Source organism: Streptomyces deserti, assembly GCF_054782695.1.
Window position 1 is genome coordinate 127,707 of the sequence record NZ_BAAGRZ010000002.1, and the last position, 56,400, is coordinate 184,106.

At 71.4% G+C, this 56,400-nt stretch carries 50 protein-coding genes, 1 tRNA gene and 2 pseudogenes (1 of these 53 cut by a window edge); 31 read left to right on the top strand and 22 right to left on the bottom strand.

Translation table 11 applies throughout. From position 1 onward, the window contains the following. Window positions 1-422, bottom strand: a pseudogene (locus ACYVMZ_RS06860) (hypothetical protein); the annotation flags it as partial. Between the two features lie 379 nt (window positions 423-801). On the opposite strand from ACYVMZ_RS06860, the gene ACYVMZ_RS06865 reads away from it, so the two are divergent. The 3 genes from ACYVMZ_RS06865 to ACYVMZ_RS06875 all read left to right on the top strand — a co-directional run bounded on the left by ACYVMZ_RS06865 (window position 802) and on the right by ACYVMZ_RS06875 (window position 4,592). Beyond that, window positions 802-936: a hypothetical protein gene (locus ACYVMZ_RS06865; protein ID WP_461076602.1), complete on the top strand. Its 135-nt coding sequence runs from the start codon at window positions 802-804 to the stop codon at window positions 934-936. A gap of 239 nt (window positions 937-1,175) precedes the next feature. Continuing rightward, window positions 1,176-2,621 (top strand): glyceraldehyde-3-phosphate dehydrogenase, encoded by a 1,446-nt coding sequence (locus ACYVMZ_RS06870; protein WP_461076604.1) that lies wholly within the window; start codon window positions 1,176-1,178, stop codon window positions 2,619-2,621. Between the two features lie 300 nt (window positions 2,622-2,921). Further along, window positions 2,922-4,592, top strand: coding sequence for a protein kinase domain-containing protein (locus tag ACYVMZ_RS06875; RefSeq protein ID WP_461076606.1), 1,671 nt, complete (start codon window positions 2,922-2,924; stop codon window positions 4,590-4,592). A gap of 22 nt (window positions 4,593-4,614) precedes the next feature. On the opposite strand, the gene ACYVMZ_RS06880 is transcribed toward ACYVMZ_RS06875, so the two are convergent. Beyond that, window positions 4,615-5,613 carry a LacI family DNA-binding transcriptional regulator gene (locus tag ACYVMZ_RS06880; RefSeq protein WP_461076608.1) on the bottom strand — a complete coding sequence of 333 codons (999 nt, stop codon included), beginning with the start codon at window positions 5,611-5,613 and terminating at the stop codon, window positions 4,615-4,617. A 111-nt stretch (window positions 5,614-5,724) separates the two neighbouring features. Between ACYVMZ_RS06880 and ACYVMZ_RS06885 the strand changes: the two genes are divergently transcribed. Beyond that, window positions 5,725-6,888, top strand: coding sequence for a Gfo/Idh/MocA family protein (locus ACYVMZ_RS06885; protein ID WP_461076610.1), 1,164 nt, complete (start codon window positions 5,725-5,727; stop codon window positions 6,886-6,888). A 10-nt stretch (window positions 6,889-6,898) separates the two neighbouring features. Here ACYVMZ_RS06885 and ACYVMZ_RS06890 read toward each other — a convergent pair whose 3' ends face one another. Then, window positions 6,899-7,510, bottom strand: coding sequence for a TMEM175 family protein (locus ACYVMZ_RS06890; RefSeq protein ID WP_461076612.1), 612 nt, complete (start codon window positions 7,508-7,510; stop codon window positions 6,899-6,901). A gap of 63 nt (window positions 7,511-7,573) precedes the next feature. Next, window positions 7,574-8,602, bottom strand: a complete 1,029-nt coding sequence (locus ACYVMZ_RS06895) for a LacI family DNA-binding transcriptional regulator (protein ID WP_461076614.1) — start codon at window positions 8,600-8,602, stop codon at window positions 7,574-7,576. 108 nt (window positions 8,603-8,710) lie between these two features. On the opposite strand from ACYVMZ_RS06895, the gene ACYVMZ_RS06900 reads away from it, so the two are divergent. From ACYVMZ_RS06900 to ACYVMZ_RS06915, 4 genes are all read left to right on the top strand, one after another. Next, a complete protein-coding gene (locus ACYVMZ_RS06900; protein ID WP_461076616.1) occupies window positions 8,711-9,868 on the top strand; it encodes a phytanoyl-CoA dioxygenase family protein in 1,158 nt (385 codons plus the stop codon). Between the two features lie 11 nt (window positions 9,869-9,879). Beyond that, window positions 9,880-10,671, top strand: a complete 792-nt coding sequence (locus tag ACYVMZ_RS06905; RefSeq protein WP_461076618.1) for an SDR family oxidoreductase — start codon at window positions 9,880-9,882, stop codon at window positions 10,669-10,671. 88 nt (window positions 10,672-10,759) lie between these two features. After that, a complete protein-coding gene (locus ACYVMZ_RS06910; protein ID WP_461076620.1) occupies window positions 10,760-11,764 on the top strand; it encodes a Gfo/Idh/MocA family protein in 1,005 nt (334 codons plus the stop codon). Continuing rightward, a complete protein-coding gene (locus ACYVMZ_RS06915; protein ID WP_461076622.1) occupies window positions 11,761-12,783 on the top strand; it encodes a Gfo/Idh/MocA family protein in 1,023 nt (340 codons plus the stop codon). Before ACYVMZ_RS06910 ends, ACYVMZ_RS06915 begins: the two co-directional genes overlap by 4 nt. 19 nt (window positions 12,784-12,802) lie before the next feature. On the opposite strand, the gene ACYVMZ_RS06920 is transcribed toward ACYVMZ_RS06915, so the two are convergent. The 6 genes from ACYVMZ_RS06920 to ACYVMZ_RS06945 form a co-directional block, all read right to left on the bottom strand. Then, window positions 12,803-13,216 (bottom strand): VOC family protein, encoded by a 414-nt coding sequence (locus ACYVMZ_RS06920; protein ID WP_461076624.1) that lies wholly within the window; start codon window positions 13,214-13,216, stop codon window positions 12,803-12,805. A 94-nt stretch (window positions 13,217-13,310) separates the two neighbouring features. Further along, a complete protein-coding gene (locus tag ACYVMZ_RS06925; RefSeq protein ID WP_461076626.1) occupies window positions 13,311-14,330 on the bottom strand; it encodes a Gfo/Idh/MocA family protein in 1,020 nt (339 codons plus the stop codon). A 21-nt stretch (window positions 14,331-14,351) separates the two neighbouring features. Continuing rightward, entirely contained in the window at window positions 14,352-15,254 is a 903-nt protein-coding gene (locus ACYVMZ_RS06930) for a sugar phosphate isomerase/epimerase family protein (protein ID WP_461076628.1), read from the bottom strand. A gap of 1 nt (window position 15,255) precedes the next feature. Further along, entirely contained in the window at window positions 15,256-16,167 is a 912-nt protein-coding gene (locus ACYVMZ_RS06935) for an ATP-binding cassette domain-containing protein (RefSeq protein ID WP_461076630.1), read from the bottom strand. Window positions 16,168-16,172: 5 nt separating this feature from the next. Continuing rightward, entirely contained in the window at window positions 16,173-17,249 is a 1,077-nt protein-coding gene (locus ACYVMZ_RS06940) for an ABC transporter permease (RefSeq protein WP_461076632.1), read from the bottom strand. Beyond that, window positions 17,249-18,268: a sugar ABC transporter substrate-binding protein gene (locus ACYVMZ_RS06945; RefSeq protein WP_461076634.1), complete on the bottom strand. Its 1,020-nt coding sequence runs from the start codon at window positions 18,266-18,268 to the stop codon at window positions 17,249-17,251. The genes ACYVMZ_RS06940 and ACYVMZ_RS06945 overlap by 1 nt, the downstream gene beginning before the upstream one ends. A 315-nt stretch (window positions 18,269-18,583) precedes the next feature. On the opposite strand from ACYVMZ_RS06945, the gene iolC reads away from it, so the two are divergent. The 8 genes from iolC to ACYVMZ_RS06985 all read left to right on the top strand — a co-directional run bounded on the left by iolC (window position 18,584) and on the right by ACYVMZ_RS06985 (window position 30,355). Next, window positions 18,584-19,561 (top strand): 5-dehydro-2-deoxygluconokinase, encoded by a 978-nt coding sequence (gene iolC, locus ACYVMZ_RS06950; RefSeq protein ID WP_461076636.1) that lies wholly within the window; start codon window positions 18,584-18,586, stop codon window positions 19,559-19,561. Between the two features lie 219 nt (window positions 19,562-19,780). After that, complete coding sequence (locus ACYVMZ_RS06955) at window positions 19,781-20,659, top strand: Cgl0159 family (beta/alpha)8-fold protein (RefSeq protein WP_461076638.1); 879 nt, start codon at window positions 19,781-19,783, stop codon at window positions 20,657-20,659. A gap of 15 nt (window positions 20,660-20,674) precedes the next feature. Next, window positions 20,675-21,568, top strand: coding sequence for a 5-deoxy-glucuronate isomerase (gene iolB, locus ACYVMZ_RS06960; protein ID WP_461076640.1), 894 nt, complete (start codon window positions 20,675-20,677; stop codon window positions 21,566-21,568). Then, window positions 21,565-23,436, top strand: coding sequence for a 3D-(3,5/4)-trihydroxycyclohexane-1,2-dione acylhydrolase (decyclizing) (iolD, locus tag ACYVMZ_RS06965; protein ID WP_461076642.1), 1,872 nt, complete (start codon window positions 21,565-21,567; stop codon window positions 23,434-23,436). The genes iolB and iolD overlap by 4 nt, the downstream gene beginning before the upstream one ends. 32 nt (window positions 23,437-23,468) lie before the next feature. After that, window positions 23,469-24,962, top strand: a complete 1,494-nt coding sequence (locus ACYVMZ_RS06970) for a CoA-acylating methylmalonate-semialdehyde dehydrogenase (RefSeq protein WP_461076644.1) — start codon at window positions 23,469-23,471, stop codon at window positions 24,960-24,962. 27 nt (window positions 24,963-24,989) lie between these two features. Next, window positions 24,990-25,775 carry a GntR family transcriptional regulator gene (locus tag ACYVMZ_RS06975; protein ID WP_461076646.1) on the top strand — a complete coding sequence of 262 codons (786 nt, stop codon included), beginning with the start codon at window positions 24,990-24,992 and terminating at the stop codon, window positions 25,773-25,775. Window positions 25,776-25,895: 120 nt separating this feature from the next. Further along, window positions 25,896-26,951, top strand: a complete 1,056-nt coding sequence (galE, locus tag ACYVMZ_RS06980) for a UDP-glucose 4-epimerase GalE (RefSeq protein WP_461076648.1) — start codon at window positions 25,896-25,898, stop codon at window positions 26,949-26,951. A gap of 269 nt (window positions 26,952-27,220) precedes the next feature. Beyond that, window positions 27,221-30,355, top strand: a complete 3,135-nt coding sequence (locus ACYVMZ_RS06985) for a putative bifunctional diguanylate cyclase/phosphodiesterase (RefSeq protein WP_461076650.1) — start codon at window positions 27,221-27,223, stop codon at window positions 30,353-30,355. A 184-nt stretch (window positions 30,356-30,539) separates the two neighbouring features. Here the strand turns inward: ACYVMZ_RS06985 and ACYVMZ_RS06990 are convergent, their stop codons facing one another. The 3 genes from ACYVMZ_RS06990 to ACYVMZ_RS07000 form a co-directional block, all read right to left on the bottom strand. Next, window positions 30,540-31,343, bottom strand: coding sequence for a leucyl/phenylalanyl-tRNA--protein transferase (locus ACYVMZ_RS06990; RefSeq protein ID WP_461076652.1), 804 nt, complete (start codon window positions 31,341-31,343; stop codon window positions 30,540-30,542). Next, window positions 31,337-34,612, bottom strand: coding sequence for an amino acid adenylation domain-containing protein (locus ACYVMZ_RS06995; protein WP_461076654.1), 3,276 nt, complete (start codon window positions 34,610-34,612; stop codon window positions 31,337-31,339). Before ACYVMZ_RS06995 ends, ACYVMZ_RS06990 begins: the two co-directional genes overlap by 7 nt. A gap of 78 nt (window positions 34,613-34,690) precedes the next feature. After that, a complete protein-coding gene (locus ACYVMZ_RS07000) occupies window positions 34,691-37,870 on the bottom strand; it encodes a putative bifunctional diguanylate cyclase/phosphodiesterase (protein ID WP_461076656.1) in 3,180 nt (1,059 codons plus the stop codon). Between the two features lie 670 nt (window positions 37,871-38,540). Here ACYVMZ_RS07000 and ACYVMZ_RS07005 point away from each other — a divergent pair. Beyond that, a complete protein-coding gene (locus tag ACYVMZ_RS07005; protein WP_461076658.1) occupies window positions 38,541-38,885 on the top strand; it encodes a hypothetical protein in 345 nt (114 codons plus the stop codon). A gap of 85 nt (window positions 38,886-38,970) precedes the next feature. Here ACYVMZ_RS07005 and ACYVMZ_RS07010 read toward each other — a convergent pair. Next, window positions 38,971-39,303, bottom strand: a pseudogene (locus tag ACYVMZ_RS07010) (glycoside hydrolase family 15 protein); the annotation flags it as partial. Window positions 39,304-40,035: 732 nt separating this feature from the next. Between ACYVMZ_RS07010 and ACYVMZ_RS07015 the strand changes: the two are divergent. Next, window positions 40,036-40,752, top strand: a complete 717-nt coding sequence (locus ACYVMZ_RS07015; protein ID WP_461076660.1) for a TetR/AcrR family transcriptional regulator — start codon at window positions 40,036-40,038, stop codon at window positions 40,750-40,752. Window positions 40,753-40,768: 16 nt separating this feature from the next. Here the strand turns inward: ACYVMZ_RS07015 and ACYVMZ_RS07020 are convergent, their stop codons facing one another. From ACYVMZ_RS07020 to ACYVMZ_RS07035, 4 genes are all read right to left on the bottom strand, one after another. Continuing rightward, window positions 40,769-41,578, bottom strand: a complete 810-nt coding sequence (locus ACYVMZ_RS07020) for a DUF427 domain-containing protein (RefSeq protein WP_461076662.1) — start codon at window positions 41,576-41,578, stop codon at window positions 40,769-40,771. Window positions 41,579-41,658: 80 nt separating this feature from the next. Then, window positions 41,659-42,642 carry an aldo/keto reductase gene (locus ACYVMZ_RS07025; RefSeq protein ID WP_461076664.1) on the bottom strand — a complete coding sequence of 328 codons (984 nt, stop codon included), beginning with the start codon at window positions 42,640-42,642 and terminating at the stop codon, window positions 41,659-41,661. A 66-nt stretch (window positions 42,643-42,708) separates the two neighbouring features. Then, window positions 42,709-43,392, bottom strand: a complete 684-nt coding sequence (locus ACYVMZ_RS07030; protein WP_461076666.1) for an NUDIX domain-containing protein — start codon at window positions 43,390-43,392, stop codon at window positions 42,709-42,711. Between the two features lie 114 nt (window positions 43,393-43,506). Beyond that, window positions 43,507-44,067, bottom strand: a complete 561-nt coding sequence (locus tag ACYVMZ_RS07035) for a quercetin 2,3-dioxygenase (protein ID WP_461076668.1) — start codon at window positions 44,065-44,067, stop codon at window positions 43,507-43,509. A gap of 207 nt (window positions 44,068-44,274) precedes the next feature. On the opposite strand from ACYVMZ_RS07035, the gene ACYVMZ_RS07040 reads away from it, so the two are divergent. After that, window positions 44,275-44,718, top strand: a complete 444-nt coding sequence (locus ACYVMZ_RS07040; RefSeq protein WP_461076670.1) for a MarR family winged helix-turn-helix transcriptional regulator — start codon at window positions 44,275-44,277, stop codon at window positions 44,716-44,718. A gap of 129 nt (window positions 44,719-44,847) precedes the next feature. Here ACYVMZ_RS07040 and ACYVMZ_RS07045 read toward each other — a convergent pair. Next, window positions 44,848-44,921: transfer RNA gene (locus tag ACYVMZ_RS07045), tRNA-Pro, on the bottom strand. Window positions 44,922-45,021: 100 nt separating this feature from the next. On the opposite strand from ACYVMZ_RS07045, the gene ACYVMZ_RS07050 reads away from it, so the two are divergent. The 3 genes from ACYVMZ_RS07050 (at window position 45,022) to ACYVMZ_RS07060 (ending at window position 47,034) form a co-directional block, all read left to right on the top strand. Then, complete coding sequence (locus ACYVMZ_RS07050; protein WP_461076672.1) at window positions 45,022-45,546, top strand: DUF309 domain-containing protein; 525 nt, start codon at window positions 45,022-45,024, stop codon at window positions 45,544-45,546. 79 nt (window positions 45,547-45,625) lie between these two features. Further along, complete coding sequence (cobF, locus tag ACYVMZ_RS07055) at window positions 45,626-46,399, top strand: precorrin-6A synthase (deacetylating) (RefSeq protein WP_461076674.1); 774 nt, start codon at window positions 45,626-45,628, stop codon at window positions 46,397-46,399. 134 nt (window positions 46,400-46,533) lie between these two features. Continuing rightward, a complete protein-coding gene (locus tag ACYVMZ_RS07060; protein ID WP_461076676.1) occupies window positions 46,534-47,034 on the top strand; it encodes a hypothetical protein in 501 nt (166 codons plus the stop codon). Here ACYVMZ_RS07060 and ACYVMZ_RS07065 read toward each other — a convergent pair. Next, a complete protein-coding gene (locus tag ACYVMZ_RS07065) occupies window positions 47,021-47,785 on the bottom strand; it encodes a cobalt-precorrin-6A reductase (RefSeq protein WP_461076678.1) in 765 nt (254 codons plus the stop codon). The genes ACYVMZ_RS07060 and ACYVMZ_RS07065 overlap by 14 nt on opposite strands. A 129-nt stretch (window positions 47,786-47,914) precedes the next feature. On the opposite strand from ACYVMZ_RS07065, the gene ACYVMZ_RS07070 reads away from it, so the two are divergent. Next, window positions 47,915-48,715, top strand: coding sequence for an HAD-IIA family hydrolase (locus ACYVMZ_RS07070; protein ID WP_461076680.1), 801 nt, complete (start codon window positions 47,915-47,917; stop codon window positions 48,713-48,715). Here ACYVMZ_RS07070 and ACYVMZ_RS07075 read toward each other — a convergent pair. Together ACYVMZ_RS07075 and ACYVMZ_RS07080 are read right to left on the bottom strand one after the other, a co-directional pair. Continuing rightward, complete coding sequence (locus ACYVMZ_RS07075; protein ID WP_461076682.1) at window positions 48,701-49,474, bottom strand: sulfite exporter TauE/SafE family protein; 774 nt, start codon at window positions 49,472-49,474, stop codon at window positions 48,701-48,703. The genes ACYVMZ_RS07070 and ACYVMZ_RS07075 overlap by 15 nt on opposite strands. Before the next feature lie 136 nt (window positions 49,475-49,610). Next, the gene (locus ACYVMZ_RS07080) at window positions 49,611-50,798 is read right to left on the bottom strand and encodes a thiolase family protein (protein WP_461076684.1); all 1,188 of its coding nucleotides are present in this window, start codon (window positions 50,796-50,798) and stop codon (window positions 49,611-49,613) included. Window positions 50,799-50,908: 110 nt separating this feature from the next. Here ACYVMZ_RS07080 and ACYVMZ_RS07085 point away from each other — a divergent pair, with 110 nt between their 5' ends. The 8 genes from ACYVMZ_RS07085 to ACYVMZ_RS07120 form a co-directional block, all read left to right on the top strand. Continuing rightward, a complete protein-coding gene (locus ACYVMZ_RS07085) occupies window positions 50,909-51,730 on the top strand; it encodes a lysophospholipase (RefSeq protein WP_461076686.1) in 822 nt (273 codons plus the stop codon). 55 nt (window positions 51,731-51,785) lie between these two features. Further along, window positions 51,786-52,058 (top strand): WhiB family transcriptional regulator, encoded by a 273-nt coding sequence (locus ACYVMZ_RS07090; RefSeq protein ID WP_461076688.1) that lies wholly within the window; start codon window positions 51,786-51,788, stop codon window positions 52,056-52,058. Further along, a complete protein-coding gene (locus ACYVMZ_RS07095) occupies window positions 52,055-52,543 on the top strand; it encodes a Dps family protein (RefSeq protein ID WP_461076690.1) in 489 nt (162 codons plus the stop codon). Before ACYVMZ_RS07090 ends, ACYVMZ_RS07095 begins: the two co-directional genes overlap by 4 nt. A gap of 37 nt (window positions 52,544-52,580) precedes the next feature. Then, a complete protein-coding gene (locus ACYVMZ_RS07100) occupies window positions 52,581-52,904 on the top strand; it encodes a DUF3140 domain-containing protein (protein ID WP_461076692.1) in 324 nt (107 codons plus the stop codon). A gap of 12 nt (window positions 52,905-52,916) precedes the next feature. Continuing rightward, window positions 52,917-53,564 (top strand): HhH-GDP family DNA glycosylase, encoded by a 648-nt coding sequence (locus tag ACYVMZ_RS07105; protein WP_461076694.1) that lies wholly within the window; start codon window positions 52,917-52,919, stop codon window positions 53,562-53,564. A gap of 68 nt (window positions 53,565-53,632) precedes the next feature. Further along, window positions 53,633-54,439 carry an SAM-dependent methyltransferase gene (locus ACYVMZ_RS07110; protein ID WP_461076696.1) on the top strand — a complete coding sequence of 269 codons (807 nt, stop codon included), beginning with the start codon at window positions 53,633-53,635 and terminating at the stop codon, window positions 54,437-54,439. A 305-nt stretch (window positions 54,440-54,744) separates the two neighbouring features. Next, entirely contained in the window at window positions 54,745-55,452 is a 708-nt protein-coding gene (locus ACYVMZ_RS07115) for an ABC transporter ATP-binding protein (protein ID WP_461076698.1), read from the top strand. Window positions 55,453-55,611: 159 nt separating this feature from the next. Continuing rightward, window positions 55,612-56,400, top strand: partial view of an SAM-dependent methyltransferase gene (locus ACYVMZ_RS07120; RefSeq protein ID WP_461076700.1) — the 5' portion only. 24 nt of this gene lie beyond the right edge of the window; 789 of the gene's 813 nt are visible here — the first part of the coding sequence; its start codon is at window positions 55,612-55,614; the stop codon falls past the right edge of the window.

Here is a 56,400-nt window from a genome sequence, read left to right on the forward strand (position 1 = left end):
TTCTCCTTGTCCTCGTCCTTGTGGTTCTCCGAGTCCTTCTTGGAGCTCCACTCGTCCTCGTTCGCCAGCGTCAGCGCGCCGCCGCCCGTGTGCATCCCGCCGTGCGGCTTGTCGTGCTCCTTGGAGTCCTTCTCGTGCTTGCCCGAGGACTCCTCGTAGCCCTTCTCCTTGTCCTCGTCCTTGTGGTTCTCCGAGTCCTTCTTGGAGCTCCACTCGTCCTCGTTCGCCAGCGTCAGCGCGCCGCCGCCCGTGTGCATCCCACCGTGCGGCTTGTCGTGCTTGCTGTCCTTGTCATGCTCCTTGCTGTAGGAGGAGTCGTCGTGGTCCCACTCGGCCACGGTGTTGGCGTAGGCGGCCGGCGCGGCGAGCGCGAGGGCGGCCGTGGCCGTCGCGGTGGCGAGCAGCGTGCGGGCTGAGCGCATGTGAGATTCCTTCCGTCGCGGCCATGCAGCTGACGCCTTATCAGCTGTTACGACAAGGCCTTGACGTGATCCACCGTCAACCACTCCTGGACGTCGCACCATCCGAGAGGTTCACTCGGGTTAATGCACCACCCCGACGGCGGCATCTGTTCCCGGACGGGGGCACGAGGCACCCGCGGCACTCTCCCCGCGCGCGAACCTCCCCCGGGCGCGTGCGCAGGGCCGCGCGCCGACGGAGACGGCGGGGAATCGACGGCCGAGGAACGATGATTCCCGCAGGTCAGCGGCCGGGGAGGAGGCGGGCCACGCGCGGGCCCGGGGCGCGAGCCCGTCGGCCGAGCTGGGCGGATACAACCGCAGCGGCGACGCCCACCACATCGTGGCGCCCCGCGCGGACGGCTCCGCCGCGGCCCGCGCGGTGACCACCGCGCTGCGCTCGGCGGGCCTCGCCCCCGAGGGCACCTCGCACGTCGACGCGCACGGCACCGGAACCGACCTCGACGACGCTGCCTAGGCCGCCGCCCTCAAGGCGGCCCTGGGCCAGGCCGCCGAACGCGTCCCGGTGACCGCCACCAAGTCCCTGACCGGTCCCTGACCGATCCCTGACCGGCCACACGCTCGGCGCGACCGGCGCCATCGAGGCCGTGGCCGCCGTACGCATACCGGGGCATCCCGGCCGGATGACCCCCTGCGCATGACTCGAAACAGCGTGCGGTTAGCATATGAGCGCCACCTAGCTCGAAAGATAAGCCTGTGACTGTCAACGACGACTCGTTCACCAACTGGAAGAACCGCGAGGAGATCGCGGAGTCGATGATCCCGATCATCGGGAGGCTGCACCGGGAGCGGGACGTCACCGTCCTCCTCCACAGCCGCTCCCTGGTGAACAAGTCGGTGGTCAGCATCCTCAAGACCCACCGATTCGCCCGGCAGATCGCCGGTGAGGAACTCTCGGTCACCGAGACCATGCCGTTCCTGCGGGCCCTCACCGCGCTCGACCTCGGCCCGTCCCAGATCGACATCGGCATGCTCGCCGCGACGTACCGGAGCGACGACCGCGGCCTGACGGTGCAGGAGTTCACCGCCGAGGCCGTCGCCGGTGCCACGGGAGCCAACAAGATCGAGCGCCGCGAGCCGCGCGACGTCGTCCTGTACGGCTTCGGCCGTATCGGCCGGCTCGTGGCCCGCCTGCTCATCGAGAAGGCCGGCTCCGGCAACGGGCTGCGGCTGCGCGCCATCGTGGTACGCGGAGGCGGCGAGCAGGACATCATCAAGCGCGCCTCGCTGCTGCGCCGCGACTCCATCCACGGCCAGTTCCAGGGCACGATCACCGTCGACGAGGCGAACAGCACGATCCTCGCCAACGGCAACGAGATCAAGGTGATCTACGCCAACGACCCGTCCGAGGTCGACTACACGGCGTACGGCATCAAGGACGCCATCCTCATCGACAACACCGGCAAGTGGCGGGACCGCGAGGGACTGTCGCAGCACCTGCGGCCCTGCATCGACAAGGTCGTCCTGACCGCGCCCGGCAAGGGGGACGTCCCCAACATCGTGCACGGCGTCAACCACGACACCATCAAGCCCGACGAGCGGATCCTGTCCTGCGCGTCCTGCACCACCAACGCGATCGTCCCGCCGCTGAAGGCGATGGCGGACGAGTACGGCGTGCTGCGCGGCCACGTGGAGACGGTCCACTCGTTCACCAACGACCAGAACCTGCTGGACAACTACCACAAGTCCGAGCGCCGGGGCCGTTCCGCGCCGCTCAACATGGTCATCACCGAGACCGGCGCCGCCTCCGCCGTCGCCAAGGCGCTGCCCGGCCTCAAGGCGAAGATCACCGGCAGTTCGATCCGTGTCCCGGTGCCGGACGTCTCGATCGCGATCCTCAACCTGCAGCTGGCCCGCGAGACCACCCGCGAGGAGGTCCTCGACTACCTCCGAGGCGTCTCGCTGACCTCGCCGCTCAAGCGTCAGATCGACTTCATCAGCGCACCCGACGCGGTCTCCAGCGACTTCATCGGCTCGCGCCACGCCTCGATCGTCGACGCCGGCGCCACCAAGGTCGAGGGCGACAACGCGATCCTCTACCTGTGGTACGACAACGAGTTCGGCTACTCCTGCCAGGTCATCCGTGTCGTCCAGTACGTCTCCGGAGTGGAGTACCCGACGTACCCGGCACCGGCGGTCTGATCCCTGGCCCGGTCCGGCGCCCTGACCTCGGGGCGCCGGACCGCCTGCCGTACCCGCCTCCCCTTTTCCCGGGGCCCTCACCGGTAGCCAGGGGAACCTCCCGGGACCGGCGACCGGCGACCGGCGACCGGCGACCGGCGACCGGCGACGAACGATTCAAGCCATCCGGCGTGACCCGTGTGCCGGAAGTGCTGGAAAGGCTGAACGTGTGCACCGGCTGGGCTAGCCTCGTCATCCCTTGAGGGCGAACTGACGTACGGCGAACATCACTTCGGGGGACGCGTGTCACAACAGCGGCCGATGCCGCCGGGCTCCGCGGCGCGTGAGGCTGCCGCGCTGCGGCGGACCGGCGCCTCACCCCTGCGCCCCGGCGACCCGGGCCGCATCGGCCCCTATGTGCCGCTGGCACTGCTCGGCAGCGGCGGTATGGGGCGGGTCTATCTCGCCCGCCCCGCGGACGGCGGTCCCGGTCTGGTCGCGGTCAAGGTGATCAGGCCGGAGTACGCGGACGACCCGAACTTCCGGCGCCGGTTCGAGCGTGAGGCGTCGGTGCACGCCCGGGTCCGCACGCGGCACACACCGAGGCTGTGCGGCACCGGATTCCAGGACGAATTGCTGTGGATGGCCACCGAGTACCTGCCGGGCCTCGATCTGGCGGAAGCCGTGCGCGAGGACGGTGCGCTGCCGGTCGCGGCGGTGTGGCGTCTGGTGGCGGAGCTGGGGCAGGCGCTGGCCGACCTCGCCGCCGCGGAGATCGTGCACCGGGATCTGAAGCCCTCCAACGTGCTGCTGTCGGTCCGGGGCGCGTACGTGATCGACTTCGGGCTGTCGAAGGCCGTGGACGCGAGCGCGCTCACCGGCACGGGCAACCGGGTGGGGACTCCCGCCTACATGTCGCCGGAACACCTGAGGACCGGCACGTGCGACACGGCGTCGGACGTGTTCTCGCTGGCCGGGACGCTGGTCTACGCGGCGACGGGACGGGCTCCGTTCGGCGACGGCACGGGTGTCGACGTGATGCACCGAGTGGCGTTCGAGGAGCCGAACGAAGAGCTGATCGGTGACATCGCGGCGAGGGACGCGGCACTCGGTTCGCTGCTGTCCGCGTGCCTGGCCAAGGAGCCCGCGCGGCGGCCCACACCGCGGGACCTCGTCGACGCGGCCGGGGGACACGTCGACGATGCGGCCGTCTGGCCCGAGCCGCCGGCCGGCACGGTGCTGGCCCGCCAGCGGGCGTACGAGGTGCTGTGCCGCCTCCCCGTCGAACAGAGGGCCGGCTTACGGTCTGCGGACGACCGGCCGAAGACGATGCGGCCGACCCCTGACAGCCCGACAGGGGGCTTACCCGCGGGGGCACGGAAGAAGCCGATGCTGGCCGTCGCCGCCGGGATCGCCCTGTGCGCGGTGGCGGCGGGGGTCTTCGTGCTCACTCGTCAGGACCCCCCGGCGACCGCTTCCCCCGGGGCCAGTGCGACGGCCGGCGGCACCGTGCCCGGCGACGCCTCCCGCTCACCGGCGCCGGGCACCGCCTCCGGCCGGACACCCACCTCCGGCAAGAGTGCCGACGGCGCCGCCTCGCGTCCCGAGGTCTCCCGCTCCACCGAGGCCGGACGACGCCCCACGCCCTCCGCTCCGCCTGGCCCCGGCCCCGGTGCCGAGCGCACCACCCCCGCCGAGACGACACCGGCCCCGAGCAGCCCTCCCCCGGAGCCCGCCGCCCCGCCCTGGATCACCGACTGCACGCACTACTCCGGCAACGGACGCACCCGCCAGGGGCACAGCGGCCACCGCGTCCTCCAGGTGCAGTGCATGCTGACGGAACGCGGGTACAACGTGGGCAGCACCGGCGTCGACGGCGACTTCGGTCCCGGAACGGAGGCCGCGGTGCGCAGCTTCCAGGCCGACAAGGGGCTGGACGCCGACGGCATCGTGGGACAGGAGACCTGGGCGGCACTGCGCGGCCCGGAGTGACGCTCCCGCGCCCGGGGACGGGTCAGGGCGGCGGCGCCGTGGTCCCCCGGATCTCCAGCGTCGGCGCGGCCAGGTGGACCCGGCCCGCTCCCCCGGGCCGTTCGAGGCGGTCGAGGAGGCAGCGGGCGGCGCGGCGCCCGACCTCGTGGCTCGCGTTGTCGACGGTGGTGAGCCACAGGTGGCGCAGCCGGGAGATGCTCGTGTTGTCGTAGCCGACCACGGACACGTCGCGGGGCACGCGCAGGCCCAGTTCCTCGGCCGCCGACAGGGCGCCGACGGAGGCGATGTCGTTGACGGCGAAGACGGCGGTGGGGCGGCCGGGACGGCTCAGGAGGCGGACGGTCGTGCGATAGCCGCCCTCCTCGGTCATGTCGCTGGGCTCGACGAGGGCCTCCTCCGCCAGGCCGTGGGCGCGCATGGTCGTCTCGAAGCTGCGGCGGCGCAGCTCGCCGACGGCTCCGTAGCCCGCGATGTGCGCGATACGGCGGTGGCCGAGACCGATGAGGTGCTCGGTGACCAGCCGCGCGCCCTGTTCGTCGTCACCGGCGACCCGGTCCACGCCGGGCGGCACGGGCTCGCGGGCGCCCGCCAGCACGACCGGTATCCGTTCGGCGACGGCACCGAGGGCCGCCGGGTCGGGCAGCGTGCCGACCACCACCAGGCCGTCGACCCGCAGGTCCAGGAAGGGGTCGGCCGGGTCCTGGCCGGTGCGGCGGTTGAGGCGGGCGTCGGCGAGCAGCATGCGCAGGCCGCCCGCGTGCAGCAGGGAACCCAGGCCGTCGAGGAGGTCGACGAACCAGGGGTTGCGCAGGTCGTTCAGGAGGACGCCGACCGTGCGGCTGCGCTGCTCGCTGAGGCTGCGGGCGGCGGCGTTGGGCCGGTAGCCGAGCTCGCGCACGGCCCGCAGCACGGCGTCCCGCTTCTCGGGCCGCACCTGGTCGGAGCCGCGCAGCACCAGCGAGACCAGCGACTTGGAGACACCGGCCCGTTCGGCCACGTCGCGGATCGTCGGCGGTCGCATGGGATGGACCGTTCCATGAGGCCGTGCGGCTTGTCAAAGGGTTGACATCGGTGGGTAGGCGCGCTCAGGGTGGCCTGGACAGGTTCTGGAACGGTCCAAAGAGGGGCTCTCATGGTGGACACGCTCGGCGTCGCCGTCGTCGGATTCGGCTGGATGGGGCGGGTGCACACCCAGGCGTACGCGCGCGTGGCGCACCACTATCCGCGACTGCCCCTGCGTCCGGAGCTGGTGACGGTCGCCGAGGAGGTGCCGGGCCGGGCCGAGGAGGCCGCCGCGCAGTTCGGCTTCGCGTCGACGGCCCGCGACTGGCGGGAGGTGGCCGCCGATGCGCGGGTGCGGGCGGTCAGCATCACCGCCCCGAACTTCCTGCACCGCGAAATCGGCGTCGCCATGGCCGAGGCCGGCAAGCACATCTGGATCGAGAAGCCGGTGGGGCTGACGGTCGAGGACGCCCGGGCCGTCGCCGACGCGGTCGCCCAGGCCGGAGTCCAGGGCGCGGTCGGCTTCAACTACCGCAACGCGCCCGCCGTCGAGGCCGCCCGCGACCTGATCGCCTCCGGCGAGATCGGCACCGTCACGCACGTCCGCATCCGCCTGTTCAGCGACTACGCGGCCCATCCGGAGGGTGCCCTGACCTGGCGGTACGAGCGGGAGCGCGGCGGCAGCGGGGTGCTGGGGGACCTGGCCTCGCACGGCGCGGACCTCGCCCGCTTCCTGCTCGGCGACATCGCCTCCCTGACCGCCGACACGGCGATCTTCCTGCCCGAGCGGGCCCGCCCGACCGGTGCCACGGCGGGCCACTCCCGGGCCGTCGGCGGCGAACTCGGCCCGGTCGAGAACGAGGACTACGTCAGCTGTCTGCTGCGTTTCGCCTCCGGCGCGCGCGGTGTCCTGGAGGCCTGCCGGGTCTCGGTCGGCGAGCAGAACAACTACGGCTTCGAGGTGCACGGCACCCGGGGCGCGGTGTTCTGGGACTTCCGCCGCATGAACGAACTGGCCGTCAGCCGCGGTACGACCTACCAGGACCAGCCCGTCAGCACGGTGTACGTCGGCCCGGGCCACGGCGAGTTCGCCGCCTTCCAGCCGGGCGCCGCGAACGCCATGGGCTACGACGACCTGAAGGTCATCGAGGCCCACCGTTTCCTGCGCTCGATCGCCGAGGGCACGCCGTACGGGGCCACGCTCGCGGACGCCGTGCACAGCGCGGCCGTACTGGACGCGATGACCCGGTCGGCCGGCAGCGGCGCGTGGGTCACCGTGGACCCGCGGGCGTGACGGTGAGCGGTCAGCGCGCCCTGCGGGCCCGTCGGCCGAGTGAGACCTTGGCCGGGATCAGGGCGAGCCACCACCACGCGGCCGCGGCCCCGATCAGCGCGGTCAGCGGAATGGTGAGGAGGAACACCGCCACCGTCGTGGCGAGGTCGAGGGCGTAGAGCGTGTATCCCCCTTCGGGGGCCTTCCCGCCGCGCAGCCAGGGACGTTTGGCCAGGAGGACCACCAGCGCGAGGTGGGCGGCGCCGAGTACGGCGACCGCGGCGGCGTAGATGGCGACCGAGGCGGGTTCGTCGCCGTACTCGGAGACCAGCCTGGTGGGGAAGGGCAGGAGGGCCACGGCGCCGAGGCCGAGGAGTGACAGGGTGATCACCTGTCCGTCGACCTGCCGGACGGTGTGGAAGATCCTGCGGTGGTCGCGCCAGAAGCCGCCCAGCACGGCCACGCTGAGCGCGTAGGCCCCGAGGTCCGGGAGCAGTGCGCGCAGCGCCTCGTGGTACTGCCCGGAGTCCAGTCCGTGCGGCACGGAGAGGTCCAGGACGAGCAGGGTGATGGCGATGGCGAACACGCCGTCGGCGAGCGTCACCAGTCGCTCCGGCCCGCCGTCCGGGATCGATTTCCACATGCGCACGACGGTAGGGAGCCGGGGCCCGCCGAGCGGCGATACACGCCCGGGCCGCTCCCGGCGTCACCGTACGGGCGTCGGCATGTTGTACGGCGTGACCACCTGGATCGCCGAGGGCAGGGTCGGCCCCGCGGGCGGCAGGGCGCCATGAGCGCGCATCACGATGTGGCAGGCCTCGCGCATGTCCTGGCCCAGGTCGTGGTGGAGCACGGCGGACAGGCGGTGCTCGCGCAGCAGCCGGGTGTTGTCGTGGTCCAGGTCGTGCGCGACGAACACGGCGCACTCGCGGCCCAGGTCCTCGAAGGCCTTCAGCGTGGCGATGTTGCCGCCGCCGATCGAGTAGACCGCGCGGATGTCCGGGTCGCGTTCCAGGGCGGCGCGCACGAGGTCGTACTGGGTGGCGTCCAGGCCCTGGCCCTCGGCGATCTCGACGAGCGTGCGCTCCGGGTGCCGGGTGCGCATGGCGCTGCGGAAGCCCATCTCGCGCTCCTCCTCGTTGCGGAAGAAGCCGCTGCTGAGGCTGGTGAGCACATTGCCGGGCCGGTCGCCGAGCCACTGGCCCATGAGATAGGCGGCGGTCGCGCCCGCCGCCCGGTTGTCGATGCCGACGTAGGCGAGGCGGGGACTGGCGGGCAGGTCGGTCACCAGCGTCACCACCGGGATGCCCGCCGCCTCCAGCCGGCCGACGGCGGCGGTGACCTCGGGGACGTCCGGAGCCTTGAGGATGACGCCCTGCGAGCCGCGCCGGGCGATCCGGTCCAGCGTGCCGACCAGTTCGCCGACCGGGCCGGTCTCGCGGAAGTGGAAGCGGGAGCGCAGCACGGCCGGGTGCAGGGACGGCAGTTCGGCTTCCAGGGCGGCGCGCACGGCGGTGGTGAACCGCTCCGGTGCCTGCATCACGATGTCCACCATGAAGGTACGGCCGACGAGCCTTACCTGAGTGCGCTGCCGGTCCAGGTCGGCGATCGCCCGGTGGACCTCCCGCGCGGTGCTCTCCCGCACCCCGCCCCGGCCGTTGAGGACCCGGTCGACGGTGGCCTCGCTCAGGCCCGCCTGACGTGCGATCTCCCGGATCGGGAAGGGGTGGCCCATCGAGACGCTCCTTGAAGGGTTTTTGATGGCTTCCTGCTGGTTGTTCGAGGGGTTTGTACTGACAAGAATGACAGGGCTGCGTCGCTCCGTGACCCCGAAGGGACGACGATGTCCTTCACTTCCGTACACCGCCGCCGCTGGCTGTCCGAGCAGGACTGCGACCTCGACGCGTTCCGCGCGCTGGTCGAGCAGGCGACCGACCCGACCGACTACCCGCACGCCTGTGCCGTGGAGCGGAACGTGCCGGTCTACGACGCGGGCCTGATCGAGGCCGACCGTGTGTTCGAGGCCGAGCTGGTGCGCGCGCTCGCCGACGGCCCCGGCATCGTGGTCTTCCGGGGTGCCTTCGCGGACCCGTCGGTCGTGGACCGGGCCACCGCCGTGTTCGATGCCCTGATCGCCGAGCAGCGCGCCTCGGGCGCCACGGCCGGTGACCACTTCGCCAAGCCCGGCGCCAACGACCGGGTGTGGAACGCGCTGGAGAAGGCCGCGCTGTACGACGCGGAGGTGTTCGCCGACTACTACGCCAACGACGTGCTGGCCCTGGTGTCGGCGGCCTGGCTCGGCCCCGGCTACCAGGTCACCTCCCAGATCAACGTGGTCAACCCGGGCGGCGCCGCCCAGACCGTGCACCGCGACTACCACCTCGGTTTCCTGTCCGGCGAGGCCGCCGCCGCGTACCCGGCGCACGTGCACCGCCTCTCCCCCGTGCTGACCCTCCAGGGCGCGGTCGCGCACTGCGACATGCCCGTGGATTCCGGCCCGACGATGTACCTGCCGCACTCCCAGAAGTACGAGCCCGGCTACCTGGCCTGGCGCCTGCCGGAGTTCCAGGCGTACTTCGAGGCGCACCACGTACAGCTGCCGCTCGCCAAGGGCGACGCGGTGTTCTTCAACCCCGCGCTGTTCCACGCGGCCGGCCACAACCGCTCCGCGGACATCCGCCGTATGGCCAACCTGCTGCAGGTCTCGTCCGCGTTCGGACGCGCCATGGAGACCGTGGACCGGGAGGCCGTGGTCAACGCCGTCTACCCGGTACTGCTCAAGCGCAAGGCGGAGGGCGTCGGCGAGCACCGGCTGGAGAACGTGATCGCGGCGAGCGCCGAGGGCTACCCCTTCCCCACCAACCTCGACAGCGACCCGCCGGTCGCCGGTCTGGCGCCGCCCTCGCAGGCGGACGTCGTACGGCGGGCGCTGCGGGAGGAGTGGACGCCTCAGGCATTGCGGGCGGAGCTGCGGGCCGGTACCGAACGGCGAGAGAGCTGAGGAACTGTTTCATGGGACTTCTCGACAACGGGCTTCTGGACGGCAAAGTCGTCCTCGTCAACGGCGGCAGCCAGGGCGTCGGCGCCGCCATCGCGCGGGCCGCGGTCCGCGAGGGGGCGGTCGTGGCCATCACCGGGCGCCGCCCGGAACGCGGTGAGGCGCTGGTGGCCGAGCTGGCCGCCGCGGGCGGCAAGGCCATGTTCGTACGGGCCGACCTCGCGGACGCCGAGCAGGCCAAGGGCTCCGTCGCCCAGGTGGTGCAGGCGTACGGCCGGATCGACTGCCTGGTGAACTCGGCGGGGCTGACCTCGCGGGGCACGCTGCTGGACACCACGCCCGAGCTGTTCGACGAGCACATCGCGATCAACCTCAAGGCGCCGTTCTTCGCGATGCAGGCGGCGGTCGCCGACATGGTGGCGCGGAAGGCGCCGGGCACGGTCGTCAACATCATCACGTCGTCGGCGCACGGCGGGCAGCCGTTCCTCGCGCCGTACGTCGCCGCGAAGGCCGGGCTGGCCGGCCTGACCCGCAACGCGGCGCACGCGCACCGCTGGGACCGGATCCGCATCAACGGCCTGAACATCGGCTGGACCGCGACCGAGGGCGAGGACGCCACGCAGAAGACCTTCCACGGCGCCGCGGACGACTGGCGGGAGCAGGCCGCCGCGCAGCTGCCGATGGGCAAGCTCGGCCAGCCGGACGAGATCGCCGACTTCGTGGTCTTCCTGCTGTCGGACCGGTCCGGGGTCGTCACCGGATCCGTGATCGACTGGGACCAGAACGTGCTCGGCGGCCTGGACTGACCTCTCCTCCGCCCGGACCGACCTCTCTGCGCACGGACTGACCACTCCTCCGCTCGTAAGAACCCCGCACCCAAGGAGCAACACCCCCATGCGTATCGGAATCCTCGGCCTCGGCCGCATCGGCGCCTTCCACGCCGAGACTCTCTCGGGGCTCGACGCCGTCGAGTCCCTCGTCGTCTCCGACCCGTTCGCGGACGCCGCGAAGAGCGCCGCCGAGCGGTTCGGGGCCGAGGTCGCGGACTCCCCCGAGGCGCTGCTGGCCGCCGGGGTGGACGGCCTCGTCGTCGCGGCGGCCACCGACGCCCACCCCGCCCTGATCCGCGCCGGGGTCGAGGCCGGCGTCCCCGTGTTCTGCGAGAAGCCTGTCGCCAGGACCATGAGCGAGGGCGTCGAGGTGCTCAAGGCCGTCCAGGGCAGCAACGTGCCGATCCAGATCGGTTACAACCGGCGCTTCGACGCCGGGTTCGTCGCCGCCCGGGCCGCCGTGCACAGCGGTGAGCTGGGCCAGTTGCACACCGTACGGTCGACCACGCTGGACCCGGCGCCGCCGCCCGCCGCGTACATCGCCGCCTCCGGCGGCATCTTCCGCGACTGCTCCGTGCACGACTTCGACATCATCCGCTGGGTGACGGGCCGCGAGGTCACCGAGGTGTACGCGGTCGGCGGCAACAAGGGCGCCGACTACATCAAGGAGGCCGGCGACGCCGACACCACCGGCGCGATCCTCACCCTGGACGACGGCACGATCGCGGTCGTCTCCAACTCCCGCCACAACGCCCGGGGTTACGACGTCCGCATGGAGATCCACGGCTTCACGGACTCCATCGCCGTCGGCCTGGAGGACAAGCTGCCGCTCAGGTCGGTGGAGCCCGGGGTGACCTTCCCGGCGGGCACCCCGCACGACTTCTTCATGGACCGCTTCACCGCGGCCTACCGCGCCGAACTCACCGCGTTCACCGAGGTCGTCGCCGGCACCCGCCCCTCCCCCTGCACCATCGAGGACGCCCTGGAAGCGGGCTGGATCGCCGAGGCCTGCACCCTGTCCCTGGGCGAGCACCGCCCCGTGACCATCGAGGAGGTACGGCAGGCATGAGCGAACCGGGCCGGGAACCCCTGCGCATAGGTGTCCTGGGAGCCGCGCGGATCACCGAGCGCTCCCTGATCGCCCCGGCCCGGGCGACCGGCCACCGCGTCGTCGCGGTGGCCGCCCGCGACCGCGCCCGAGCGGAATCCTTCGCCGCCGCCCACGGCGTGGAGCGGGTGGCGGGGTCGTACGCCGAGCTGGTGGCCGACCCCGAGGTCGACGTCGTCTACAACCCCCTCGCGAACGGCCTGCACGGGCCGTGGAACCTGGCCGCCCTCGCGGCGGGCAAGCATGTGCTGAGCGAGAAGCCGTCGGCGAGCAACGCCGAGGAGGCGGCCGAGGTGCTCCAGGCCGTCCAGAAGGCCGGGACCGTCTTCATGGAGGCCTTCCACTACCTGTTCCATCCGGTCACCCGGCGCCTGCACGAGCTGCTGGAGTCGGGTGAGCTGGGCGACCTGCGGCACGTCGAGGCGCTGGTCGCGATCCCCGCGCCGGAGGACTCCGATGGGCGTTGGTCGCTGCTGCTGGCCGGCGGCGCCCTGATGGACCTCGGCTGCTACAGCCTGCACGCGCTGCGGATGCTCGCGCCCTGGGCGGGCGGCGCGCCCCGTCTGGTCGAGGCCCGGGGCGGGGAGCGCGCCGGCGCGCCCGGTGTCGACGAGTGGCTGGACGCCGACCTGGAGTTCCCCGGCGGCGCCACCGGCTCCGCCCGCTGCCACATGGCCTACGACGGCCTGGACATGAGCATCCGCCTGGTCGGCTCGCGGGGCGAGGCGACCGCGCCGAACTTCGTGCTGCCGCAGAGGGACGACCGGGTCGTGGTCCGCACGCCCGGGGGCGAGCGCACCGAGCGGCTCGGCACGCGCTCCTCGTACACGTACCAGCTGGAGGCGTTCGCCGCGCGGGTGCGCGACGGTGCCGCGCTGCCGCTGGACGCGCGGGACGCGGTGACGACCATGCAGCTGATCGACGCCTGCTACCGCGCGGCCGGCTTCGGGCCCCGGCCGCGTACCCCGCTCACGGGCTGAACGGCCGGGTCCGTCCGGGTCAGGCCGCCGGCTCGCTGATGTTCACCATCCAGGGAATGCCGAACCGGTCCGTGCACATGCCGAACACATCGCCCCACATCTGCTTCTCCAGCGGCACGGACACCGAGCCGCCGGCGGACAGCTTCTCCCAGTAGCCGCGCAGCTCGGCGTCGTCGTCGCCGCTGAGGCTCACCGAGAAGGTGTTGCCCGGCTGGTACTCCATCCCCGGCGGGGTGTCGGAGCCCATCAGGGTGAAGCCGCTCGGGGTCTCCAGCATGCCGTGCATGATCTTGTCGGCCTCCGGAGTGCCCTCCTGCTCCAACTCACCGAAGGTGTGCAGCGACAGGGTGCCGCCGAACACCTCCTTGTAGAACTCCATCGCCTGCCGGGCGTCGCCGTCGAAGCTGAGGTAGGGGTTGAGACGCGCAGCCATGGAAACCTCCCGCGACGGGATGAAGGGGTCAGTGCTGTGCACGCTATAGCGCGGCACGGACAACGGCCTGCCGAGAGGGTCCGGCGGAGCGCCCTCAGTGGTACAGCGCGGGCTTCTCCACCAGGTCGACCTCCACCCGGCCGCCCTCCTCCAGCGCACGCACCCCCGCCTCGCACACGGCCGCCGCGGCGTAGCCGTCCCAGGTGCTGGGGCCGGTGACCTCGCCCCGGCGGGTGGCGTCGACCCAGGCCTGGATCTCGCGGTCGTAGGCGTCGGCGAAGCGCTCGGTGAAGTCCTGGGCGATGGTGCCGCCCCAGCGGCCGGCCATGTTGGTGACCAGGGCGTGGCCGTCGCCGACGCGGGCGGTGCCGCGTTCGCAGACCACCTCGGCCTGCACCTGGTAGCCGTAACCGCAGTTGACGAAGATCTCGACGTCGGACAGCGCACCGCCGTCGGTCTCCAGGACGACGAACTGGGGGTCCAGCAGGTCGTCCGGGGCGTTCGCGGACGGGGTCGGTCGCAGCACGGTGACGGCGGTGATCTCCTGCCCGAGCAGCCAGCGGGTCGCGTCCACCTCGTGCGCCACGGAGTCGGTGATGAGCATGGAGCTGGTGAAGAAGGGCGGGCTGGCCACGTTGCGGTGCCGGTTGTGCAGCATCAGCGGGCGGCCCAGCTGCCCGGTGGCCAGCAGCGCCTTGAGCTTGACGTACTCGGCGTCGTAGCGGCGCATGAAGCCGACCTGGACGCGGCGGTGGCCGAGGGCCTGTTCGGCTTCGAGGACGCGCAGGGCGGAGGCCGCGTCCGGGGTGAGCGGCTTCTCGCACAGCACGGGCAGGTCGCGCTCGAACGCGGCGAGCAGCGCGGCCTCGTGGGCCAGGCCCGGGGAGGCGATGAGCACGGCGTCGACATCGGCCGCCGCCAGGGCGACGGCCGGGTCGGTGTAGGCCGTGCAGCCGTCGACGCGGGCCGCGACGGCCTTGGCCCGCTCCGCGTCGACGTCCACGACGGCGGTCACCCGTGCCCCGCTGATGACCGTCTGGATCCGGCGCACGTGGTCGGCGCCCATACGTCCCGTACCGATGACCGCGACTCCGAGGGGGGCTCGCTCAGCCATGGCCGCCGTCCTTCCGGTTCGTCAGGCGCCGCAGGAACGAAGGAACTTGCGGGTCCGCACCGCGATGGGCAGCGGCTTGTCCGGATCGCAGGGGTACATGTCCTGCTCGACGATCGCGAAGAGGTCCACGCCCAGCTTCTGCGCGGCCTCCAGCACCGGCCCCAGCTCCGGGACACCGGACGGCGGTTCGCACATCACGCCGCGCTGCACGGCGGGCCCGAACGGCACCCCGCCCGCCCGGACGTCGGCCAGGATCTCCGGGTCGACCTGCTTGAGGTGCAGGTAGCCGATGCGCTCGCCGTACGTCTCGATCAGCTTGACGCTGTCGCCGCCGCAGTAGGCGTAGTGCCCGGTGTCCAGGCACAGGTTGACCAGGTCGGAGTCGGTCGAGTCGAGGAACTGCTCGACGTGCTCCTCGGTGTCGATGTGGGTGTCGGCGTGCGGGTGGACGACGATGTCCAGGCCGTACGTCTCCTTCACCTGCCGGCCGAGGCGTTCCATGCCCTGGGTGAGGTGGCCCCACTGCTCGGTGGTGAGCTCCGGCGGCTCCAGGATCTCGGCGGTCTTGTCGTCGCGCCAGAACGACGGGATGACGACGAGGTGCCCCGCGTTCATCGCCTGGGTGAGGGCGGCGACCCGGCTGACCTGCTCCCAGGTGGACTCCCACTCGGAGGGGCCGCGGTGCAGGCCGCAGAAGATCGTGCCCGCGGAGACCTTGAGGTTCCGCTTGGTCACCTCGTCGGTGAGCCGGGCCGGGTCGGTCGGCAGGTAGCCGTACGGGCCGAGTTCGATCCAGGAGTAGCCGGCCTCGGCGACCTCGTCGAGGAAGCGTTCCCAGGGCACCTGCAACGGGTCGTCGGCGAACCAGACGCCCCAGGAGTCGGGGGCGGAGCCGACCCGGATGCGGTCGAGCGCGGGGGCCATGTCAGGACTTTCCTTCCGGAGATGCCGCTACGGGGGCGGTGAGGTCCTCCTCTTCGGGGAGTTCCTCGACGTCGACGCCGCGGACCTGTGCCAGCTCGTGCTTGAGAGCGGCGAGTTCGGCGCCGCCGGCCATGTGGTTGGTCAGTTCTTCGAGGCTGACCCGGTCGCGGGAGGCGGACAGTTCCATGGTGCCCAGGCGCAGGACACTGAAGTGGTCGCCGACCATGTAGGCGTGGTGGGGGTTGTGGGTGATGAAGATGACGCCGAGGCCGCGGTCGCGGGCGGCGGCGATGTACTTCAGCACCACACCGGACTGCTTCACGCCGAGGGCGGCGGTCGGCTCGTCCAGGATGAGGACGCGGGCGCCGAAGTAAACGGCGCGGGCGATGGCCACGCACTGGCGCTGGCCGCCGGAGAGGGTGCCGATGGGCTGCTCCAGGTCGTCCAGGACGATGCCCATGTTGCGCAGCTCTTCGTCGGCGGTCTTCTTCATCCGCTCGATGTCGAGGCGGCGGACGGGCCAGGGGCCCTTGGTCATCTCCGAGCCGAGGAAGAAGTTGCGCCACACCGGCATCAGGGGGACGACGGCGAGGTCCTGGTAGACGGTGGCGATGCCCTTGTCGAGCGCCTCACGCGGAGTGCTGAAGCGTACGGGTTCGCCGTCGACGAGGAACTCGCCCTCGGTGTGCTGGTGCAGCCCGGAGATGATCTTGATGAGGGTGGACTTGCCGGCGCCGTTGTCGCCGAGCACACAGGTCACCTTGCCGGGATGCACGGCCAGGTCGACGCCGTGCAGGGCACGGATGTTGCCGTAGGACTTGCCCGCGTCGCGGAGTTCGACCAGGGGACGGTCCTCGGCGGGGGGCTTGTCTTCGAGGATGGCCCCGTGGGTGCCGGTTTCCTTGCTTGTCATTCCGCTCACCTCCGGGTCGCCGTGCGCTGGACCCACAGATTGATCAGGACGGCGCCGAGGAGCATCACGCCGAGGAACGCCTTGAACCAGTCGGGATTCCAGCCGGCGTAGACGATGCCCTGCTGCACCATGCCGAACATGAAGGCCCCGAAGACCGGCCCGATCGCCGAGCCGTAGCCACCGGTCAGCAGGCAGCCGCCGATCACCGCCGCCGCGATGTAGATGAGCTCCTGGCCCACGCCCTCGCCGGACTGCACGGTGTTGAACGAGAACAAGTTGTGCATGCCGACGAACCAGGCGCCGAAGCCGACCAGCATGAACAGCGAGATCTTGGTGAAGGTCACCGGGACACCGACCGCGCGGGCGCTGTCCTTGTTGCCGCCGACCGCGAAGATCCAGTTGCCGTACTTGGTGCGCAGCAGGACCCACGTGGCGATCGCGGCGAACACCAGCCACCACACCACCGTGATCTTCACCTGGACACCGCCGACGTCGAAGGTCGAGGCGAACAGCGCCCTGGCCTGGTCGAAGCCGTCCATGTCGCTGATGTCGTCGGTGGCGACGTTGCCGGTCACCAGCTTGGTGACCGCGAGGTTCACGCCCTGCAGGATCAGGAAGGTGCCGAGCGTGACGAGGAAGCTCGGCAGGCCCGTCTTGACCAGCATCCAGCCGTTGAACGCGCCGATCGCGAGCGACACGATCAGGGCGACGATCACGCCGACCCAGACATTCATGGTCAGCTGGTAGCTGAGCATCGACGCGGTGAGCGCCGAGGTGATCACGGCGACGCCGGCCGACAGGTCGAACTCGCCGCCGATCATCAGCAGGGCCACCGGCAACGCCATGATCCCGATGGTCGACGACTGGTACAGGATGTTCGCCATCGAGCTGCCGTCGCGCACGGGCGGCGCGGCGAACAGGAAGAAGACGAGGACCGCGACGGCACCGAGGAAGACGCCGACTTCGGGACGGGCGAGCAGGCGCAGCGCCAGGGGGCGCTGCCGGGTCCGCCCGTCGGTCTGCTGGTGGCCGGGAGCCGGCGGTGTGCTCACCGCCGGCGCAGCCTGTTGGGTCATGCTCATCACCGAGTCCCGTTCGCGGCGAACTTGGAGATCTGCTCGACGTTGGACTTGTCGACGAAGGCCGGACCGGTCAGCACGGGCTGCTCACCGCCGCCGCTGTAGTTGCCGTTGTTCTTGTAGAGCCACAGGCCGTCGACGGCCAGGTAGCCCTGCAGGTAGGGCTGCTGGTCCACGGCGAACTGGATGCTGTCGTTCTGGATGGCCTTGATGAGGTCCTTGTTGAGGTCGAAGGTGGCGACCTTCGCCTTGCTGCCGGCGTCGCCGACCGACTGCACCGCGGTCAGCGCGAAGGGGGCGCCGAGCGTGACGACGTAGTCGATGGAGGGGTCCTGCTTCAGCTTGGCGGTGATCGTCGACTTCACGGACGGCATGTCGGTGCCGTTGACGTTCTGGACGTCGAGCTTGCCGTCGAAGGTCTTCTCCACCCCGTCGCAGCGCTGGGTGAGGCCGACGTTGCCCTGCTCCTGGATGACGCAGAGGGCGTGCTTGGCGCCGACCTCGTTCAGCTTCTTGCCGAAGGCCTCACCGGCCACGGTCTCGTCCTGGCCGAAGAACTCCAGCAGGTTGAGGTTCTTCCAGTCGCTCAGGCCGGAGTTGAGGCCGACGACGGGTATCCCCGCCTGCTCCGCCTTGCCGATCACGCTCTTGAGGGCGTCCGGCTTGGCCAGGGTGACCGCGATGCCGTCGACCTTCTGGTCGATCGCGTTCTGCACCAGGTTGGCCTGGTTGCCCGCGTTCGGGTCGGCCGAGTAGATCAGCTTGATGTTGTCCTTCGCGGCCGCCGCCTCGGCACCCTTGCGGACGGTGTCCCAGAAGGTGTCGCCGGGCGCCTGGTGGGTGACGAGGGCGACCGTCATGCGGGGGGTGGTGGCCTTGCCCGCGGAGGCGTTCGCCGCGCCTTCCTCCGACTTCTTGCCCCCAGAGCTGCTGGAGCAGCCGGCGAGGGTCAGGGCGGCTGCCGCGGCCACCGCGACGAAGGGTGCGATTCTGCGGGAGCGGGGGTGAGAAGAGCGGTCCATCTTTCCTGGCACCTCACTGTGCTTTGCGGGGGAAAGGGGGGATCCGAGGTCCGGGGCCCGGAGCCTCGGGAGTCCGGGTCATGCGCCGAAAAAACGGCTGTTGCGCTGGGACGGGATCCAAGTCCCTGGCGCGCCCGCTGTCAATACTTTGTTAAGACATCATTTCACAAGCAGGTCCGAATGTAAGTACAAACTATTGACATCGCCGCCCTCCGAGACCTACACCTGGGAGGCGGCAGGTCCCTGGAGTCCCCGTCCCCACGGTGTCAGGGCGCCCTGGGACCCGCATCCCCACCAGCTCGAGGAGCGTCGCGCATGGCCGACTCAGCACAGTACTTCGACCTGATCACGATGGGCCGCATCGGGGTCGACCTTTACCCTCTGCAGACGGGCGTGCCCCTGACGCAGGTGGAGACGTTCGGGAAGTTCCTCGGCGGTTCGGCCGCCAACGTGGCGGTCGCGGCCGCCCGTCTCGGCCGCTCCACCGCGGTGATCACCCGCACCGGCGACGACCCCTTCGGCGCCTATCTGCACCAGGCACTGAAGGACTTCGGGGTCGACGACCGCTGGGTCACCCCTGTCGAGGCGTACCCGACCCCGATCACGTTCTGCGAGATCTTCCCGCCGGACGACTTCCCGCTCTACTTCTACCGCCGGCCCAAGGCCCCGGACCTGGAGATCCACACCGACGAGCTGGACTTCTTCGCCATCCGCGGGGCCCGCATCTTCTGGATCACCGGCACAGGCCTGAGCGAGGAGCCGAGCCGCTCCGCCACGCTCGCCGCGCTCAAGGCACGCGACAAGGCGGGCACCACGGTCTTCGACCTCGACTGGCGCCCGATGTTCTGGCGCGACCCGGAGGAGGCCCGCCCCTACTACCGCGAGGCGCTGCGCCACGCCACCGTCGCGGTCGGCAACCTCGACGAGTGCGAGGTCGCCACCGGCGTACGCGAACCGCAGGCGTGCGCCGAGGCGCTGCTGGAGGCGGGCGTCGAGCTGGCGGTCGTCAAGCAGGGGCCGAAGGGCGTGCTCGCCGTGCACCGCGACGGCACCCGGGCCGAGGTGCCGCCGGTGCCGGTCGAGGTGGTCAACGGCCTCGGCGCGGGCGACGCCTTCGGCGGCTCGCTCTGCCACGGTCTGCTGTCCGGCTGGGAACTGGAGAGGACCATGCGGTACGCCAACGCCGCCGGCGCCCTCGTCGCCTCCCGCCTCGCCTGCTCCTCCGCGATGCCGACCGAGTCCGAGGTGGACGACCTCCTCGCACGGGCCTCGTCGCCGAGTGCGGCGGTGTGACGTGAGCCGTCCCCGCACCCGGGCCGACGTGAACCGTCCCCGCACCGGGGCTGAGCTGAGCCGTCCCCGTATCCGGGCCGATGTGAACCGTCCCCGTACCCGGGCCGACGTGAACCGTCCCCGCACCCCTGGCCGACGTGAACCGTCCCCGCACCCCTGGCCGACGTGAACCGTCCCCGCACCCCGGGCCGACGAAGCCAACCCCGAACGGAGCCTGACTTGAACCTCAGCATTGCCGACCTCACCGCGGTCCGGGCCCGGAATCCCGAGGCGGTCGCCGAGGCGGCCGCGCGCCGGGCGCGCCGCCCGCTGATCGGCGACAGCGGCCGCCTGATGATCGTGGCCGCCGACCACCCGGCACGCGGTGCCCTCGGCGTCGGCGACCGGCGCCTGGCCATGGCCAACCGGGCCGACCTGCTGGAGCGGCTGTGCGTCGCGCTGTCCCGGCCCGGTGTCGACGGGGTGCTCGCCACCGCCGACATCCTGGAGGACCTGCTGCTCCTCGGGGTGCTGGAGAACAAGGTCGTCATGGGCTCGATGAACCGCGGCGGCCTGGCCGGTGCCGCCTTCGAGATGGACGACCGCTTCACCGGCCACCGCGCCGAGGACATCGAGCGCCTCGGCTTCGACGCGGGCAAGCTGCTGGTGCGCATCGACTACGCCGACCCGGGCTCCCTGACCACCCTGGAGTCCACCGCCCGCGCCATCGACGACATGGCCGCGCGCCGGCTGCCGGTCTTCGTCGAGCCGTTCATCTCCCGCCGCGTGGACGGCCGGGTCCGCAACGACCTGTCCGCCGAGGCCGTCACCCGCTCCATCGCCATCGCCTCGGGCCTCGGGGGCACCTCCGCCTACACCTGGCTCAAGCTGCCCGTCACCGAGGACCCCGACGACATGGCCGAGGTGCTGGAGACCTCCACGCTGCCGACCGTGCTGCTCGGCGGTGAGGTCGGCGAGGACCAGGAGGGCGCGTACGAGCGCTGGCGCAAGGCACTGCGGCTGCCCACCGTCCAGGGCATGGTGGTCGGCCGGTCGCTGCTCTACCCGGCCGAGGGCAGCGTGGAGCAGGCAGTGGACACGGCCGTCGGCCTGTTGTGATCGGAGAGGCAGACCATGACGTACCACCTTCCCGCAGGTAAGGCCCTCGGCGGCCCCTACGTCGTCGACATCACGCCCGAGAAGGCCGGCTGGGGCTACTCCAGCCTGCGGATCCTGGAACTGCCGCCGGGCGGCACGCACACCTTCGACACCGGCGACAGCGAGTGGATCGTGCTGTCGCTCAGCGGGGCCTGCGCGGTCGCCGCCGCCGACGACTTCGGCCAGGACACCTTCGAGCTCCGGGGCCGCCCGGACGTCTTCAGCGGCGTGAGCGACTTCGCGTACCTGCCGCGCGACGCCCGGGCGACCGTCACCTCCGCCGCAGGCGGCCGTTTCGCGCTGACCGGCGCGCGCTGCTCCCGCCGCCTGCCCGCCCGCTACGGTCCGGCCTCGTCCGTCCCCGTGGAACTGCGCGGCACCGGCACCTGCTCCCGCCAGGTCAACAACTTCGGCGCGGCCGGGGTCTTCGAGTGCGACAAGCTCATCGCGGTCGAGGTCATCACCCCGGGCGGCAACTGGTCCTCCTTCCCGCCGCACAAGCACGACGAGCACCGGCCCGGCGAGGAGTCGGTCCTCGAGGAGATCTACTACTTCGAGTTCGCCGCTCACGGCGGCATCCCCGGCCTCGGCTACCAGCGGGTCTCCCCGTCCGGCCCCGGCCGTGACACGGACGTCCTGGCCGAGGTCCGCGACGGCGACGTCGTCCTCATCCCCGACGGCTGGCACGGGCCGTCCATGGCCACGCCCGGCCACCACATGTACTACCTCAACGTCATGGCGGGCCCGGAGGCCGAGCGCGCCTGGCTGATCTGCGACCACCCCGACCACGCCTGGATCCGCGACACCTGGCCCGACCAGCCCGTCGACCCCCGACTCCCCCTCTACACCGCCCCCGAGAGGTCCGCATGAGCCCCGCCACCCGCCGACTGACGACCGCCCAGGCGCTGGTGCGGTTCCTGTCCGCCCAGTACACCGAGCGGGACAGCGTCCGGCGCAGACTGATCGCCGGGACCTGGGGCATCTTCGGCCATGGCAACGTTGCCGGGATCGGCCAGGCGCTCCTCGAGTACGCGGACGAGATGCCGTACCACCAGGGCCGCAACGAGCAGTCCATGGTGCACGCGGCCGTCGGCCACGCCCGCCAGCTCAACCGGCTGTCCGCGCAGGCGGTGACGACGTCCATCGGCCCGGGCGCCACCAACCTGGTCACCGGCGCCGCCCTCGCCACCATCAACCGCCTGCCGGTGCTCCTGCTCCCCGGTGACTACTTCGCCACGCACACCGCCGACCCGCTGCTCCAGCAGCTGGAGCACCCGACCGAGGCCGACGTGTCCGTCAACGACACCCTGCGCCCGGTCTCCCGCTACTTCGACCGCGTCACCCGCCCCGAGGCGCTGATCCCGTCGGCGCTGAACGCCATGCGGGTGCTCGCCGACCCGGCCGAGACCGGTGCGGTGACCCTGGCCCTGCCCCAGGACGTGCAGGCCGAGGCGTACGACTGGCCGGAGGAGTTCTTCGCCGAGCGCGTCTGGTACGTACGACGCCCCGCGCCGGACCCGGTGGAGCTGACGGCGGCCGTCGAGGCGATCCGCTCGGCCGAACGCCCCCTGATCGTCGCGGGCGGCGGCGTCCACCACAGCGAGGCCGAGGAGGCGCTGAGGGCGTTCGTGGAGGCCACCGGCATCCCGGTCGCCTCCACCCAGGCGGGCAAGGGATCGCTCCGGTACGACCACCCCGCCGACCTCGGCGGCATCGGCCACACCGGCACGGCGGTCAGCGACGACATCGCCCGCACCGCCGACCTGGTCATCGGCGTCGGCACCCGGTACACGGACTTCACCACGGCGTCCGGCACGCTCTTCCAGAACCCGGGCGTGCGGTTCGTGAACCTCAACATCACCGCCTTCGACGCCCACAAGCTGGCGGCACGGACGCTGGTCTGCGACGCGAAGGCGGGCCTGGAAAAGCTGGCGGAGGCGCTGGCCGGGCACCGTGTGGCCGAGGGCTACGAGGCCGAGTACCGCGCCGGCAAGGAGCGCTGGGAGCAGGTCGTCGAGGCCGCCTACCGTGCCGACGACGAGAACGCCGTACCGACCCAGACGCAGGTGCTCGGCGCGCTGGACGCGGTCGTGGGCGAGGACGACGTGGTCATCAACGCGGCCGGTTCGCTCCCCGGCGACCTGCACAAGCTGTGGCGCTCCCGCTCCCCCCGCCAGTACCACCTGGAGTACGGCTACTCCTGCATGGGCTACGAGATCCCGGCCGGGATCGGCGTCCAGCAGGCGGCACCGGGCACCACCGTCTGGTCCCTCGTCGGCGACGGCACGTACCTGATGATGCCGACGGAGATCGTCACGGCCGTCCAGGAGGGCCTGCCGGTCAAGATCGTCCTGATCCAGAACCACGGCTACGCCTCCATCGGCGGCCTGTCGGAGGAGACCGGCGGCGAGCGGTTCGGCACCGCCTACCGCTACCGGGCCGCCGACGGCACCTTCACCGGTGCCCCGCTGCCCGTCGACCTCGCCGCCAACGCCGCCAGCCTCGGCATGGACGTGCTGCGCGCCAAGACGGTGCGCGAGCTGCGCGAGGCGCTGGCCACGGCCCGCGCCTCCGACCGCCCCACCTGCGTGTACGTCGAGACCGACCCGGCCCCCACCGCTCCCCCGGCCGAGGCCTGGTGGGACGTGCCGGTGGCCGAGGTCGCCTCCCGCGAGGCGGCCGTCGAGGCCCGCGAGCGGTACGACCACCAGGTCGCCGCACGCCGCCGCCACCTGTAGAACTCCCCGCTCACGAAAGGCCCTTCACCCTCATGAAGACCATCAACCACTGGATCGGCGGCAAGCCCGTCGAGGGCACCTCCGGCCGCTTCGGCCCGGTCTACAACCCGGCCACCGGCGCCCAGGAGAAGCAGGTCGCGTTCGCCACCGTCGACGAGGTGGACGCGGCCGTCGCCGCCGCCAAGGACGCCTTCGTCAGCTGGGGCAGCTCCTCGCTCGCCAAGCGCACGGCGATCCTGTTCAAGTACCGCGAGCTGCTGGACGCCCACCGCGACGAGATCGCCGAGCTGATCACCGCCGAGCACGGCAAGGTGCACTCCGACGCGCTCGGCGAGGTCGCGCGCGGCATGGAGATCGTGGAGCTGGCCTGCGGGATCAGCGTCCAGCTCAAGGGCGAGCTGTCCACCCAGGTCTCCACCCGGGTCGACGTCGCCTCGATCCGGCAGCCGCTCGGCGTGGTCGCCGGCATCACGCCGTTCAACTTCCCGGCGATGGTGCCGATGTGGATGTTCCCGCTGGCCATCGCGTGCGGCAACACCTTCGTCCTCAAGCCCAGCGAGAAGGACCCGTCGGCCTCCTACCGCCTCGCCGAACTGGCCGCCGAGGCGGGCCTGCCCGACGGCGTCCTGAACATCGTGCAGGGCGACAAGACGGCCGTGGACCGCATCCTGGAGCACCCGGACATCGAGGCGGTCTCCTTCGTCGGCTCGACCCCGATCGCCAAGTACATCCAGCTCAAGGCGGTCGAGCACGGCAAGCGCGTCCAGGCCCTGGGCGGCGCCAAGAACCACATGCTGGTCCTGCCCGACGCCGACCTGGACTTCGCCGCCGACCAGGCGATCAACGCGGCGTACGGCTCGGCGGGCGAGCGCTGCATGGCCGTGTCGGTCGTGGTCGCGGTCGGAGACACGGGCGACGAACTGGTCGGCAAGATCGCCGAGCGCGTGAAGAACCTCCGCATCGGCCCCGGCGACGACCCGGCGAGCGAGATGGGCCCGCTGATCACGCGCGAGCACCGCGACAAGGTGGCGTCGTACGTGACGAGCGCGGCGGAGCAGGGCGCCGAGGTCGTGGTCGACGGCACCGGCTACACGGTCGAGGGTCACGAGAACGGCTTCTTCCTCGGCGTCTCGCTGCTCGACAAGGTGCCGCTGACGGCGGACGCGTACCAGGACGAGATCTTCGGCCCCGTCCTGTGCGTCGTACGCGCGGACACCTACGACGACGCCATCAAGCTGATCAACGACTCCCGCTGGGGCAACGGCACCGCCATCTTCACCCGCGACGGCGGCGCCGCCCGCCGCTTCCAGATGGAGGTCAAGGCGGGCATGGTCGGCGTCAACGTGCCGATCCCGGTGCCCGTCGGCTACCACTCCTTCGGCGGCTGGAAGGACTCCCTCTTCGGCGACCTGCACATCTACGGCAACGACGGCATCGCCTTCTACACCCAGGGCAAGGTCATCACCACGCGCTGGCCGGACCCGGCCGACGCGGGCATCAACCTCGGTTTCCCGAGCAACTCCTGACCGACTGTCCGACTGGGAGGTACGTCCATGGCGAAGACCGGTGACCCCGCACGTGCCGGGACCGCCCCCGCGCTCAGCACGCTGGACTTCGCCCTGGACCGGGGCAGTCCGGTGCCGCTGTACTACCAGCTCGCCCAGCAGCTGGAGGCGGCGATCGAGCACGGCGTCCTCGCCCCGGGCAACCTCCTGGGCAACGAGGTCGACCTCTCCGTACGCCTCGGCCTGTCCCGCCCGACCGTCCGCCAGGCCATCCAGTCCCTGGTCGACAAGGGGCTGCTGGTCCGGCGGCGCGGGGTGGGCACGCAGGTCGTGCACAGCCAGGTCAAGCGCCCGCTGGAGCTGAGCAGCCTCTACGACGACCTGGAGGCGGCCGGGCAGGGCCCGACCACCCAGGTCGTCCGCAACGAGACCGTCCCCGCGTCGGCCGACGTCGCGGCCGCCCTCGGTGTCGCGGAGGGCGGCGAGGTCGCCCTCCTGGAGCGGCTGCGCTGCACCCACGGCCAGCCGGTCGCCCTGCTGTGCAACTACCTGCCGGCGGGTCTGCTGGACCTCGACAGCGCCCGGCTGGAATCGACCGGCCTGTACCGGATGCTGCGCTCCGCCGGAATCACCCTGCACAGCGCCCGCCAGACCATCGGCGCCCGCTCGGCCACCGCCGAGGAGGCCGTCCGCCTCGACGAGAAGGAGGGCGCCGCACTGCTCACCATGCAGCGCACGGCGTACGACGACACCGGGCGGCCGGTGGAGTACGGGACGCACATCTACCGGGCGTCCCGGTATGCGTTCGACTTCCAGCTCCTGGTCAGGCCTTGACGCTCTCCGCGCCGGCGTGCGGCGGGCGCGGTGGTGCCACGGTTCCCCGTTGACTCCTGGGCACCAGGGGAGCACAGTCGTATGTATACGACGTAAGCATACGACGGCGGGGACGGGTCCGTGAGCGCACCGACAACAGTCCTGATCACCGGCGGAGCCGGCTTCATCGGCAGCCACGCGTGCGTCGAACTGCTCGACCACGGTTACGAGTTGATCGTCGTCGACGACTACTCCAACAGCACGCCACAGGTCTTGGCCCGGGTGGAACGGGTCGCCGGCCGCTTCGCCGGAACCGTCTACGAGCTGGACATCCGTGACCGGCAGGCCCTCTCGGCCGTCTTCGACCGGCACACGGTGGACGCGGTGATGCACTTCGCCTCCCTCAAGTCCGTGAGCAGATCGACGACCATGCCCGTCGAGTACTACGACACGAACGTGGGCGGCATGACGGCCCTGCTGCGGACCATGCACGAGCACGCAGTGCACCAGCTCGTGTACTCCTCGTCCTGCTCCGTCTACGGCGACGCGGGCGCCGGCCCCCTCGACGAGTCCACCCCCGCCCGGCCCACCAATCCCTACGCGGCCTCCAAGTGGGCCTGTGAGCAGATCCTCGCCGACGTCTGCCGTCGGCGGCCCGAGTACACCGTGCTGTGCCTGCGGCACTTCAACCCGGTCGGAGCCCACCCCAGCGGACTGCTCGGGGAGGACCCGCGCGGCACGCCCGACAATCTGATGCCGTACCTGGCGCAGGTGGCCATCGGCAGGCGGGAACGGCTGAGCGTGTACGGCGGGGACTACCCCACACCGGACGGGACCGCGATCCGCGACTACCTCCATGTCATGGACACCGTCGAGGCACACCGCGTCGCCCTCGACCACTTGGCCGACGCCCCCGGCATGCACGTGTACAACCTCGGACTCGGCTACGGAAGTTCGGTCCTCGACGTCGTCGGCGCGTTCTCCCGGACCTGCGGCAGATCCATTCCGTACGAGATCGCGCCCCGCCGCCCCGGCGACGTCGCCGAACTCGTCGCCGACTCGTCCGCCTTGCGGCGCGCCTGGGGCTGGCGGCCGCTGCGGGATCTCACCGACATGTGCCGGGACGCCTGGCGCTTCCAGCGGCTCAACCCGCACGGCTACGCGGACTCCGCCCGGCGGCCGACGAAGGCGCAGTAGCACCACCGTACGGCCCCCGGCCGTCGGCGCGAGACCCGTACGGCGGGCCGTCACCGGTGCCCGCCGGGGGCTGAACCGCGCCCGCGCGCCCCGCTTCCGCGCCTGCCGGGCAGGCGGCATGTCGTCCCGCCTGCCGGGCAGGCGGGACGACATGCGGCGCGGCGCCAGTCATGCCTACGATCGGTAGAGGAAGCCCAAGTCGGCGCGTACCGCGCATTTCGGTCTCCACCGATTCGGGGTGCTTGCCCTTGTTGCCGGCCCACCGACTGATGGCCGCCCACATTGCGCTGGTCGGGGCCATCACCGCCGCGTACATGACCGTACCGGACCTGCGTGCGCCGTTGTGGGCCGTCATCGGTCTTGCGGGCGTGGTCGCCGTCCTGACGGGTGTCCATGTCCATCGGTCGGCGCACCGCTGGCCGTGGTGGGTGCTCGCCGCCGGGCTGCTGGCCTTCGCCGCGGGTGGCACCTACTACAACGTGCAGGACACTCACTTCCACGCGTCCAACCCGTTCCCCTCCCCGGCCGCCGCCAGCTACCTAGCCGCGTACGCCCTCCTCATCGCGGGGCTGTTCGGCCTGGTGCGCTACCGCTGGGCGGGCCGCGATCTGTCCAGCCTGCTCGACGCTCTGATCATCACGGCCGGACTCGCCCTGCCGGTGTGGGTCTATCTCGTGCAGCCGCTGGCCCGGCTCGAGGGCCTCACCTGGCAGCAGCGCGCGATCAGCATCGCCTACCCGCTGGGGGATGTCCTGGTGCTGGCGATGCTGGTCCGTCTCCTCGCTCCCAGCCCCGCATCCGGGCCCAACCGCGCCGTGCAGCTGCTCGTCCTGGGCACGGGCACGCTGCTCTGCTTCGACATCGCCTACGGAATCCTGCGGCTCAACGAGATGGGGCAGGGGGGCACGCTCCTGGACTCCGGCTGGATCGTCTTCTGCACGGCCTGGGGGCTGGCCGCGCTGCACCCCTCCATGGCGGAGCTGACCGCGTCGGAGTCCCAGTCGCAGTCCCTGCTTCCGCCCTGGCGTCGGCTCCTGCTGCTCGCGGCGGCCACACTGATCCCGCCCGCGGTGCTGGTCCACGAGGAGAGCGTAGGGCGCGTGCACGACGCGACGGCGCTCGCGGTGTCCTCCGGTGTGCTGTTCGTGCTGGTGATCCTGCGGCTCGCGGTGATGGTCGCGGCGCACCGCAAGGCCGTGGCGCGGGAACAGGCACTGCGCACGGCGGCCGCGTCCCTGGTGGGGGCGTTCTGGCCGGAGGAGGTCGCACAGGCCTGCGACGTGGCGGTCACCGCGCTGTTCGGACCGAAGGTCCGGCACGCGACCCTGGTCCTGTCGGCTCAGGACGCGCAGGACCTGTACGCGCGTCTGGACGGTGATGAGGCCGCACAGAGCGGGCCGGGCGGCCTCGCCCGGCAGCGCACCCCGATGGTGCCCGTCGCCTCGCTCGCGCCGGACATCGCCGCACAGCTCGCTGACCTGCCGACCGCCCTGGTGTGCCCCATGGTGCAGCCCGACCGTCCGGCCGGCGGCAAGCCGTCGGGCGTGCTGCTGGCGGCCGGCCCCGAGCGAAGACTCGCCGAGATGCGCGGCTCGCTCGAGATCCTGGCTTCTCACGCGGGGCTGGCGGCGGAACGCATCGCGCTGCGGCGGGAGGTCACCCGCAAGGAGAGCGAGGCATACTTCCGCACCCTGGTGCACAACGCCTCGGACGTCATCCTCGTCGTCGACGACGACACGACCGTCCGTTACGCCAGTCCGTCCGCGCGCGCCGTGTTCGGCAGCGCCGATCTGATCGGGACCGAACTGCAGGCACTGGTGGACCCCCAAGAGCGCGACCGGGTGATTCGCACCCTGACGAGCCTGCTGCACGACGGACGGCAGGAAGCGCACGACCACTGGTGGGTGGCACGGGACCCGGATCGCATCGAGGTGGAGGTGCGCTGTCGTGACCTGCGGCAGGACCGGACTGTAGGCGGTCTGGTCATCACCCTGCGGGACGTCACCGAGCAGCGTCGGCTGGAGCACGAGCTCACGCAGCGCGCCTTCCACGACTCCCTGACCGGTCTGCCCAACCGGACGCTGCTGCTGGAGCGGACCGAGCGCGCGCTGCTGCGTGGCCGGCGTGAGGCGGCGGTCACGTGCCTGCTCTTCATCGACCTGGACGACTTCAAGATCGTGAACGACACGCTCGGGCACACGGTCGGCGACCGGCTGCTGTGCGCCGTGGCGGCGCGCCTGTCGGGGACACTGCGCCGGACCGACACGGCGGCGCGGCTCGGCGGCGACGAGTTCGCCGTGCTGATGGAGGACGCCAAGCAGCCACTCGACGCCGAGCTGCTGGCCGCTCAGGTGATCCAGATGCTGAGCCGGCCCTTCCAGGTGTCGCAGGAGTCGGTGAGCGTCTCCGCCAGCGTGGGCGTGGCCACGGCCCGGGACACCACGGACGCCGAGGAACTCCTGGCGCTCGCCGATCTGGCGCTGTATGCCGCCAAGGCCGCCGGGAAGCGGCAATGGCGCCGATTCCAGCCCCAGCAGCGCGTGCGGATGGTCGAGCGCCACGACCTCCGGGCGCAGATGGTCGGAGCGATCTCCAGAGGAGAGTTCGCCCTGCGCTACCAGCCGGTCGTGGACATCACCGCGGGCGAGGTGGTGGGTTTCGAGGCACTGGTCCGCTGGCCGCGCATGCCCACCGGACCGGTCCCCCCGGGGCAGTTCATCCCGCTGGCCGAGGAGTCCGGGCACATCTCGATGCTGGGCGCCTGGGTGCTGCACCATGCCACGGCCGACATCGCCCGGCTGCAGCGCCGCGTCGGTCTGTCCGCGCCGCCGTACCTCAGCGTGAACGTGTCCGCCCGGCAGTGGCGGGACATGAGCTTCCTCGACGAGGTCTGCAGGGCCGTCGACACCGCCGGTCTGGTCCCGGGCACACTGCAGCTGGAACTCACCGAGTCGGTGCTCATGCAGCGGACCGATCAGATCGACGCGCTCATCCAGGGGCTGAAGGATGTCGGCGTGCGCATCGCGATCGACGACTTCGGCACCGGCTACGCCTCACTGCGCTATCTCCGGGACTTCCCTATCGACGTACTGAAGATCGACAAGACGTTCATCGACGACGTCCAGCGGGACTCCCAGCACATGGCCCTGGTCGAGGGCATCGTCCGCCTGGCCGACACGCTCGGGCTCCAGGTGATCGCCGAGGGTGTCGAGGAGCAGGAACAGCGGGATCTGCTGGCGAGCATCGGCTGCCGGTTCGGACAGGGCTACCTGTTCGCCCGGCCGATGACGGTGGAGGAGGGGGAGCTCGTCCTGCGCCACGCGGCCCGTCGCCGTACCGAACGGGCTCCTTACCCGTACACCCGTCCCCAGGACCGCCGCCGTCCCTCCGACGACGGTGCCTGAGCGCAAGGCGTTCGTCCGAGGATCCTTGCACGGTGAGCGGCCCGGACGCCCATGGTGCATGGACCCCTGAGCCCCATGCCCGTGGCACACGCCCGCGACAGGCACCGCACGAAGGCGGCGTGCCTGGTCGCCAACGACCGTGGTGCGGCCGCGTCCGGCGACGAGCGGCAACGCGAGGACGGGGTCAGTGCGATTCCGCCCGCAGGGCGAGACGGCGGGCCGGCAAGGTGGCGGTGGGCATCGGAAGACTGTCGCGCGCGGTGCGGCGCAGGTGTCGCATGTACTGCTCTCGCGGTATGAGAATGCCGCCGAGGCTGCGGACGTGCGGGCTGTCCCGCTGCGCGTCGAGCAACTCGCCGCCGGCCTGTGCGAAGCGCGCCGCGAGGTCGCTCACCGCGACCCTCGAGGCGCCGGGGCGGTGGAAGAACATCGAGTCCATGCTGAAGACCGATCCGACCTGGACACCGAAGACGCCGCCGACCAGCTCGCCGTCCTCCCAGACCTCGACGCTATGGGCATGACCCAGATCATGGAGGCGGATCAGGCCGGCGATCAGCTCGTCGGTGAGCCACAAAGGGGTGCGGCCGGTACGGCATTCGCGGACGACCTGCTCGAAGCGCCGGTCCAGGCTGGTCGACCACGGCAGCCGGTTGCGCAGCCGCCGGGCGAGGCTCCGGCTGAGGTGCGCGGCCGTGACGGGCAGCACCGGCCTGGGGTCGGGCGACCACCAGGAGACGGCGTAGGGATCGGCCGCTTCCTCCCCCGCGTCCTCGCCCACGAACCGGATGCGGCCTTCCTGGACCTGATCGGCGAAGAGCGCCTCGTTGAAGGCGCGGGTGTACTCGTCGGACGCCGGGAAGGGATAGACGCCGGCGCGGTACGCCGCCAGGAGGCTGTCGGGAGAGAGGTCGGCGCAGAAGGCCACCGGACCGTCGGGGGACGCTTCCAGCACGTCCAGCGCCTCCCAGCCACGGCACCGGCTCACCATCGTGCCGCTCCCCGCCCGCCGCTCTTGACCGGCCGGACGTAGTCGGACCGCTGGAGGAAGTCGATGGAGCGGTCCATCATCTCCGCGTCCACCGGCGGAATGTCGATCCCGGCGTCCCTCAGCGCCCGCTCGGCGTTGGTGCGGGTGAACTCCGGGAACACGCCCTGGAAGTACATCTCGCTCACGGTGATGTCGGCGTGGCGGCACCGGTCGACGAAGAGCGGGACGAACGGGGTCAGCGGGTCGGAGGGGTGTCCGGCCGCGTACTTCACCACGGCGGCGGTCCACTCGGGGTAGGGGATCTCCCGGACCGGGTAACCCCGCTGACGCAGGCGCTCGGCGAGCGAACCCAGAAGCGTGGGACGGGGGTTGGTGAGGTGGTAGACCTCGCCGCGAGCGGGAAGACGGGTGGAGACGTGTCCGATCGCCCGGGTGAGAAGGTCGGCCGGCAGCAGGTCCAGCGACAGCCGGATGTCGGGGCACAGCCCGGTCCGCGCGATGAACCCGAAAAGGGCGGCCATCTCGCTGCCGGTGTTCATCACGCCGGTTCCGCTGCTGCCCGTGACGTCCATCAGGCGGTAGACGACGACCGGCAGGCCCGCCTCGGACGCCTTCTTCAGCAGCGCCTCGCCGACCCATTTGGTCTCCACGTACCCCACCGACAGATACTCAGGAAAGCGAAGCGGCGTGTGCTCCGTCACCTGGCGCACCCCGGCCGGCCCGAATCCGGCGAGCACCGCCATGCTGGAGGTGAAGTGGACGGGGACGGCCCGGCGGGCAGCGAGGCGGATGATCTCGTATGTTCCGTCGACGTTGGCCGCACGCAACTCGTGGTACGGGTAGATGAAGTTGACCTGGCCGCCGAAGTGGTAGATGGCGTCGATGGTCGACCCCAGCTCCTCGAACCGGCCGGGAGGCAGCCCCAGTCCGGGCCTGGCCAGGTCGCCGACGACCGGCTGGATGCGCGCGCTGGACAGCTCGCTGAGGACGTACCGCTGGTGGCTGGCGCGGATCCGCTCCATGGCGTGCTGCTCGTCGGAGGCTCTGACCAGGCAGAGGATCCGTCCCGTCGTCCTGCGCAGCAGCTCGTCGATCATGTGCGCGCCGCAGAACCCCGTCGCCCCGGTGAGGAGTACGTCGCCGGGGTGCCGGGGGTGCAGAGCCGGCGCGTCACGGCCTACCGCCGGCACGCGCCGGTCGGTCTCGGCGGCGAAGTCGACACTCCCGCCCTCCGGGTGGGCCAGTGTGCCGGCGCGTGCCTGGCGCACGGATTCGGCGAACGCGGCGAGCGTCGGCTGCCGCAGCAGTGAACGGGTCAGGTCACGGATCTGTGTGATGCCGATGCCGTAGATGACGCGGGTCCGGGCAAGCATCTCCATGGCCAGCAGCGAGTTGCCGCCCAATTCGAAGAAGTCGTCCTCCGGACGGACGTGGTCCACGTCCAGGATCTGGCCCCACAACTGGGCCATCCCATGCTGCACCGGACGGTCGTCGGCGGCGGCCGTCCTCGCCGGCGTCCTGACTTCCGGCACGGCCCTGCGGTCGAGCTTTCCGCTGGGTGTGACGGGCAGCCGCTCCACCGCGTGGAAGGCTGCCGGGATCATGTAGCCCGGCAGGATCTCGGCGAGTGCCGACCGCAGCCGTGTGCGCAGCGCCGCCTCTCCCCCGGTCGGGGGTGCCGTCGGCGTGTAGTACGCGATGAGGTCCCGGTCGCCTCTGTCGCGCGCCCGGGCCACGACCATCGCCTGGCCGATCTCCGGGTGGGAGACGAGCGCGGCCTCGACCTCGGCCGGGTCGACCCGAAACCCGCGGATCTTGATCTGGTCGTCGATCCGGCCCACGACTTCCAGGTTGCCGTCCGAGCGCCAGCGGCCCAGGTCCCCGGTGCGATACATCCGGTCCCCCGGCGCAGAGCCATGCGGGTCGGGCAGGAACTGCTGTGCGGTCAGGGCGGGGTGCCGCCAGACACCGCGCGCCAGCCCCGGGCCGCCGATGTAGATCTCTCCGCGCTCGCCCGGCGCCACCGGGCGCAGGTCGGCGTCGAGCACGTGGACGCGATTGCCCTCCAGGGGCCTGCCGACCGGGGCGACGGCGGTGTCCGGCGCGGCAAGCACCTCCTCGTCGAGGTCGCAGAGCATGGACGTGATGGTCGTCTCGGTGAGCCCGTAGGCGTTGACGAGCCGCGCGCCGGGGATCCGGCGCAGAAGGGCGCGGCAGTCCTTCGCGGTGACGATCTCGCCGCCGACGATCACGAGCCTGAGCGACGCGAGGATCTCGCCCAGGTCCGCGACGGAGACGATCCGCTGCCAGTAGGCGGGGGTCAGGTCGGCGACGGTTATTGCCTGTTCCGGGAGGCGGTGCAGCAGGTCGGTGGGCGCCCACGTCCCTGTTCCCGCGAGGACGAGTGTCGCGCCGCTGATCAGTGTGGCGAAGATCTGCTCCAGGGAGGTGTCGAAGCCGAGTGCCGCGGCGTGCAGCACCCGGTCGCCCGGCCTCAGTTCGTACGTTCGGGCCACCGCGGTGAGGGAGTGGGCCAGCGACCCGTGAGTGATCATCACTCCCTTGGGGGGGCCGGTGGATCCGGATGTGTAGATGATGTAGGCGAGGTCCCCCGGCCGTGGCGCCGGTGCCGCCGCCGGTCCGTCCAGCGGCGCCTGCGTGGCCGGTTCCCCGGCGTGGACGATCCGAGCCTGGCACCCGGAGAACATGGCGGCGTGCTCGCGGCTCGAGAGGATGAGGCGTGAACCGGTCTCTGCGACCAGTGCGACCATCCGTTGCCGAGGAGTCGCCGGGTCGAGGGGCAGGAACGCGCCGCCGGAGCTCAGCACCGCCAGCAGCGCGACGATCAACTCGGGCACGCGGTCGAGGCACACGGTAACGACGGATTCCGCGTCGACCCCCGACTCCCGCAGCTCGCGGGCAAGCCGGTCGGCGTGGCCGGTCAGCTCGGCGTAGCTGAGCCGGCCCTCGTCCGAGAGCACCGCGAGAGCGGACGGCGCACGCCGCGCCCGCTCCCGGACCAGCTCCGGCACGGTGCCCGGCCCGCGTTCCGGGAGACGCCGCTCGCCGCGGACACTCGCGGGGCGCATGTCGGTCCACAGGCGATCGACCAGACTCCCGCACCACGCGGGGGACGCCGGTCCGCCGATCCTGTGCCACCCGGCTGGAATCCGATGATCGGCGGGCCAGATCGCGTACTGCTCCTCTTCGTTGCGCAGCACGACGCACAGCACAGCCGACTCCGGCGACGGGTGATCACATTGCGTCACCTTGGGTCTCCTGCCTCGCGCGGCGCCCTGCGGACGCGGAGCACGCCCTGCGCCCCGCACGGCAGAGGGCCGCCGCCATCACCGCTTCCCTGCCGGAGGCGCCCCGGGGACTCCGGCCAGGCGGCCGAGCGGCGGCGCGAGGACAAGGTGCTCCGCCTCGTCGGCGGTGACCGGCTCGGCGAAGAGGTACCCCTGGCCGAACCGGCAGCCCATGGAGATCAGCAACTCCTGCTGCCTCACGTCCTCCACTCCTTCGGCGATCACCGTCAGGCCGAGTGTGTCCGCGAGATGCGTGATGCCCTCGACCAAGGCGTACTGTTCGGGTGAGCGCCCGAGTTCATGGATGAACGACTTGTCGATCTTGAGTATGGAGATCGGGAACTCACGCAGATAGCTCAGCGACGAGTAGCCTGTTCCGAAATCGTCGATCGCGATACGGATCCCGAGATCGGTGAGCGAACTCATCTCAGCCAGGATACGTTCGTCGTTGTACATCAGCACACTCTCGGTCAGTTCCAGTACAAGAGACGACGGTTCGATGCCGGAGAGATCCAGGGCGCGCCGGATCACCTGATAGAACTCCTCGTCCCGGAACTGACGCGGCGACACATTCACGCTGACGTAAGGTTCGCTGCCCTTGGCCGTCCTGTCGCGTCGCAGGGAGCCCTGCCACCGGACGGCATCGGTCGCGGCCCGGTCAAGCACCCAGGCACCGAGCGGAACGATCTGGCCGCTCTCCTCGGCCAGCGTGATGAACTGTTCGGGCAGCACCATGCCGCGCGTGGAGTGGGGCCAGCGAACGAGCGCCTCGAAGCCGGTGATCCGACCGCTGGTCAGCTCCACGATGGGCTGGTAGAGCACCATGAACGACGTCTCGATCGACGAACTGTCCAGTCCCTCCTGCAACGTGGCACGCTCGGCCATGCCCCTCTGCAGGTCCGGGTGGTAGCGGCGCCACTGGCGCTTGCCCGCGGTCTTCGCCGCGTACAGCGCGAGATCGGCGTGGGTCAGCAGTTCGACCGAGTCGATACTGTCCTCCGTCGTGGCGACGCCGATGCTGGCGTACGTGCTCACCGGCCCCACACTGAGCCGGAACGGCTCGGCGAACACGCCCATCACGTGCTCGGTGAACCGCTCCACACCCGTCGGCGATACGGAGCCCTCCACCAGCAGTGCGAACTCGTCGCCGCCGATGCGCGCCGCGGTGTCGGAGGCACGGACGGCGGTCTGCAGGCGGAGCGACAGGGCGACCAGGAGTTCGTCGCCCACGCTGTGGCCGTGCATGTCGTTGACGACCTTGAAGTCGTCCACGTCGATGAAGAGCACGCCGACCACCGTGCCGTCGCGCTGAGCCTGCACCAGGGCGTGGCTGACCCGGTCCTGGAAGAGCACGCGGTTGGCCAGGCCGGTCAGCGAGTCGTGGAACGCCTGGTGAGTGAGCTCGCGTTCGAGCTTGCGCTGTTCGGTCACGTCCCGCAGGGTGAGCACCACCCCACCGACGGTCGCCTCCTCGCGCAGGTCGCTCCACCTCACCTCGACCTCGATGGACGACCGGTCGGCGCGGATCATGCGCCAGTGCTCGCGCCTGCTCTGGTACTCGCCGCTCCGTATCCGGCCGAGTGTCTCGACCACCGCGCGGCTGTCCTCCGGCGGCACCAGATCGATGAGGTGGGTGCCCTCCAGACCCGGAACGCCGAGCACCTGGGCGGCGGACGGGCTGGCGTAACGGACCCGGTTGTCGTCGTCGAGGATGAGGATGACGTCGGAGGCGTTCTGCACCAGCGTGCGGAAGTACGCTTCGCTGTTGCGCTGGTTGACCTCCTGGGCGAGGGCGATCCGCGCCACGGCAAGTGCGGCCTGGGCGGCGAGAGTCGCCAGCGTGTCGTGGAGCACGAGCAGGTCCTGCTCGTCCCCGGCCACGATCAGCGCCCCGACCAGCGGTTCGCCCGAGGGATGATCCTGCGAGGTGAGCGGGCAGACGAGCGCGTGGCCGGTGCGGGTCGGCTCCTCGTCCAGGTCCCCCGTGAGGCAGGCGGCAAGAGCGGGCCCCACACCGTCGAGGGCCACCAGGCGGCTCTCGCCGGAGGCCATCAGTTCCCGGACGGCCGCGGTCCCCCGGGCGGACAGGGGCCCCCGTACACCGCCGTGATCCCCGTTCACCCACAGCGTGTTGTCCGGCACGGTGAGCAGCGCGGAACGCGGCGGGCCATGCGGCATGAGCTCCGTCACCGCCGTGTGGACGGCGGCGGCCACATCCCGCGGATCGCCCGCTCCGCCCAGCGACGACACCGCGATGCGCAGCACCTTCTCCCGACCGACCGCCTGCCGGTGGGTCGCCGCCACGCCCGCCAGGCGATAGAGCACGAGGACGAAGAGCACCGCGGAGAACACCCCGATCACGCCGATGTTGGTGCTCACGCCGCGCACCGCCGCCATCAGGAGGATGGCCGGCGCGATCAGCGACGCCAGGGTGAGCAGGCTCAGCCGGCCCATGCCGGTCTCGGCGCGCCATGCCGCCGGCCGGGTCAGCGAGCGCATGGACGGATGCAGCGCGGCGGCCGCCCAGGCGCCGTACAGCACGGCCCAACCGAGATCGACCGCGGTTCCCGTGCGCCAGGTTCCGTTCAGCTGTATCAGGCCGTAGGCCACGTCCGCGGTGAGCAGGCCGAGGGTGCCCACAGTGAGCAGCACGAGCGAGGGACTCTTGCCGCCACGGCCGGCGAGCAGGCGCAGCAGCATCGCCAGGACGAGGATGTCGCCGAGCGGATAGGCGATGGAGAACGCCTTCTGCACCCAGGTGAGACCGGCGACGCGGGCGTACGGCTCGATCAGGAAGAGCCACGACAGCAGTGCCAGGCCGACGGTCAGCGTCAGCGCGTCGACGAGGCTCGCGCGGTCGCGCCCACTCGTACGCCAGCGGACGAAGCCCTGCAGTCCGGCCGCATAGAGCGGATATGCCGCGAGATAGAAGCCGTCGGCGATCGACGGAAACGGGCTCTGCTCGTAGAACTGGAGGAGGATGATCTGGGCGGCCTGGCCCGCAGCGAAGGCGAGGTTTCCTGCGGCGAGCAACAGCCAGGGGAGTCGATGCGCGGGGTGGTTGAGAAAGACGCCCAGGATGATACCGGTGACACCGGTCGCTCCAATGGCGACGAAGATCAGCCGCTGTTCCGGAAATGTGTAGTAGAACGCGGTCAGCACGACGATGCATGTGCTGACCGCGGCCATCGCGGCCTGGCTGCGCAGTCGCGCATGCACCCCGATTCACCTCCGGAGGCCCACTGGTCGGGGAATGGAGCTGGGCGAGCGGCACCGGGCGACGGCGGAGAAGCCCGTGGAATCGGGCTGACAGGTTCTCGGGGCCGGGACTCGGTCCTGGTCGCCTGTGAACACGGTCGCCGATATACACGGTCGCCTGTATGCGCGGCGGTATGCGGCTCCTTCTCGCCGAGACATCGACGTGTCTTCATCCAGCTTACTCGGCTCGCCATTTCCCGCACGCGCACGGAGAGATACGGCGTCGCGTCGCGGGATGCGGCGCCTTGCGTGAAAATGGAGGACGTGGAGACCGGCCCGGCCACCCGGCCCGGTCCGGCGACGATCGGCTCCTGACGGAGCGTTGAGTTCCATGCTCTCCGATCACCGCCGGAACTTTTCTCCTGCAGGCGGTCTGCTCTGCTCCGCCGCGGCCTTCATTTCACGCCTTCGGCTGTCGATGCTCGGCGTCGGCGTCGCCACCACTGTCGCAACTCGGCGGTGAGTACTCCTCGCCGGCTCGGTCTCCGCCACACAGGCGTTCGCCACCGCGCTGATCGGCCCGCAGCTCTCCCGGCTGGTCGACCGTCATGGCCACCACGGACGTCACCGTCAGCACCAACAGGCCGAGTCGGGGGCGAACACGCGGCGCGTGCTGGTCAGCGTCTGCACGATGGCGGTGACGACCGAACCGCTGTTGTTCGCGCCGGGTCTCGCGGCGCTGACGGGGATGCTCTTCCTGGCGGGCATGTCCATCGCGCCGACCCTGATCATCACGATGGAGCTGGTGAGCCACCTGGCGCCGCCCGCCCAGCTCACCGGGAGCATCACCTGGATCGTCTCGGGCCTTTCCGACGGGGTGGCGCTGGCCTGCGCCAGGTCCGGGTGGGTGGTCGACGCGGCTGGTGCCTCGGCGGGCCACGGGGTGCCGTGCGAAGCGGCCCTGCTCGCCGCCTCGACGGTCTCTCTCCCTCCAGGGCTTGACCCGCACCGACGCGGGGTGACTCGGCGCAGTTGACGGGACTGCATTCCCGGCCATGCCGATGACCACAGCAGGTCGGCCGCTTGCTGCGGCAGTCCCAGACACGGCGCTTGGGAGGTGTTCACGCCCCTGACCGATCACCTTGAGGCGACGCGCATCGACGTCGATCCCACGCCTTCCGATCCCCGGGGCTGCGGGACAGTGCCGATGACACGGCGAACGCCGTCTCGACCAAGGTCAGGTGGCTGAACGCCTGAGGCGTGTTGCCCAGTTGGCGTCCGGTGTCCGGATCCCACTGCTCCGACAGCAGTCCGACGTCGTTGCGGGCGGCGAGGACCCGCTCGAAGGTCCGGCGGGCCTCACCGGTCTGCCCGGTGGCAGCGAGGGCCTCCGCGTACCACAGGGAACACGCGAGGAAGGCGCCTTCACGGCCGGGCAGACCGTCCACGTCGTGCACGCCCGCACCGCCTGGTGTTCTCCCCAGACGACATATCGCTCCATCGATGTGGACATGGGCGTACAGGTGGTGAGGGGGGTGATTCGTCCACCGCCGACCCGCTCCGACGGCGGCCGATACGAAGCCGCGGGTTCGCGGCAGCGAGGTCATCGCCCCTCTCAGGGCCTTCCCATTTCATACATGACAAGGCCGTTGGACGGCCCGAGCGGAACAAGGATCAGTTCCACCAGCAAGGCCTTCCACGCGTAGTAGGCGTTGACGAGCTTGTTCATGTAGACGTACGGAAAATGCCGCGCCACTTCCCAGTAGGGAATCTTTCGCCGGTGCGCCGCGTACACCAGTCATCTACCGCCCTCGATGCCTGTGGATCAGCCGCTTGAGACCTCCCCCCTGCTACCGCCATAAGGCCGACAATGGCGTAAATCGGCCATGACACGCCCGTGTGGGCCAAGGATCCGTCGTGTGTCATCGGTGACTCCCGGATACCGCGTCGATCATGCTGTTCGTCGAGCCGCCCAGAAATGGCCGAAGGCGTTCGGGGAGGCGCTTCTCAGGCGTCACCCCGCGTCCCGCATCGATCGACCGGGGAATCGCCGCGGCGCGGTCGGCACGGTCGGCACGGTCGCCGTATACGACACATGTTTATGTCGTATATGTACAGGTCCTGCGGCCCGTGTCGTATTGTCAAGTTCGCCAGCTCGCGATGTTCACCAGCGTGGAGGAGAAGCGATGGCCGACGGGGAACGACCGGCACGGCGCGCCAGCGACCGGGGGCGCTACGGGCGGCTGAGTCGTGAGCGGGTGATGGTGAGCGCGCTTGAGCTGGTGGACCGGGAGGGGCTGTCGGCGCTGAGCATGCGCCGCCTGGGTGCCGAGCTCGGTGTGGAGGCGATGGCGCTCTACCGGTACGCATCGAGCAAGGACGCGCTGCTGGACGGTTTGGTCGAAGCCCTCTACCTGCAACTGGAAGAACGCCTGACCGCCGAGGCCGAGGCGACCGCCACGGCCGAGGGACCCACATGGCGTGCCGAGCTCCACCGGATCGCCCGGGCGACGTACGACGTCTGCCTCGCCCATCCCCAGGCGGTGCCGCTGCTCGCCACGCGCATGCTGGCGGTGCCGCTGGCACGGCGACCGGCAGCCGTTCTCAGGGACCACGAGCGTGTACTCACCCTGCTGGGGCAGGCCGGGTTCGACGAGGCCACCGCCGCCGCCGTCTTCCGGGCCTTCACCGCCTGGCTGCTCGGCTACGTGTCCGTGGAACTGCGGCCCATGGTGGACAACCCCGACGAGCCCGATCCCGCCTTCCGCCTCGGTCTGCACCGCCTGTCGGCCCAGGAACTGCCGACGCTCCGGAAGACCGCCGCCTCACTCGTCGGGCAGGCTGGGCCCGACGGCCTGGCGGCCGGACTGGACGCCCTGCTCGACCGGTTCGCGCGGGGCTAGGGGAACAGCGAGACGGTCAGGCACGCCGTCTCAGCATCTCGCCGAAGGGCGTGACGGGGCGCTCCAGGCGTTCGCCGTCCACGGCGATGTCGACCGCCTCGTTGTAGAAGGCGACCCGGCCCTCGATCGCGGCCACCGCGGGCAGCGGCTCCGGGTAGCTCCACACGATGTCCGGCGGTACGTCGCCCGCGCCGCCCCAGGTCCAGTAGCGTGCCGTGCCCTTGTACGGGCATCCGGTGCTGTGGTCGGTGGGGACGAACAGGCCCAGGCGGACGTCCTCGCGGGGGAGGTAGTACCGGGTCGGCAGGCCGGTCTCGAAGAGCAGGACCGGGCTCCGGCTCTCCGCGACGACCGTGCCAGCGATCTCGACCCGCACATGACGGCTGCTCGGCAGCGCGTCCACGCGTTTGTGCGGGTCGCGGGGATGAACGAAGATCTCCTCCTCTTCCTCGTACCAGTGGTCGAGCCCGGTGTCGGCGCGCCGGAACCACTCGAAGGCGATGTACCCAGCCAGGTCGTCGGCGGGGAACGTCCAGGCCGCGTTCCACCGGACCTCGCCGCCGGCCTCGAGGTCGTAGAAGATCCGCGATCCCGTGTGCGTGCCGGTGGGCGGGTGCCGCGCCGGGCGAAGGAGGTCGGTACGGACCTCCTCGCGTGGGAAGGCGTACAGCGGTACCGGGACGCCGGGTTCCCAGACGAGGACCGGATGCCGGCTGTCGACGACGGTGACGTCGCCCGCGCGGCCGCGCACCCAGCGCTCGCTGGGCTCCCACAGGAGGCCTTCGGGAGTGGCCCGTATGGTGTGGGCGGCGGGGTGGGTGATCATGTCCGGCGCTCCCTCCGGGTGTCCGGGTCCCCCTCCACGATCCCACCGGCACCGGCCGCGGGCCGGACAGTCCGGCAGGCTCAGTGCACGGCGTCCAGCCGCGCCCGCTGCTCCGCCGACAGGTCCAGGTCCACCGCGGCCAGGCTCTCCTCCAGCTGGGCCACCGAGGACGCCCCCACCAACGGGATGATCGGCAGGTCGGCGCCGATCTGCCACGCCAGCACCACCTGGTTGACCGTCGCGCCGGTCTCCCGGGCCACCTCGCGCAGCACCTCCAGCCGGGCGGGGGTGCCCGGGTGGTCGAAGTCCGAGGGGAGTCGGCCGGGACGGGTGTAGGCGCCCTTCAGCAGCGGTGAGTAGGCGACCGGGGTGAGGCCGGGCTCGGCGCGCAGGTAGCTGAACAGTTCGGGACCGGCGTGGCCGAGGCTGCCGTCGGGGAACAGGGCGTCGGGCACATCGGTGCGGGGGCGCAGGTGGCTGTGGGCGTACTGGAGCACCTCGTAGCCGGGCAGTCCGGCCGCGGCGGCCGTCGCGCGGGCGCGCTCCACGCGCCAGACGGCGTGATTGCTCACGCCGAGCAGGCCGACCGTGCCCTCGGCGACCAGGGCGCCGAAACCCTCCACGGTCTCCTGGAGGGGCACGGTGTGGTCCTCGATGTGCGCGTAGAGGAGATCCAGGCGGTCCACGCCGAGCCGTTCCCGGCTGCGCTCGGCCGACTCGCGGATCACCTTCGCCGACAGGCCCTCCGCGTTGTCGAGGTAGCTGGTGCCGGGGGCCAGGGGGCGGGCGCCGAGCTTGGTGGCGATGACGATCTCGTCGCGGATGCCGCGGCTGCGGCGCCAGCGTCCGAGCAGTTCCTCGCTGTGGCCGCCCTGGCTGCCGTCGGTCCAGAAGGCGTAGTTGTCGGACGTGTCGACGAAGGTTCCGCCGGCCTCGACATAGCGGTCGAGCACGGCGAAGGAGGTCTTCTCGTCCGTCACCGACCCGAACAGCATCGCGCCGAGCGCGAGGGCGCTCACCTCGCGTCGGGTGTGCGGATCGGTGCCGATCGTGCGGTACTTCATGGTGTTCCCTCCCGTTCATACCCCGCCTTCGGGGCACGAACGGGAGTCTTCAGCTTGAAGTGCGCTTCAAGTCAAGGGCTTTCGCGATCCGCTGGCGAACGGTCCCTCCAGCGCCGCCCACTGGAGCAGCATGATGGTCTTCGCGTCGGCGATCTCCCCGGTGCGGATCATCTCCAGGGCTTTGCGGAAGGGCAGTTCCAGGATCTCGATGTCCTCGCCCTCCTCGTCCAGGCCGCCGCCTTCGTGGGTGCGGGTCGAAGGGCCGTAGGCGGCGGCGTAGAAGCTGACGCGTTCGGTGACCGAGCCGGGGCTCATGTAGACGTCGAAGACGTGCCGGATCTCGCCGATGGTGTGCCCGGTCTCCTCCGTCACCTCCCGGCGCACGGCGATCTCCGGGTGCTCGTCCTCGTCGTCGAGCAGACCGCCCGGCGTCTCGATCAGCATGCCGTCGGGATGCCCGTTGACGTGGACGGGAAAGCGGAACTGGCGGGTGAGCAGCACCGTTTCGCGCTCGGCGTCGTACAGCAGCATGGTGGCGCCGTTGCCGCGATCGTGCGTCTCGCGCTCCTGGGTGCTCCAGGTGCCGTCGGCGTGCTGGAAGTCGAAGGTCGTGGTCCGCTCGACGTACCAGTGGCTGGACAGGAGTTTCACGTCCCGCACCTTCACGCGGGGGTTGCCGGTCAGGTCCCGGCCGGTGCGGTCGAGCCCGGTGCGGCCCCGGCGGTCGGGGGTGTCGATGCCGGCGGTCATCGGGCACCGGCCTGACGGGAGGGGGAAAGGGGCAAGGTGGTCATGCCCGCTTCTACCATTCCGGGCCGTCCGGTGTCGCTCGCCCTTGCCGGGGCGGGGGCCAGGACCCGCCGGTCAGGCGGGGTCGGCCGTGCGCCACCGCTGGTCCGGCAGGAAGGTCACGTCGTACCGCTGCGGTACGGTCCCGAACTTCTCCGGCGCGGGCACGAACGGGCGCTGCGGCAGGCCGAGTTCGCCGGTGGGGGTGCCCAGGGACTCGAAGAACCGCTCGAAGGTGCCCCCGGGGCCGGCGGCCACGCCGACGATCTGGCTGTGGTGGCGCTCGATGCGGTAGGCGTGCGGGCAGTTCTTCGGCACGAAGCCGAAGTCACCCGCGGTCAGCAGCTTCTCCTGCTGCTCCCCTTCCAGGTCCTCGACGAAGAGTCGTACGGCGCCCTGCGTGACGTAGAAGACCTCGGACGTGTCCCGATGCAGGTGGGCCGGGATGATGTCGCCCTTGGGCCCCTCGCAGGTGAAGAAGTTGAAGGTGTTCTCGGTCTGCGGGCCGCCCGCGTAGACGGTGATCAGGTCGCCGAAGAGGTGGGCGCGGTCGCCCATGCCCTTCTCGATGAAGTACGGCGTGCCCGGCTCGGCGGGGATGAGGGAGTGGGCGCGGCGGGCGAATTCGATGGTCAAGGAAGCCTCCGACTGGGCCGTGATGCCGGGCGGGGTGCCGTTCGAGTGCCAACCGCCTCGCCCGACCTGTCAGGCCGCCTGACATTTTGGGTTTGCGTCAGGTTACCTGACACCCGGATCATGGCAAGGCACTGTGCGAGGCATCAGGCAGGGCTCGTGGGGGAGGCAGCCGCCCGTATGCTCAGGGCCCGAGGAGCCCGAGGAGTCATGACGGAATCCGTACAGAACCTGCCCCTGCTGCTGGCCGGCGCCAAGCGCTGGTTCGACGACGCGCTGATGGCGAGCATGCGAGCGGCCGGTGAGCAGCCGCTGACCAGCGCGCAGGGCCAGGTCTTCGCCCTGCTGGACGCGGAGGGCACCACGGTGGCCGAACTCGCGCGCCGCCTGGGCGTCACCCGGCAGACGGCCCACCAGGCGGTGCACGGGCTGCTGGCCATGGGCCTGCTGGAGCAGGTTCCGGACCCCTCGTCGGCCCGCAGCCGCCTGATCCGTATCACCCCCGAGGGCGCCCGCGCGCACCGGCGGGCACAGGCGACGCTCGCCCTGATCGAGGAGGTGCTGGCCGAGCGCATCGGCGCGGACGCGGCCGCCGCGCTCCGCGGCGCGCTGACGCTGCCGCGCGGGGAGCCGCCGCTGGTCGAAGCACCGTGAGAGGCCACGGGCCGTTGAGCGGAGCACGGCCCGGGGAGGCAGTGGCCAGGGGCAGGGGGAGCCGTGCGGCCGGGAAACGGGTACATGAAAGGGCCCGGCAGACATCCGTCTGCCGGGCCCTTCACACCGTCGGGACGACAGGATTTGAACCTGCGACCCCTTGACCCCCAGTCAAGTGCGCTACCAAGCTGCGCCACGTCCCGGTGCGCGGTGCGGCGGTGAGCCGCGTGATCGCGCGAAAAGCACTTTACCCCACACCCCCGGCCGCACCGAAAGGGGACCCCGCCGCGCGACAATCGGCGTATGGGCAGCATGGGCAGTACACCGTCGGGCCGGCCGGCCAGTGCACGAGACCGGGACAACGAGGGGCGGGCGCGCAGCGCCCGGCCGCGGGACGGGCTCGGGCGGCCCCTGCCGTACGGCGCGGACGGCGTGCCCCGGCAACCGGAGGGCGTCGTACGCACCCCGGAGGAGACCGTCGCCGAGGCGCAGCGGCTGCTGGACGAGGGGAAGCCGTTCCACGCGCACGAGGTGTTCGAAGACGCGTGGAAGTCCGGGCCGGAGGAGGAGCGGGAGCTGTGGCGGGGGCTCGCCCAGCTCGCCGTGGGGCTCACCCACGCGGCACGGGGGAACGTCACGGGCGGCGCACGGCTGCTGCGGCGCGGGGCGGGCTCGGTCGAGGAGTGGGGCTCGGGGTCCGGGCGGTGGCGTCCGTACGGCATCGATCTGGCCGGGGTGGTCGCCTGGGCACGGGACCTGGCGGGGGACGTCGAGCGGAGCGGGGGGCCCGTGGACGCGGGGGCCCAGGGGCCGCGGCTGCGCGGCTAGGGCACGTCCAGGTGTACTGACCCGTGAGGTCGGGGACGCGGTGCACGCGTTGTCAGTGGCGTGCGGCAGACTCGTCGGCGTGCGAAAGATTCATGTCATCGGTATCGGCGCGGGCGACCCCGACCAGCTGACCCTGCAGGCGGTCAGGGCGCTGCGGAGCACGGACGTGTTCTTCATCCTCGACAAGGGCGAGGTGAAGGCGGATCTCACCCAGCTCCGCCGGGACATGCTCGACGCGCACATACCGGAGGGGTCGTACCGGGTCGTCGAGGCACGCGACCCGGAACGGGACCGGAGGGCCGGCGGCTCGGCCTACTCCCCCGCCGTCGGGGACTGGCGCAGCGCTCGCGCGGACATCTACGAGCGGCTGATCGCCGAGGAACTGGGCGAGGAGGAGACCGGGGCGTTCCTGGTGTGGGGGGATCCGTCGCTGTACGACAGCACCATCGGAATTCTGGAGGAGGTGCTCGGCCGCAGGGCCGTGGCCTTCGAGTACGACGTCGTGCCGGGCATCAGCAGCGTCTCCGCGCTCGTCGCCCGGCATCGGACCGGGCTGAACCGGGTCGCGAGGCCCGTGCAGATCACCACCGGCCGGCGGCTCGCCGAGGGCTTCCCGGAAGACGTGGACGACGTGGTGGTGATGCTCGACGCCCACCAGACCTTCCGGAAGTACGCCGACCAGGACATCGACATCTACTGGGGCGCGTACATAGGAACCCCGGACGAGATCCTGGTCTGCGGGCCGATCGCCGAGGCCGCGCCGCGTATCGAGCGGCTGCGAGCCGAGGCCCGGGAGCGCAAGGGCTGGATCATGGACACGTATCTGCTGCGGCGGAACCCGAAGGAGCGGTGAGGCTGTCGGCAGGGCGGGAGAACACCGGGTCCTGCCAGGTGCAGCCGGGCGGGTCGGCCGGGGCTGAGTCGGCCACGAGCGCGGCCCGCGGAAACCGGATGCCGCCGGCGCCGGCCCGCTGCCACACTGGCGCCATGTCCCCTGCTCCGATCCGCTTCCGTGACCCCCGCGGCTGCGCCTACGAGTTCAGCTACTCCTCGCTGGTGCGCTGTCCGCGCTGCGCGGCCATCGCCCATGTCGAGCGGCGGCACGCCCCGGGCCGGGAGGCCGGCAGCCCGTCCCGCGACACCAAGCGCGTCGTCTGCCGTGGCTGTGGCCTGTCCAGGAGTACGGCAGGGCCGGCTCCGGCCCCCTGGGGCCGATCCGCCGGGCTCGCCACGGATCCGTACTTCCGTCTGCCTCTCTGGCTGCAGACGGAGACGCGCCACGGCCGGATCTGGGCCTACAACCTCGCGCATCTCGACCTGATCCGGCGGTTCGTCGCCGCGGACCTGCGCGAGCGGGCGCCCTGGTACGACACCGGCCAGAAGATGACGCTGGTCGCCCGGCTCCCGGCCTGGATCAAGAGCGCCAAGAACCGGGGCGAGGTGCTCCGCGCGATCGACCGCGTCCGCGCGTCCGTCATCCCCGCGTAAGGCCCAGCCGCTCCAGGACCCCGGCCACGTCGGGCACCGCCGTCACCCCCGCCGGCAGCGGCGGGCGCCGTACGACCACGACCGGCAGGCCGAGGTCACGGGCCGCCGTGAGTTTGGCTGCCGTGGCCTCTCCCCCGCTGTCCTTTGTCACGAGGACGTCGACGCGGTGCTCGCGCAGCAGGGCCGATTCGTCCGTGACGGTGAACGGTCCGCGCGCCAGCACCACGTGCGTGTCCGGGGGCATGGGCGGCTCGGGGGGTTCCACGGATCGTGCGACGAAGTGGAGGTCCGTGAGGTGCGCGAAGGCGGCCAGTCCGCGGCGGCCCGTGGTGAGGAAGACCCGGCGGCCGAGGCGCGGCAGAAGGCCGGCCGCCGCGTCCAGGGACGGCACCGGGTGCCAGCGGTCGCGAGGGCCGGGCCACCAGCCGGGGCGCCGCAGGACCACCGCGGGTACACCGGTCAGCGCCGCGGCCCGCGCCGCGTTCGCCGTGATCGCCTCGGCGAAGGGGTGCGTGGCGTCGACGAGGGCGTCCACGCGCTGCTCACGCAGCCAGGCGGCCAGTCCCTCGGCCCCGCCGAAGCCGCCGACGCGCACGTCCCCGTCGAGTGCCCCCGGCCGTGCCACGCGCCCCGCGAGTGATGTGGTGACGCGGACACCGGGGCGGGCCGCCAGCACGGCGGCCAGTTCACGGGCCTCGGCGGTGCCGCCGAGGACGAGGATGTGCCGGGTCGGAGCCAGGGACGGGGGCATGGCGATGAGCGTACGGGGCGTGGGCGGGCGCCCGGCCGGACGGGGTCCGCGGGTGCCGTCGCCCCGGGCCGGAGCGTCCTGACGGGTCTGCGGGGGGCGAGGGCCGGGCGGGATGGCTATCGTCCAGACATGGAGTCCGTGCGTGGCGTGCTCATCGACATCGACGGGGTGCTCACCGTCTCCTGGCGGCCCCTGCCAGGGGCGGTCGACGCGCTGCGGAAGGTGCGGGAGACCGGGGTCGGGGTCACCCTGGTCACCAACACGACGTCCCGGACGCGGGTGTCGATCGCCGAGACGCTGGCCGACGTGGGCTTCCCGGTGTCGGCCGAGGACATCCTGACCGCGCCCGCCGCCACCGCCGCGTACCTCGCCGAGCACAGTCCGGGCGCCCGGTGCGCCCTGCTGAACAGCGGCGACATCGCGGAAGACCTGGACGGTGTCACCGTCGTGGACGTGATGGACACCGACCCCGTGCCGGATGTCGTCCTCGTCGGCGGGGCCGGCCCCGAGTTCGGCTACGCGGCGCTCAACCACGCCTTCGGGCATCTGCAGCGCGGGGCCCGGCTGGTGGCGATGCACCGCAATCTGTACTGGCGTACGGACGACGGGCTGCAGCTGGACTCCGGTGCGTTCCTGGCCGGCCTGGAGCAGGCCGCCCGTACCGAGGCGGAGATCACCGGCAAACCGTCGCGGGCGTTCTTCGAGGCGGCGCTGGCCCGTCTGGGAGTCGATGCCGGCGAGGCGGTGATGGTGGGGGACGACATCGAGTCCGACGTGCTGGCGGCTCAACTGGCCGGTGTCACCGGCGTCCTGGTCAAGACGGGCAAGTACCTGCCAAAGACGCACCGGGCGGCGCGTGACAGCCCCGACCACGTGATCGACTCGTTCGCCGGCTTCCCGGCGCTGCTGCGAGGCTCAACGCACCAGTAGCTGAACGCCGCCCACCACCGTCGCCGCGATGACCAGCTGCTCGAACAGGCGCTGGTTGATCCTGTTCACGGCCCATGTGCCGAACAACGCACCGGGCACGACGAAGACCACGAGCGCCGCGTCGAGGAGCAGCGAGCGTGCGTCGATCAGGCCGAGGCCCGCGCTGAACGGCAGCTTCGACACGTTGACGATCAGGAAGAAGAAGGCCGACGTGCCCAGGAAGCCGAGCTTCCGGAAACCCGCGGACAGCAGGTACATGGACATCACCGGGCCGCCGGCGTTGGCGACCATGGTGGTGAAGCCGCCGAGGACGCCGTACGAGCGGGCCTTGATGCGGCCCGCCCTCGTGACGACCGCGTCCGGGTCCTCCTCCGCCTCGGCCCTCCGCCTCCGCCACACCGTCACTGCGGCCATGAGCAGCAGAATCGCCCCGATCGAGGTCCGTACGATCGCGTCGTCCGCCCACATCAGGAACACCGTGCCGACGACCACGCCCGCCGCCACCGCCGGGAACAGCCGCCACAGCGTGGGCCAGTGGGCGTGCCGCCGGTAGGTGGCGACGGCGAGGAGGTCCCCGGCGATCAGGACCGGCAGCAGCACACCGGTGGAGGCGCGGGCGGGCAGCACCGCGGCGAAGATGGCGAGGCTGATCGTGTTGGCGCCGCTCACCGCGGTCTTGGAGAAGCCGACGAGCAGAGCCGCGAAGGCGAGGGCGGCGAACTCCCAGCCGGTGAGGTGCAAGAGCGTCATCGTGTTCATGCGGGAACCGATGCTATGGCCATGGAACCGGTGCCTGTAAGGACCGTCTCGCCTGATGGCCCTCGCCGTGGGAGCCCCGGGCTCTGTGGGAGTCCAGGGCTCTGTGGGAGTCCAGGGCTTGTGGGAGTCCGGGGTTCTAGTGCCGTTCCACCAGGACCGCACTCCCCTGCCCCACGCCCACGCACATCGTCGCCAGCCCCCGTGCCGCGCCCGTCCGTCGCATCCGGTGGAGCAGGGTGGTGAGGATGCGCGCGCCCGAGCAGCCGAGTGGGTGGCCGAGGGCGATCGCGCCGCCACTGGGGTTGACCAGGTCGGGATCGATGCCCAACTGATCGATACAGGCCAGGGCCTGGGCGGCGAACGCCTCGTTGAACTCGGCCTCCTCGAGGTCGGCGATCGTCCACTCGGCGCGGGCCAGCACCTTGCGGGTCGCCGGGACCGGGCCGATGCCCATCACGTCCGGGTGGACACCGGCGGAGGCACCGGCGACGTAGCGGCCCAGTGACTCCAGGCCGAGCTCGTTCAGGGCCTCCTCGCTGACCAGGAGCAGTCCCGCCGCGCCGTCGTTCATCGGCGAGGCGTTGCCGGCGGTGACCGTGCCGCCCTCGCGGAAGACCGGCTTCAGCTTGGCGAGCTTCTCGTACGAGGTGTCCTCGCGGACGCACTCGTCGGTGTCGACGACCACGCCGTCCGGCCGGGTGACGGGCAGGAGTTCGTCGTCGAAGTGGCCGTTCTTGCGGGCCAGGGCGGCCAGTCGGTGGCTGCGCAGGGCGAACTCGTCCTGGCGTTCGCGCGGGATGCCGTACCGCTCGGCGACCTCCTCCGCCGTCTCGCCCATGGACAGCAGGCCGTGCAGGTCCTTCATCGCCGGGTTGACCAGGCGCCAGCCGAGCCGGGTGTCGGCGGTCTCGATGCGATGCGGCAGGGCCTCGTCGGGGCGGGGCAGCACGAAGGGGGCGCGGCTCATCGACTCGGAGCCGCCGGCGACGACGATGTCGGCCTCGCCCGCGGCGATCGTGCGGGCGGCCGTCGTCACCGCCTCGAGACCGGAGGCGCACAGCCGGTTGACGGTGGCGCCGGGCACGGACTCCGGCAGGCCGGCGAGCAGCGCGGCCATGCGGGCGACGTTGCGGTTGTCCTCGCCCGCCTGGTTGGCGGCGCCCCAGTAGACGTCGTCGACGCGGGCCGGATCGAGGGCGGGCACGTCGGCGACCAGGCCGCGGATCACGGTCGCGGCGAGGTCGTCGGGGCGGACCGAGGACAGGGCTCCGCGGAGTTTGCCGATGGGGGTGCGGCGGGCGGCCGCGAAATGGACGGGACGCACGAGGGAACTCCTGACCGGTTAATTAGCACCGCTAGTTTCGGACTATAGACCGCCGGGCCGGTCGCTGGGAAGATCCTCCGGTGACCTTCACCGACGCAGTTGGAGGAGACATGGCCGACGCCCGCGAGCACGTCCTGGCCGGCACCCGCGGCTCGATCACCGTCCGGGAGTGGCCGCGCGAGCGAGCGCGGTACGTCGCCCTCGTCGTGCACGGCTACGGGGAGCACGTGGGCCGGTACGAGGAGCTCGCGGACGTGCTCACCGGGCACGGCGCGGCCGTCTACGGGCCCGACCACATGGGCCACGGGAAGTCGGCGGGCGAGCGCGTGCTGATCGACGACTTCGAGGACGTGGTGTCGGACGTGCGATCCGTGGCCGAGCTGGCCGCGGGCGCGCATCCGGGACTGCCGGTGGTGATGGTCGGGCACTCCATGGGCGGCCTGATCGCCGCCCGCTACGCCCAGCGGTACGGCGCCGGTCTCGCCGCGCTGGTGCTGTCCGGGCCGGTGCTCGGCGAGTGGGAGACGCCCGGGCGGCTGCTCGCCCACGCCGAGGTCCACGGCGAGATCCCCGACGTCCCGATCAGCCCGGCCGCGCTCTCCCGGGATCCGGCGGTGGGGGCCGCGTACGCGGCGGATCCGCTGGTGTGGCACGGGCCGATGAAGCGGCCCACGGCGGAGGCGTTCGTGCGGACCCTTCAGACGGTGTCCAAGGGCGGCGACGTCGGCGGGCTCCCGGTGCTGTGGCTGCACGGGGACGACGACCGGCTGGTGCCGCTGCCCGGGAGCCGGGTGGGCGTCGAGGAACTGAGCGGCGGTGCTGCGACCGTGCGGATCTTTCCGGGCGCGCGGCACGAGGTGTTCAACGAGACCGACAGGGAACTCGTCTTCGCGGATCTGAAAGACTTCCTGGACACCGTGTTCGGGGACTGAGGGATGCCTGGGGCCGCCGCGTTTGCACCGGTTCGCCCGGGGCACCCGCGCCCGCATGGAGTGGTTGCGGAGAGCGGCGTGCGTGGGTGAGGACCCCGACCTGTTCTTCCCCGTGGGCACCAGCGGTCCGGCGTTGCGCGACATCGACGCGGCCAAGCGCGTGTGCGCCCGCTGCCAGGTCGCCACCGACTGTCTGACGTTCGCGCTGAGCAGCGGACAGGCGTCGGGCGTCTGGGGCGGGACCTGCGAGGAGGAGCGCGTAGAGCTGCTCCGCACCTCCAGAGCCGGTACATCCAGGGACGACACGAGAAGGAGAAGCGCTCTATGACATCGGTCGTAAAGAGCACCCTGCCCGAGGAGGCCCGCCGGGTCACCTGCGAGGCACTGCAGGACACCCTGGTCGACCTGCTCGGACTCTCGCTCATCGGGAAGCAGGCGCACTGGAACATCGTGGGACCGAGGTTCCGCTCGATCCACCTCCAGCTCGACGAGGTGGTCTCCACGGCACGTACGTACGCCGACACGGTGGCGGAACGCGCCGCGGCGCTCGGCGTGCCGCCGGACGGCCGTCCCGAGACCATCGCCCAGGCCTTCCACCTGCCCGCCCCCAAGGACGGCTGGCTGCGCGACTCGGACGTCGTACAGGTGATGGTGGAGTCGCTGGAGGCGGCGATCGGGCGGCTGCGCGAGCGGATCGACGCGACGGAGAAGTCCGACCTGGTCACGCAGGACCTGCTGATCGGCATCACGGCCGAGCTGGAGAAGCAGCGGTGGATGTTCGACGCCGAGAACTTCCCCCGCGACGGCGCCTGAGGGACGGACGCGCACGTACGTACGGAAGGGGCACTCGATGACCGACGCCCTCGAACTCGACGCGCTGTGGGAGGACTTCCACCGCGTGGTGAACATGACCTCGGCGGAGCTGGCGGCCTGGCTGCGGGTCCGGGACGCCGACGAGAAGGCGGAGCCGCTGCCCGAGGAGGCGGGCACGCCCACCGGGCAGCACGTCCTGGCGATCCTGCAGAAGCGGCGCACCGACCTCACCGACGACGACATCCGTGTCATGCGGAAGGTCGTGGAGACGGTCACCGCGCAGACGGACCTCGAGAACGAACCGCAGGCCCAGGACACGAAGCTCCGGCACCGGCTGATGACGCTCGGCCACGATCCGTAGAAGGCGTAGGCCGTGAACCGCGACGAGCGCGTCCTACGGGAACTCGTCGGCGCGCACGGGCAGACGTACGCGGAGGAAGCGGGCATCCGGCTGAAGGACACCCCGCAGCCGCTGTACCGGCTGCTGGTGCTGGCGCATCTGCTCAGTGCCCGCATCCGCGGATCGATCGCCGTGGCCACCGCCCGTGAACTGTACGCGGCGGGGCTGCGCGATCCGCGCCGCATGGCCGAGGCCGACTGGCAGGAACGGGTGGACGCGCTCGGCCGGGGCGGCTACCGGCGCTACGACGAGCGTACGGCCACCCAGCTCGGCGACGCCGCCGAGCTGCTGCTCGCACGCTGGGGCGGCGATCTGCGGCGGCTGCGCAAGGAGGCCGACGGCAAGGTCTCCGAACTGCGCCACCTGCTCCAGGAGTTCCCCGGCGTGGGCCCGGCCGGCGCCGACATCTTCCTGCGCGAGGCCCAGCGGGTCTGGCCGGAGACCGCCCCGTACCTGGACCGCAAGGCCCTGCAGGGTGCGGAGCGGCTGAAGCTGCCGACGGCGCCCGACCGGCTCCTGAAGCTGGCGAAGAACACCGACCCGGCCGTGCTCGCCGCCGCGTTGGTGCGGGCGGCGGTGGACAAGGAAGTGGCCGAAGAGTGTCTCGGCCGGGCGGGGTGATCATGTCAGACTGCTCCCCATCCCCCAGTTGAGCAGGGGGAATCCGAGGAGCGAGCTGAGGAGCACGCGTGACCGCGACCGGGCCGGTGGCTCACCGGATCGACACCACCCGACCGCATCCCGCGCGGGTGTACGACTGGTTCCTCGGCGGCAAGGACAACTACCCGGTCGACGAGCGGCTCGGTGAGCAGATCATGGCCATCGACACGGGGGCACCGCGGGCCGCGCGCAGCAACCGCCGGTTCATGCAGCGCGCCACGCGCCATCTGGCCCGGGAGGCGGGAATCCGCCAGTTCCTCGACATCGGCACCGGCATCCCGACCGAGCCCAACCTGCACCAGATCGCCCAGTCCGTGGCGCCGGACGCGCGGATCGTCTACGTGGACAACGACCCGATCGTCCTCGCCCACGCCGAGGCGCTGCTGCGCGGCACTCCTCAGGGCGTGACGGAGTACCTCCAGGCCGACGCGCGCGACCCGCACACGATCCTCGAACGGGCCGCGGCCGTCCTCGACTTCGGCCGTCCCGTCGCGCTGTCCCTCATCGCCCTGCTGCACTTCATCGCCGACGAGGACGGCGCCCACCACCTGGTGGACACCCTCGTGGACGCGCTGGCGCCGGGCAGCTGCCTGGTGCTGTCCGCGATGACCGCCGACTTCGAGCCGGAGAACGTACGGCGGGGCATCGCGGCGTACGCGGCGAGCGGGGTCACGCTGGTGGCCCGTTCGCACACCGAGATGGGCCGCTTCTTCGAGGGGCTGGAGCTGGTCGAGCCGGGCATCGTGTCCGTGAAGGACTGGCGTCCCCCGGCGGACGGGGAGGCGGAGGACGAGGGTCCCGTCTCGCTGTACGGCGGGGTGGGCGTCAAGCGCTGACTCGGCCGCCATCGCGGCGAGGTGCCCGGTGGGTGTCTCGGTGCGCGGGGCGGCGAGGCGCTGCCATGGCCAGCGAGGCGCTTCTTGGTCCGTGATGGGCACCGGCCGAACGGCCGAGGCTCGTGTGTGAAGCATGGCCGAACGGCCGAGGCGCGCTCCGGTGCCCGCGCGCGAGGCTGGGGCCACTTCCTCGGGTGCAGCCCCTCCCCCCGCACATCAGGCGCACGTGATGGAACGCGGGAAGCTCGCACCTGCTCCGGAAGGGACCTGGACGTCGCACGCTGAAAAGGACACGGCACGCGATCATGAGCACCGTCCTGGCCGGACACGGCCTCGTCAAGAAGTACGGCTCCACCACCGCCCTGTCCGGCGTGGACATCGAGGTCGCGGCCCGCGCCTCCCTCGCCGTCACGGGCCCGTCGGGGTCCGGCAAGTCGACCCTGCTGCACACCCTGGCCGGCGTCACCCGCCCCGACGACGGCCGGGTCCTGCTGCGCGGCGAACGCATCGACCGGCTGGGCGAGAAAAGGCTCAGCGCGCTGCGCCGCAAGCGGTTCGGGTTCGTCTTCCGGTTCGGCCGGCTGCTGCCGGGGCTGCCCGCCGAGGAGAACGTCGCCCTGCCGCTGATGCTGGAGGGCACCCCGCGCGAGCAGGCCGTGGCCCGCGCCCGCCGCTGGTTCGCGCCGCTCGGCCTGGACGGACTGGAAGGGCGCCGCCCCGACCAGCTGTCCGGCGGACAGGCCCGGCGCGTCGCCATCGCCCGCGCCCTGGCGACCGACCCGGACGTGGTCTTCGCCGACGAGCCGACCGGTGCCCTGGACCAGGCCACCGGCGAGGAGGTCGTCCGGCTGCTGACCTCCGTGACCCGCGAGCACGGGGCCGCCCTGGTGATGGTCACCCAGGACGCCGACGTCGCCGCCCACTGCGGCAGGATCCTCCAGGTCCGCGAGGGCGTCGTCCGTTCCGCCCCGCCCGTTTCCTCGCCGCGGCCTTGGCGGCGGGCGCGCCGCTGAACCACCGCGGCCTGCTCGGACGGCGGCGACGGCGGATCACGGGCCTCGGACGCCGTGGACGCGCCGGCCCACCGCTCCTGTGCCGATTCCCAGGACACTGGTGATCACCGGACGGCACAATGGGCGGCGACGGCCGCACGCGCGAGAAGGAGCAGTGACGTGAGCGAGAGCCACACCCCGACGAGCGGGTCCGCGAGGCTGAACACCGGTGTGGCGCACAACGCGCGCGTGTGGAACTACTGGATCGGCGGCAAGGACAACTACGAGGTCGACCAGCAGGTCGGCGAGCACGTCGCCGGCATGTTCCCGATCATCCGGGACATCGCCCGCGCGGACCGCGACTTCCTGGGCCGCGCGGTGACGTTCCTGGCCGGTGAGCGCGGGGTGCGGCAGTTCCTCGACATCGGCACCGGCCTGCCGACGGCCGACAACACCCACGAGATCGCCCAGCGCATCGCGCCCGACTCGCGGATCGTGTACGTCGACAACGACCCGATCGTGCTGGTGCACGCCCGCACGCTGCTGACCGGCAGCCGCGAGGGCGTCACCGACTACATCGACGCCGACGTGCACCACCCGGACACCATCCTCGAACGGGCCACGCGCACCCTGGACCTCACCCGGCCCGTCGCGGTGATGATGCTCGGCATCCTCAACTTCGTGCTCGACACCGACAAGGCCCGGGACATCGTGCGCCAGATGATGGCCGCCGTCCCCTCCGGCAGCTACCTGGTCCTGACGCACCCCACCTTCGACGACGACCTCGGCGGCGCGGGTCAGATCCCGGCCATGAAGTTCTGGAACGAGAACGCCACTCCGCCGATCACCGCCCGCAGTGGCGCGGACATCGCCGCGTTCTTCGACGGGCTGGAGCTGCTGGAGCCCGGCATGGTGTCGTGCTCGCAGTGGCGTGCCGGACACGGCTCCCCCACGCCCGTACCGCAGTAC

Bases quoted from the DNA above. Each gene is read 5' to 3' on its own strand.
- ACYVMZ_RS06875 (WP_461076606.1), top strand. From the start codon at position 2,922: ATGCCGCCGGGCTCCGCGGCGCGTGAGGCTGCCGCGCTGCGGCGGACC.
- ACYVMZ_RS06880 (WP_461076608.1), bottom strand. From the start codon at position 5,613: ATGCGACCGCCGACGATCCGCGACGTGGCCGAACGGGCCGGTGTCTCC.
- ACYVMZ_RS06885 (WP_461076610.1), top strand. From the start codon at position 5,725: ATGGTGGACACGCTCGGCGTCGCCGTCGTCGGATTCGGCTGGATGGGG.
- ACYVMZ_RS06890 (WP_461076612.1), bottom strand. From the start codon at position 7,510: ATGTGGAAATCGATCCCGGACGGCGGGCCGGAGCGACTGGTGACGCTC.
- ACYVMZ_RS06895 (WP_461076614.1), bottom strand. From the start codon at position 8,602: ATGGGCCACCCCTTCCCGATCCGGGAGATCGCACGTCAGGCGGGCCTG.
- ACYVMZ_RS06900 (WP_461076616.1), top strand. From the start codon at position 8,711: ATGTCCTTCACTTCCGTACACCGCCGCCGCTGGCTGTCCGAGCAGGAC.
- ACYVMZ_RS06905 (WP_461076618.1), top strand. From the start codon at position 9,880: ATGGGACTTCTCGACAACGGGCTTCTGGACGGCAAAGTCGTCCTCGTC.
- ACYVMZ_RS06910 (WP_461076620.1), top strand. From the start codon at position 10,760: ATGCGTATCGGAATCCTCGGCCTCGGCCGCATCGGCGCCTTCCACGCC.
- ACYVMZ_RS06915 (WP_461076622.1), top strand. From the start codon at position 11,761: ATGAGCGAACCGGGCCGGGAACCCCTGCGCATAGGTGTCCTGGGAGCC.
- ACYVMZ_RS06920 (WP_461076624.1), bottom strand. From the start codon at position 13,216: ATGGCTGCGCGTCTCAACCCCTACCTCAGCTTCGACGGCGACGCCCGG.
- ACYVMZ_RS06925 (WP_461076626.1), bottom strand. From the start codon at position 14,330: ATGGCTGAGCGAGCCCCCCTCGGAGTCGCGGTCATCGGTACGGGACGT.
- ACYVMZ_RS06930 (WP_461076628.1), bottom strand. From the start codon at position 15,254: ATGGCCCCCGCGCTCGACCGCATCCGGGTCGGCTCCGCCCCCGACTCC.
- ACYVMZ_RS06935 (WP_461076630.1), bottom strand. From the start codon at position 16,167: ATGACAAGCAAGGAAACCGGCACCCACGGGGCCATCCTCGAAGACAAG.
- ACYVMZ_RS06940 (WP_461076632.1), bottom strand. From the start codon at position 17,249: ATGAGCATGACCCAACAGGCTGCGCCGGCGGTGAGCACACCGCCGGCT.
- ACYVMZ_RS06945 (WP_461076634.1), bottom strand. From the start codon at position 18,268: ATGGACCGCTCTTCTCACCCCCGCTCCCGCAGAATCGCACCCTTCGTC.
- iolC (WP_461076636.1), top strand. From the start codon at position 18,584: ATGGCCGACTCAGCACAGTACTTCGACCTGATCACGATGGGCCGCATC.
- iolB (WP_461076640.1), top strand. From the start codon at position 20,675: ATGACGTACCACCTTCCCGCAGGTAAGGCCCTCGGCGGCCCCTACGTC.
- iolD (WP_461076642.1), top strand. From the start codon at position 21,565: ATGAGCCCCGCCACCCGCCGACTGACGACCGCCCAGGCGCTGGTGCGG.
- ACYVMZ_RS06970 (WP_461076644.1), top strand. From the start codon at position 23,469: ATGAAGACCATCAACCACTGGATCGGCGGCAAGCCCGTCGAGGGCACC.
- ACYVMZ_RS06975 (WP_461076646.1), top strand. From the start codon at position 24,990: ATGGCGAAGACCGGTGACCCCGCACGTGCCGGGACCGCCCCCGCGCTC.
- ACYVMZ_RS06985 (WP_461076650.1), top strand. From the start codon at position 27,221: ATGGCCGCCCACATTGCGCTGGTCGGGGCCATCACCGCCGCGTACATG.
- ACYVMZ_RS06990 (WP_461076652.1), bottom strand. From the start codon at position 31,343: ATGGTGAGCCGGTGCCGTGGCTGGGAGGCGCTGGACGTGCTGGAAGCG.
- ACYVMZ_RS07005 (WP_461076658.1), top strand. From the start codon at position 38,541: ATGGCGGTGACGACCGAACCGCTGTTGTTCGCGCCGGGTCTCGCGGCG.
- ACYVMZ_RS07015 (WP_461076660.1), top strand. From the start codon at position 40,036: ATGGCCGACGGGGAACGACCGGCACGGCGCGCCAGCGACCGGGGGCGC.
- ACYVMZ_RS07020 (WP_461076662.1), bottom strand. From the start codon at position 41,578: ATGATCACCCACCCCGCCGCCCACACCATACGGGCCACTCCCGAAGGC.
- ACYVMZ_RS07025 (WP_461076664.1), bottom strand. From the start codon at position 42,642: ATGAAGTACCGCACGATCGGCACCGATCCGCACACCCGACGCGAGGTG.
- ACYVMZ_RS07030 (WP_461076666.1), bottom strand. From the start codon at position 43,392: ATGACCGCCGGCATCGACACCCCCGACCGCCGGGGCCGCACCGGGCTC.
- ACYVMZ_RS07040 (WP_461076670.1), top strand. From the start codon at position 44,275: ATGACGGAATCCGTACAGAACCTGCCCCTGCTGCTGGCCGGCGCCAAG.
- ACYVMZ_RS07050 (WP_461076672.1), top strand. From the start codon at position 45,022: ATGGGCAGCATGGGCAGTACACCGTCGGGCCGGCCGGCCAGTGCACGA.
- ACYVMZ_RS07060 (WP_461076676.1), top strand. From the start codon at position 46,534: ATGTCCCCTGCTCCGATCCGCTTCCGTGACCCCCGCGGCTGCGCCTAC.
- ACYVMZ_RS07065 (WP_461076678.1), bottom strand. From the start codon at position 47,785: ATGCCCCCGTCCCTGGCTCCGACCCGGCACATCCTCGTCCTCGGCGGC.
- ACYVMZ_RS07070 (WP_461076680.1), top strand. From the start codon at position 47,915: ATGGAGTCCGTGCGTGGCGTGCTCATCGACATCGACGGGGTGCTCACC.
- ACYVMZ_RS07075 (WP_461076682.1), bottom strand. From the start codon at position 49,474: ATGAACACGATGACGCTCTTGCACCTCACCGGCTGGGAGTTCGCCGCC.
- ACYVMZ_RS07085 (WP_461076686.1), top strand. From the start codon at position 50,909: ATGGCCGACGCCCGCGAGCACGTCCTGGCCGGCACCCGCGGCTCGATC.
- ACYVMZ_RS07090 (WP_461076688.1), top strand. From the start codon at position 51,786: ATGGAGTGGTTGCGGAGAGCGGCGTGCGTGGGTGAGGACCCCGACCTG.
- ACYVMZ_RS07095 (WP_461076690.1), top strand. From the start codon at position 52,055: ATGACATCGGTCGTAAAGAGCACCCTGCCCGAGGAGGCCCGCCGGGTC.
- ACYVMZ_RS07100 (WP_461076692.1), top strand. From the start codon at position 52,581: ATGACCGACGCCCTCGAACTCGACGCGCTGTGGGAGGACTTCCACCGC.
- ACYVMZ_RS07115 (WP_461076698.1), top strand. From the start codon at position 54,745: ATGAGCACCGTCCTGGCCGGACACGGCCTCGTCAAGAAGTACGGCTCC.